We start from the raw sequence: 47,118 nt of genomic DNA on the forward strand, positions 1-47,118 counted from the left end.
GCTCCTTGGCGCCCTCGTCGAACTCGTGGTTGCCGACCGAGGTGACGTCGAGGTCGAGCTTGTTCAGCGCCTCGATGGTCGGCTCGTCGTGGAAGAGGCCGGAGATCAGCGGGGAGGCGCCGACCATGTCGCCGCCGGCGGCGGTGATGGAGTACTTCTCGCCCGCGCGCGCCTGCCGCAGATGCGTGGCGAGGTACTCGACACCACCCGCGTCGATGGTCTTCGTCGTGCCGTCGTGCTGGTGCTCGGTGACCCGGCCGGACGAGCCCGCCGGCGGCTCCAGGTTGCCGTGCAGGTCGTTGAAGGACAGCAGCTGCACGTCCTGGTAGCGGCCCGGCCAGTGCCCGCTCTCGCGGCGGTCCTCGCCGGCGGTCGCCGCCCCCGGCAGCGCCGCCGCGGCCAGCGCGCCGACGGTGACGACACCGGCGGCAAGAGCGACGAAACGGTACGTACGGCGTCTCCGGCGCTCCGGATGCGCCGCGGAAGTGGCTGACATACGCCCCCCTGTGGGTCTGCTGGGACAGTGAAGTCGTCCGGCGCAGCCTAGAGTCAACGCGCGTAGCGCGACAGGTCCTTCGTGGTTACACCTTGGTTGCTTCTTTGCCGCCGATTTGCCGGTGGCTCCCCGTACCCTCGTACGCATGACCAGCGACGACACCGTACGGCCCGGCCGCCCCCGCTCGATCGAGACCCTTGCCGCGCTCTCCGCGGAGCAGACCGAGGCCGTGTTCGGACTGCTCGCCGAGGCGGCCCGGACCGACGGGCAGCAGGCGGTGTCCGAACAGGGCCGGTTGCAGCTGCGCGGCGGGGAGCGCGCGGGCGTGGCCCATCTGCTGCTCACCGTCCACGGCGAACTCGTGGGCTACGCCCAGCTGGAGGACACCGACCCGGTGGAGCCGCCGGCCGCCGAGCTGGTCGTCCACCCCGGGCACCGCGGGCACGGACACGGGCGGGCGCTCGGAGCCGCGCTGCTGGCCGCCTCCGGCAAGCGCCTGCGGGTATGGGCACACGGCGGCCACTCCGCCGCCCGGCACCTCGCCCAGGTCCTGGGACTGACCCTCTTCCGCGAACTGCGCCAGATGCGCCGCTCGTTGACCGACTTCGACGCCCCCGAGCCGGTGCTGCCGCCGGGCGTCACCGTCCGCACCTTCGTCCCCGGCCAGGACGACGCGGCCTGGCTCGCGGTCAACGCCGCCGCCTTCGCTCACCACCCCGAGCAGGGCTCCCTCACCCAGCGCGACCTCGACGACCGCAAGGCCGAGCCGTGGTTCGACCCCGCGGGTTTCTTCCTCGCCTTCCGCGGCGACGAACTCGTCGGCTTCCACTGGACCAAGGTGCACGCCGAGGAGGGCCTCGGCGAGGTCTACGTCCTCGGCGTCGGCCCCGGCGCCCAGGGCGGCGGCCTCGGCAAGGCCCTGACGACGATCGGCCTGCGGCATCTGGCGGGGCGGGGGCTGCCGACCGCGATGCTGTACGTCGACGCCGACAACAAGGCGGCGGTGTCGGTGTACGAGCGGCTGGGGTTCGTGACGCACGAGGTGGATCTGATGTACCGCACGGAGACGTGAGAATTGCCGGGTCTTCACACCATCGAATGAAAGGGGTCGGAGCCCCGGCGCACGCCGCTGTAATGTGACTACAGTGTGACCATGGCAGACAACACGACCATTCAGGTGTCCCGGCAGGCCCGTGATCATCTCGCGCAGGTGGCCAAGGAGCGCGGGGTGACTCTGGGGCAGCTGGTGGAGCAGTTGGCGGCGGAGCAGCTCACTGCCGCCCAGATCGCCGAACGCGTGGCCGCGACGAGGAAGGTGCTGCGCGAGCGCATGGGCTGCACGCTGACGGACGAGGAGTTCGACGAGGGGCCCGACGTACTGGCCAACATCTACGCGATGGCCGCGGAGAAGATGCACAACCTGCGAGGCAAGGCCGCGTGATCATCCTCGACACGAGCGCGGTGATCGCGCTCACCCAGGGGCACCGCGCCCTGCACCACCTCGCCGACAACGTCGCCCGCACGCCGGGGGCCTGGCTGCACATCCCGGCTCTGTGCCTGATGTACGCCGAGTCCACGGAGAAGGGCGTCGCCGGTGATGTTCTCGCCCTGCCCGGCGTCATGGTCGACCCTCTCAACCAGACCGGGGCCGCGACGGTCGGCGCGATGTTCAGGGACGGCTGGGGCGGCCCTGACATCTGCCACGCCCTCTACGTCGCGACGCCGCACCTGGAGACCGGCGGCATGTCGATCATCCTGACGGGCCGGGAGGACGAGTACCCGCCCGGCATCCTCACCGTCGACATCGACTCCCCCGGCATGCTCGGCTTCACCTGACCTGTCACGCGTCGCTTTCGGGGACCCGCCCGCCACGGCTCACCGCGATGCGCAGCGTGTCCCCGAGTGACTCCACCGCCCTGACCAGCGCGAAACGCACGGCGCGTTCACCGGCCCTGGGGTCGTGGAGTACGGCCTTGGAGCCGGCGAGCACCTGCTCCGCGGAGGCCAGTTGAGCGGCCTCGATGTCGTCGGCGAGCCGGGAGAGCAGGCTGTGCGGGTCGTCGGTGCTGAGGTAACAGGGCTTGCCGTCGGCGCCGGTCCAGGGGAGCAGCCTCATGCGGGGGCCTCTCGGGCGGGGAAACAGGGTGTGACGAGCGGTGATTACCGTTCGTGCCTCGATCGTCACTGATCGCGCGTACGCTGCGGAAGGGGTTCGGTGTTGTCTGACGCGCAGGCAACGGGGAGGAGTGACGTGGGCGGGAAGGTTGACGCTGAGCCGGTTTCCGGGCGGGCGATGCTGGGGCAGACGCTCAAGGTCCTGCGGGAGAAGGCCGGGAAGTCACTGGGGCAGTTGGCCGACGAGACCGGCTACGAGAAGAGCTATCTGAGCCGGCTGGAGTCGGGCGAGCGGCTGTCCAAGGTGACGGTCATGGAGGACCTGGACGCGTACTACGGCACGGGTGACCTGCTGTTGAGCCACTGGAAGGCGGCTCGGCTGGATGCGTTCAAGGATCAGTACAAGGAGTACATGAAGCTGGAGGCGTCGGCTCGGATCATGTGGGTGTTCTCGCTGGGGATTCCAGGACTTCTCCAGACCGAGGACTTCGCCCGAGAGGTGTTGTCCGGGGCTCAGACAACGGCCGACGGGGACGAGGCCGTCGAGGAGCAGGTGGCGGCCCGGCTCAGACGTCAGTACCTGCTGCGACAGAAGCCGGAGCCCGAGGTCCGGATCATCGTGGACGAGTTCGCGTTTCGACGCCCCGCTGCCCGGGGCAAGACCTGGCAGGACCAGCTTCTTCATCTTGAGGCCGCCGCGCTGTGGCCCAACTTGACGCTCCAAGTACTGCCGTTCTCGGCGGGCGCGCACCACCATATGAACGGGTCCTTGGTGCTGCTCTGGCAGAGGGATGGGAGTGCTGTTGCCTACACGGAAGGCAACAGCAGCGGACGCCTGATCGAGGATCCGGACGAGGTTCTTCGGGAGCGATCGTCCTACGATCGGCTTCGCGACCTGGCGTTGTCCCCGTCGGACTCGCTCGCGTTCATCAAGGACGTACTGAAGGAGCACAGATCATGACGAACACCCCCGAACTCACCACCGCTGTGTGGCGCAAGTCGTCCTACAGCGACGGGGGAGCCAACAACTGCCTCGAGGTCGCCGACAACTGCCCCGGCACAGTCCCGGTCCGCGACAGCAAGCAGCCCCAGGGCCCGATACTCGTGTTCGGCGCGACCTCGTGGACGTCGTTCCTGGCGGACGTCAGGAGTCGATGACACCGGCGTCGGACGGCAACTGTCGGGGCCGCCCGCTTCTTTGCCAGTGTCGTGCTTCCACGGCCTGCATCAAGGGCGCTTCGCGTCGGCTCCGCCGCGAGCGAGCGGCCCGGGAAAGCGGGGTCCCAGGCCAGCCGTCCCCCCAGGTGGGTCAAGAGGCTGGCCTGGGTCGCGGGACGCGGTCGCGCCTCGCCAGCACGCCGGCACGCCGGGTGCGCTTAGCGGCGAGCGGTAAGTGGGTGGGGGTGGGGTGGCGAGTGGAGCGTTTGGGTCAGGGACCGGGCAGGGACCATGAGGTTGCGGGCAGGAGTGGGGGCCCAAGTGCTCCACTGGCTGCTAGCCTCGATCTTGCATGAGGGTCCGTCAGCTTGCTGACGGACCCTTTCTGCTACTTCAGAGCGGGGATTTCTGTTTGCGGCAGGCTGATGGCCCGTCTGTCGCGCCGGGTGGGCGCCGGGTTCCACGGCTCCGGTCGGGTAGTGCTGCTCGTGGGGGCGGGGAGGTGCCGGTCAGCCGGGGTTCGGCAGGGCCGCGAGCCGTTGCAGGCGTCGGTGGTCAGACCGGTCCAGGGCCAGTGTCTGGCGAGGCGGAGGATGCGGCAGCGTCCGGTGGTGACGAGTTGAGCGGCCGCGGAGAACAGCCGCAGCCGCAGGCGGCGGGGCTCCCATCGGCGGGCTTGGCCGGTCAGCGCGAGCATCGGCATCCAGGCCAGCAGGTCCAGGGCGATCTGGACGATCTCCAGCCAGACCTGGTTCTGTGCGGTCATGAAGGGGCAGGTTGCGCAGGCCGGTGGCCCGCGCGGCACGGATGCGGTCCTCCGCCCTGGCCCGCTGGCGGTGCCGCAGCTCCAGCGGGCGCATGCCGTCGGCATCGGTGAGACGCAAGTGGGCCCTGGGATGAGGCCGATCCTTCCGCACGATCAGCCGCATCCCCTTGGGCCAGCCCTTGAGACAGTCGCCGTCGAGCTCGGCCGCCCAGGCGCCGTCGCGGACCTCGCCGTCCGTCTCGACGGCCGGCGTCCGGGCCGATGCCGGGACCTTCAGAACGGCCTGGTGGATGGCATCGGTGATGGTCATGCCGACCGAGTAGGACAGCCACCGGCCGCGGGCGGCGAGCCAGTCGACGACCTCTTGGGTGCCCCGCCCGAGTCGGTGGGGATCAGCGTCCGCCGTCCGCGCCGGTACCTCTTCGGCAGCTGTGCCAGGGCGAGCCGGGCGGCTTCGATGTGGTCGGCCGCGGTGTTGCTGCCCGCGTTCCCGGGCCGCAGCAGAGCAGCCACCGGCTCCCCGGACCCGCCCCGGCCGTGGTCGACAAACCGCATCAGCGGATGGTGCCCGAAGGCCTTCTTCCAGGTCGCTGCCGCATCCTGCTCCTCCGAATGCGCGATCACCAGCACCCCGTCCAGGTCCACGACCACCTGCCCGCCCGCGTCCGGCGCCGCCTCCCCGGCCAACGTCCACACATGTTCGCGGACTTCAGCGCGGGCTTGCCGCAGTGCGGTCAGCGCGCGCTTCCCACCCGATGCCAGCGCGTCGATCAGCCGGGAGACCGTCGGATCGGAGGCCACCAGCCCGAACACCGACGGCTCGGCCCGCAGCATGCCCACGTCCGCCAGGCAGTCTCCGCGCGACCGCGAGCGCCATATCCAGCAGGACCTTGCCCGGATCATGCACCGCCCGCGGTTTGCGCCACGGTGCCGGCGCCGCCGATATCGCTTGATCCAGACCGGTCTTGCGGATCGTCTCCACCAGCAGCACACCGCTGGCCTGGGAGACCACCCCGCGCCCACCGCCTTCGGTACGGACACGCGGGTAGGACCCGAGACGCTTCATCACCTGGAGAGTGCTTCTTCCATGCGACGACCTGGACCCTAGGCAAGTCCCACCGTTGCAGGTCAGGAGCACTCTCCGCGTTTCCGATCACCCACCGGACGCCATGCCGCGTGAAAGCGCGAGGCTAACTACCGCACCGCCACGGAGTTCACGAGCGCCAGCCGACACGTCAAGATCACGAGGGCGGGCTCCATGCTGTATATTCACCATGTCCACAACAAGTGGAAGAAAGCGCCTACAAAGGTTGGTTTCGTGCGATCAGGCATACGCGCAGCTGTCATTGGAGCAACCGCAATCGCGTCGCTTGGCATTGGCGCTCTTCCGGCCTCGGCCGCAGTGACGTCATGCCCCAACGACGGCTACATCACCCGTGGGGACCGCTGCACCACCCTCTCTAACGGGTACCTCTCGATCCACCTCGCCAATAGCGGCACCTACGTCCACGTGGGCTATTACCGCAAGAGCGGCGGCAGCCTCACAGGCAAGCTTGGCTGGGAGCGGGGCGGAACGAACCACTGGTCTAGCTCGATCAACATGTCCAAGACTCCTTTCCACTACGATGAGTCCTGGTCGGCCAGCAAGAGTTGCAGTGCGACTTACGGCAAGCTCTATGCCAGCGGCCAAACGTACGCGACGCCTCCGGCATACAACTGCTAGCCCAACCAGCACTCGCAAGGGCCCGCGCCTCCCCACCTGAGGTGCGGGCCCTCACCGCATCCCGTAGGAGAGGGCTTCGTGATACGAGCCGTCTTTCAAGACCATCTGGCTTTCCTGGCTCTTGCCATTGCCATCACTCTGCTCGCCGGAGTAGCCACCTACCTACTGTTCTCACGGCGCACCAACCGCACTCAAGCAGCCCTTTACGGACTTTGGGCATCCTCTACAGTCGGTCCACTGACTCTGACGACATGGGCGGGCAGTGGCCTAGCAACGGGCGAGTGCACCATAAACCCGGATGTGCTTGAAGCCTTCACCGGCACACAAGGGCAGCTCAACGTACTGCTACTGATGCCATTCGGCCTCTTCGCCGCTCTGGCCACCAGAAGACCACTGTTTTCCGCGGCTACCGGCATCGTCTTCATCGCAACTGTGGAGACCTCACAGGCTGTCGCCCCCTTCATCAGCCGGCTATGTGATAGCGATGACCTGGCCACCAATACTGCTGGCGTCCTTATGGGCACTATTATGGGCGCCGTCATCTGCCGCCGCATACACAGCACCCAATCGATGAGCAAGACCACGGTGCAGCGCACCACCGCGATCGGTGCTACCACAGTCGTTCTTATCACAGCGGCTTGGGCGACAGTCATCCACCCAGTACGCGCCGTCCTGCCCACCAAGGTTCCAGAAGCCACCGCGGCCCAGGTCCAAGCTCTTGACGGCGCTCTCAACAAGGCGTTCGAAGGGACTCATCGAATCAGCAAGGCTGACTTCCTGGAAACATCTGGTGGCAAAGGCACAGTCACCGCTCAACTCCACGGAGGGTTCGCAGAAATAACCTGGCCGGATCGTGAACAATTCACCGCCCATTTCACCCCGACCTATCACGGGGAAGGCACCTATGCCTACAAGGTCCCTGATGTAAGCCGCCCCACCCATACCGCGCAGGAAGCGGAGCGCGTCGCCACTCAATACGCCTCCCAGTACGCCCCATGGGCCCTTCGCCGCTCCAAGGTCACTGTACGGGCCATCGACGAGAAGGCCAATATTGGCTGGATCGTCGAATGGCGCAGGTGGCGAGGAGAGGTGCTGATGCCCATGCGTCTCGACATTGTGATCGAACCATCAGGCGGCATGACTGACCTAATGGTGCGACACATCAACGATCCGGAACTCCCGCAAGCTCGTATCAGCGAAGCTGAAGCATGGAAAAGGTTCGAGACCCGCTTCAAGCTCAAGCCTAGCGACGGCAAACGAGAAGAACCCATCTACCTGGCCGAGCGCCGCGACGGTCAATGGCGTATCCATTGGCGCCTCTCCTTCCAGGACAGGAACACCCTGCACTCGGCCGTTGTGGACGCCACTGATGGAAGCATCCACCGCAACTCTTCCGAAGTGATTTCGCAGCCCCAGTAAGCGAGTATTAGCTGGCCCATGCGTAACATGATCACTTCGGATCGCGGCAGCAGGAGAGTCGCTTCAGCGTCATGCGGAGCCTGCCCACGTGAAATGCCGCGCGGTCGCGGCCTTTTCAGCGGTGCCGCTCCAGGGTGAGGACAGCCTTGGTGAGTGACGTCATGCGGCTCGGGCTGCACCGGGCGTGACGGAAGATTCGCCAGCGCTTCAGGCGGGCGATGCCTCTTTCGTGATGGGCCGCGACGGAGTCGGGGCCCATTTCGTTGTCGGTGGCCGGAGGCGGGCAGGCCGAGGACCCGGGTGTCGTCTCAGCTGGACGACGGGTTCCACTGCGGGGCTGGATCCTCTTCTCGTAGGGACAGGGAAGTCCGCTGGTCAGCCGGGGTTCGGCAGGAGTGCGAGCCGTTCGAGGGCGTCTGTGATCTCGCGGGTCCAGGGCCAGTGGTGGGCGAGACGGAGGATGCGGCGCCGACCGGTGTGACGAGCTGGCCGGCCGCAGAGAACAGGTGGAACCGCAGACGGCGCGGTTCCCAGAGCCTTGCCTGGCTGGTAAGGGCGAGCATGGGCATCCAGGCCAGCAGGTCGAGAGAGCAATCTGGACGATCTCCAGCCAGACCCTGTTCTGCGCGGTGTCGTGCAGGGGGAGGTTGCGCATGCCGGTCGAACGTGCGGCCCGTATGCGGTCCTCCGCGCGGGCCCGCAGCCGGTGACGAAGCTCGAGGTCGGCGATCGGCCGGTCGGGGGTGTTGGTGACGAAGCAGGTGATCCGCATGCCGTCCGCATCCGTGATCCTCAACTGGGCTCCGGGGTGCGGCCGTTCTTTGCGGACGATCAGCCGCAGGCCCTTCGGCCACCCGATGAGGATGTCGCCGGTGAGCTCGGCGACCCAGGTCCTGTCACGGACTTCGCCGCTGTCTCGACGGCCGGTGTCCAGGCCGATGCGGGGATCTTCAGGACGTGCTGGTGAATGGCCTCGGTGATCACCATGCCGACTGAGTAGGACAGCCAGCGTCCGCGCTGGGCGAGCCAGGCCACGAACTCATGGGTGCCGCCGCCGGAGTCGCAGCGGATAAGCGTTTGTCGTCGCCGCCGGTACCTCTTGGGTAGTTGGGCCAGGGCGAGGCGGGCGGTGGTGATGTGGTCGGCGGCCGTGTTCGAGCCCGCGTTGCCGGGGCGCAGGAGAGCGGCGACGAGTTCGCCGGTTCCTCCCGGGCCGTGGTCGACGAACCCCATGAGCGTGTGGTGGCCGTAGGTCTTCTTCCAGGTCGGGGCGGCGTCCTGTTTGTCCGAGTGCGCGACGACCAGCACCCCGTCCAGGTCCACGATCACAGCCCGTCGGCATCAGGAACCTGGTCACCGGCCAACTCCCAGACAGTTCTGCGGACTCGGAACGTGCGGTGGGGATCGCGGTCAGCGCCTTCTCGCCCGAAGCGGCGAGGGTGTCGATCAACCGGGAGACCGTCGGATCGGAGGCGATCAGCCCGAACACGGCCGGCACCGGGCGGCCCCGACAGTTCGTTCCTGGCGGGCCTCAGAAAGACTCAGGTGTTGGCGGCGCCATAGTGCAGGACGTCGTCCTGTGGAAGCAGGTATCCGATATCCCGCGTCTGCGGCAGCTTTCCCGCCAACGTCGACGCGTCGGCGCAGCCGGAGACCTCGAAGCCGATGACGCCGAGGCTGAAGGGGGCGCTCTTGAACGTCTCGGTTCCGATGGCAGCGAGCCAGTCGTCCAGGGCACCGGACCTGAAGAACGGCCGGCCGTCCCAGTACGCGACGTCCGCGTTGTCCAGCGCTCCCAGGGGGACGTAGAAGTCCAGCCAGTCGCTACTGTCGTCACCGCCGCGGATCGCCACGCAACCGCATACGACCAGCTGGCCGGTCGGCAGACGGACCTGACCGCGGAGATGGCCGTACTCGGTCAGAGAACCGACCGTGCACGGCACGGGGTCCTGCTCCTCGGGTTCACGGTCGCTCCGCCCGAAGCAGCCGTGAACGTCCGCGGCGGACCACAGGGCACGCAGGAGGGCCTCAAGCCGGGCGTCATCAGTCGACCCCACCTCGATGGCCAACTCGTAGTAACCACCGGACCAGTTGTTCTGGTCCCGGAAGGCAGCAGGGCTCGTCATGACGTGATCATGCCGCAGCGACCGGTGGGCTAGGCTGCGGCCATGACTACCGGGACGGCATCGCGCCGCACACGGATTGGTGACCCGGTGCTTTCCTGAGCGCCGCGCGGGCTCCGCCTCCGTCGTGTTGATCACAGGCTTCGGCACATCAACCACGACAGGAGAGTTCAATGCCCCTCAAGACGCTGCTGATTCCCACCGCGGACGGCCAGGCCGACGCCTTCGCCGCCTTCCCCGACCACGGCGAGCAGCATCCAGGCGTGCTGATGTACGCGGACGGCTTCGGCATCCGGCCCGTGCTGCGGGAGATGGCCCGCGAGCTGGCCGGGCACGGGTACTACGTGCTGGTCCCCAACCTGTTCTACCGGCACGGCCCGGCACCGGTGATCGACCTTCCCGCGCACATCGGAGAAGAGGTCCGGCCCGCGCTCATGGCCCAGTTGATGCCGCTGATCGAGGCGCACACCGCCGAACGCGTACTGCGTGACGCCGACGCCTACCTCGGGTTCCTCACCACCCAACCCGAGGTCGCCGCCGGTCCGGTCGCGGTGACCGGCTACTGCATAGGCGGCCTCCTGGCGGTGCGCACCGCCGCGGCCCACCCCGGCCGGGTGGCGGCCGTCGCCGCGTTCCATGGCCCCGTGGGCGCGGCCGGGCCCGGCACCCTCGCCGAGATCACCGCCCAGGTCCACTTCGGCCACGCCGAGAGCGACCTGACGCCCGAGGCCCTAGGCGAGCTCAACCGGGCCCTGGACGCCGCGCAGGTCGACTACACCTCCGAGATCTACCCCGGCACCGTGCACGGGTTCACCATGTCCGACACCGACGCCTTCGACCCGGCCGGACTGCAGCGCCACTGGGAGCGCCTGCTCCCCCTCCTCGACCGCACACTGGCCACCAGCTGAAGCTCCGGCCCGCGGAGTCAGGCCGAGACGGGAGGGGCCTCCGCCCACCACGGACGCCAGGTCTCTCCCTCGGGCAGGCGCGGGCGCGTTGCCGTCAGGTGGTCGCGGAGGGCGGCGAGGCCCGGGTGCGGGTTGTCCGGCCGGCAGAGCAGGGAGTGCGGGTAGACCGGCGTCGGGTCCCGGAGCGGGACGAGCCGCAGGTCGTGGCCGACGGGCCAGACGTGCGGGGTCCGTTCGCTGAGGAAGGTCGCCACGGTCGGGGAGCCGGCGATCGTGTCGAGGAGCGCTTCGAGGCCGAAGTTGGGCCCGATGGTGTCGATGGTCGGCCCGAAGGCGGCGGCGAGTGCCTCGTAGTAGGCGTGCCACTCGGTGCCGGGCACGTTGCCCGGCATCCAGATCCGGTGCCCGGCCAGCTGGGCCGGGGTCACGGACTCCGCCCGGGCGAACTCGTGGTCGGGGCCGACGCACAGGTGCAGTGGCTCGTCGAGGACGGGGACGGCCTCGATGCCGTCGGGGAGCCGGTGTCCGGGCATGGTGACGGCCCGGAACGTGGCGTCGACGGCCCCGTCCCGGACAGCCGCCATGGCCGTATCCGCGTCGAACAGGGTGACGACGTCCAGCGGGATCTCGGGGTGCGCCCGGTGGAAGTCCTGTACCAGCCCCCCGGTGGCGGCCCGGCGGCCCACGACGTCCACCCGCAGCGCACGGTCGCCGGGGCGCACGGCGGCGACCGCCCGTTCCTCCGCCTGGAGCAGGACCCGGGCGTGCGGCAGGAGCGCCTGCCCGTCGATGGTGAGCTCCGCACCGCGCGGCGTACGGACGAGCAGCCGCACCCCGAGGTCCTTCTCCAGCGCGGCGATCCGCTTCGACACGGCCTGCTGCGTGAGGGACAGGTCCACGGCGGCCTTCTGGAACTGCCCGGAGTCGGCGATCGCGACGAAGGCCCGTACGGCTTTGAGGTCCACGGCGACAACCTAGCCAGACGCCCTCGCTAGACCCCGCCCCGCCCCCACCGCCGCCGCACCGGCTCCACCGCACACACCCCGCCCACCAGCACCGCCCCGGCCAGGACCACCGCCCACCGGTCGTGGGCCGCCGCCCAGCGGTCGTCCTCCACCGGGACGAACAGGGCCCAGCGCTTGGGCCAGAACAGCACGGCCAGGACCGCCGAGGTCAGCAGGCCCGCCGCCACCAGCGGCCCGGGCCGGGTGACATCGGTGAAGCGCACCGCGGCCGCCGCGCCGGTCACCGCCAGGACGAAGGCGGCCCCGGCCTCCAGCGTGAGGTCGGCGACCGGGGGCCGTACGTCCGGCGGCACGAGCAGGAGGGCCGACGTCCACCAGGCCGCCACGGCGGGCAGGACGAGGGCCACGCGCAGGGCGACGCGCAACGGGCGCGGGGCCGGCACGGTGGCCGTGGTGTGCCGGGCCGGGTCGTCCAGGAGGAAGACCAGGCCCATCGCGAAGGCCAGGACGGCGGCCCGCAGCAGGGGCAGGGACAGCCGTTCGCCCGTCTCGCCCGTCGTCCGCGTCAGCGCGGCGAGCAGCAGCCCCGCCACCCCGGCCGCGCCGACCAGGCGCCACGGCAGGGTCCGGCAGGCGGGGAGGACCAACGCCCTTGTCAGTCCAGGCACTTGTCGTCCCCCTCGGGTGCCGGCACGCCCAGCAGCTGCGCGGCCCGGGCCGCCGTCACCTTCGGCGAGGTCAGCTCGGCCCAGCGGTCCTTCACCCGGGCGGTGACCTCGCCCCGGGGCCGCTCGAACAGCGCGCGCAGCACCTCCGTCTGGGCCGCGGTCATGTACAGGCCGTCCGTCGGCTGGAGCACGGAGTCCGAGCCGGTCACGGTGTCGTTGAGGCGGACCCGGCGCAGTGCCGCCATCGGGTCGGACTCCCAGCCCAGGGCCAGCCACATGACGGTGACGATGCGGCCGTCGCAGATCGAGGTCGACGCCTTCTCGTTCCCCGCGACCAGCACTCCGGCGACGGCGGCGGAGAACTCGGGGACGCGGTTGCCGCCCCACTGGGTGCCCACGGTCACCTCGTGCGGACGCTCCAGGGGGGTCAGCGCGGCATCGCCGGTGAGGCCGTAGCGGGCGTCGACCCGCTGCCGTACGACGACGTCCTGCACCTGTGCGCGGCCACCGGCCAGGGACCGCACGCGGTCCACCACCCCGGCCCAGTCGTCGACCCGGGGCTGCCACTCGGGGAACGCGCAGTACGTCGACCCGTCCCGCCGGGCGCAGGACTGCACCTGCTCCGGGTCGAGCGTGGCCCGTTCACGAGCCCGGACCAGTTCGGGGGAGTCGCCGCGCGCCTGGGCCACCCCGCCCAGGAGTGTCATGGCCACCGCCCCGGCGACTCCGGCGACGACCACCGGCTTGCGTCCGCCCGCCATCAGTACCGCCAGCAGCCCCAGGCTCAGGGCCAGCCCGGCCAGGTACAGGGCGTGCCAGCCGGCGGGCCGGCCCAGCAGGTCGGACGGCAGCGTGTTGCTGGTCGACTCGACGACCACCGGCACCAGCCACCTCTCCCAGCCCTCGCCCGACCCCGTACCGAAGACGGACAGGAACAGGCAGAACACGACCAGCAGCGGCGCGGCGAGAGCCGACCTCACCAGCCCCGCGACCAGCAGCCCGGCCAGCCCGAACAGCAGCACGGTCAGCGGTCCCACGAGCAGTTCGCCCATCGAGCCGCGCCCGATCGCGCCGGGCCGGAGCGCCTCCCAGCCGAACTGCGCGGCCACGCACACCCCGGTGAGCAGGGCCGCGGCCACGACCGACAGCGCATGGGCGGCCGTACGCCGCCACGGCGGGAGGGCCAGCACCCCGAAGTGCTGTTCCGTGCCGTGCCGCCGCGAGCGCAGCGCGGCGTGGTTGACGCACAGCAGGACCGCGAGGCCGACCAGCATCGGCGCGGTCTGGGTGGCGCGGTCGGCGTCCTGGAGGGCCGGGTAGCCGCCCCAGGCCTTGCCGGAGCGCCACACGGTCCAGCCGAGGTACACGGCGAAGGCGAGGAGCACCGGCACCCTCGTCAGCAGCCGGCGCGTCTCGAACAGGGCCAGGGCCGCCACGGCCGCCCAGGATCCGCCGGGCTCGTCCCGTACGGTCGGTGGGGCGGCCGGCGTCCGCAGCACCGCGGTCATGCCGACACCTCCGCTCCGGCGCCGTCGAGCGTGAGCAGGTAGCCGTCCTCCAGGGTCGGTTCGAGCAGCTCGGCCCCGGCCGGCGGCTCCCCCACGTTGCGGAAGGTCCCGGTCCCCGTGCGCCACCCCGCCTTCGCGCCCGGATCGCGTTCCGTACTGCTCCACACCCGCCCCTCGGCCCGCGCGGTCAGCTCGGCCGGGGTGCCCTCGAACCGGACCCGGCCGCCGGCCATGACCAGGACCCGGTGGCAGAGCATCGCCACGTCCTCCGTCTGGTGGGTGGACAGCAGCACCGTGCGCCCCTCCCCGGCCCTCGCGATCAACTCCCGGAAACGCATCCGCTGTTCGGGGTCGAGACCGACGGTCGGCTCGTCCAGCACCAGGAACCCGGGGTCACCGACCAGGGCGGCCCCCAGGGCGACCCGCTGCCGCATCCCCCCGGACAGCTTGCGGATGCGCTTGCCGCGCACATCCGCGAGGCCGACCTCGTCGAGCACCCGCCGCACCTCCCGGTGCCGGGCGCCCCGGTCGGTCATCTCCTTCAGGATCGCCACGTAGTCGACGAACTCGAAGGCCGTGAAGTCCGGGTGGAACCCCGGCGTCTGCGGCAGGTAGCCCAGCCGGCGCCGTACCTCCTGGCGCCCCCGGGCGGTGGCCGGGTCGTGTCCGAGCACGGTGAAGGCGCCCCGGTCGGCGGGCCGGGCCGTGGCGAGCACCCGCAGCAGCGTGGTCTTTCCGGCGCCGTTGGGCCCGAGCAGTCCGGTGACGCCACCGGTCAGCCGCAGCGACACGTCGTCGAGGGCCCGGGTGCCGCCGTAGCGGAGGCAGAGCCCGGAGGCGGACACGGTGGTGGTCATACGGCACGTCCCTGGAAGAGGTCGAATCGGTCACGGAGCAGGAAGAGCAGCCCGGCGGCGAGCGCGGCGACCAGCGCCGCCACGCCCTGCCCGGCCGCGGTGAACGGCGCGAGCGGAGCGTCCGCCCCCGCCCGCAGCGCGTCGGCCGCCAGCAGCAGCCCGAGCCACGCCCCGCCCACCAGGGACGGCGCGAGCACCGGCCCCAGCCGGGGCGTCAGCGCGAGCCCGGTCGCGGTGAGCGCCAGCGCGGGCAGCAGCCAGGCCAGCGCGTGCAGCCCGTACGCGGGCAGCGCCAGCGTCGCCAGCCCGTTCAGCGCGAGCACGACGACCAGCACGGCCACCGTCCGGATCATCAGCAGCCGGAACCCGTGCATCGGCGCGACGACGGCCATCTCGTACGTCGGGTCCAGCGCGGGCCCGTACGACAGAGCCACCCCCGCCAGCGGCAGCAGCGGCGCGAGGGCCAGGAAGAGGGTGGGGAACTCCCCGCCCCGCACGGCATGCCCCGCGCCCACGCTCAGCAGCAGCACGGCGACCACGGCCCCGAGCCAGGACCGCCGCAGCACCGGCGCCGCCGCCAGCAGCCGCGCGGTGTGCCCGGCCACTCCGACCCGGACGAGCAGCGACTCCAGCAGCCCCGTCCGGGGCGCGTCCAGCTCGGCGTCGAGCCGCTCCCACCCCGCGTCGACAGCGACCGGGTCGGCGACCTCGGCCAGCACCCCGCGGCACTGCGCGCAGGAGGTCAGATGCGCGTCAGCGGACCAGAGCGCGGGCGCCTGGAGCTCGCCCCGCGCGTAGGCGATCAGATCGTCCTCGGGTACGTGCCAGCTCATGAGGTCACCTCCGGCCGCCGCAGCCGTTCCCGTCCGTGCCACCTCATGCCAGCGCCTCCCGCAACTGCTTCCGGGCCCGCATCGCCCGCGTCTTGACCGTCCCCGGCGGAATCCCGAGCAGGACGGCCGCCTCGCGGGTCGTCAGCCCGTCGATGACCGTCGCCTGCAGCACCGCCCGCAGCTCCGGCGACAGCCGCACCAGCGCCCCGGCGAGATCCCCGTGCTCCACCCCCGCGAGCACGCGCTCCTCCGCCGACGCCTCGTCCCGGTGCCGCAGCCGCGCCAGGGCTGCCGCAGCCGCCCCCGCGCCCCGTCCCCCCGCAGCGCGTCCACCAGCCGCCGCGACCCGATGCGCCACAGCCACCCGGCTGCGTCCGTGGAGTCGCCCTCCTGCCGGTAGCGGGCCTTGCCCCGCCACACCGCGAGGAACGTCTCCTGTACGACGTCGTCGACGACGCTCAGATCGGCGCACCGCCCCCGCAGCCGGGCCCGGAGCCACGGCGCGTACCGCCGGTACAGCTCCTCGAAGGCGCGCCGGTCGGCATCCGCGGCAACGGCCCGCAGCAGCTCCCCGTCGCTTCTCGTTTCGCTCACGTCTCCTCATCGGACCGCGCGGCGCGAACGGTTCACGAAAGCACGCTTGACTTTCCCCGGAGCCGTCCACAGCCTGTGGGCAGCCGCCCGCGGCCCGCCCCCGGCGGCGGTGGACGCCCGCGAGCCGCCCCCCGCTATCCCGCACGTCATGTCGCCGTAACCGTTCATTCAGACGAGCTTGCGACGCTCGGCCAATGAATCCCGCCGTGCCAGAGCCTTCGCCGCCCCAGCAGGGGCCTGAGGGAAACGGGAACACTCATGTGACACCCCCGCTCCCGCCCGCGCTCTCCGACGCGCCCGTGATGCTCGCGGCGCGGAAGAATGGGTCCATGAGCCAGCCGAACACCCAGGCACAGGTCCAGCACGCGCAGCCCTCCGTGGGCTCCATCGCGGCCCACCGCCCGCACACGGTCGCGGCAGCCGTCTCCGACCTGGAACCCGACATCGACGCCGACCTCGACGCGTACGAGGAGTCGCCGTACGACGGGCCCCAGCTGCCGCAGGGCCGCTTCCTCGACCGGGAGCGCAGCTGGCTCGCGTTCAACGAGCGTGTCCTCGAACTCGCCGAGGACCCGAACACGCCCCTGCTGGAGCGGGCCAACTTCCTCGCGATCTTCGCCAGCAACCTGGACGAGTTCTTCATGGTCCGGGTCGCCGGCCTGAAGCGCCGTATCGCCACCGGCGTGGCCACCCGCTCCGCCTCCGGCCTCCAGCCGCGCGAGGTGCTGGAGATGATCTGGGCCCGCTCCCGCGAGCTCATGGCCCGGCACGCCGCCTGCTACCACGAGGACGTCGCCCCCGCACTCGCGGAGGAGGGCATCCACCTGGTCCGCTGGAACGAGCTCCAGGAGAAGGAGCAGGCCCGCCTGTTCACCCTGTTCCGGCACCAGATCTTCCCCGTGCTGACCCCGCTGGCGGTCGACCCGGCGCATCCCTTCCCGTACATCTCCGGCCTGTCCCTGAACCTGGCCGTCGTCGTACGGAACCCGGTGACGGGCCACAAGCACTTCGCCCGCGTCAAGGTCCCACCGCTGCTGTCCCGCTTCCTGGAGAGCTCCCCGGGCCGCTACGTCCCCATCGAGGACATCATCGCCGCCCACCTGGAAGAGCTCTTCCCGGGCATGGAGGTGCTGGAGCACCACGCCTTCCGCCTCACCCGGAACGAGGACCTGGAGGTCGAGGAGGACGACGCCGAGAACCTGCTCCAGGCCCTGGAGAAGGAGCTCATGCGGCGCCGCTTCGGCCCGCCGGTGCGCCTGGAGGTCGAGGAGTCCATCGACCGCGAGGTCCTGGACCTCCTCGTGCGCGAGCTGAAGATCAGCGAGGCCGAGGTCTATCCGCTGCCGGGCCCGCTGGACCTCACGGGCCTGTTCCGGATCGCCTCCCTGGACCGGCCGGAGCTGAAGTACCGCAAGTTCGTCGCCGGCACCCACCGGGACCTCGCCGAGGTCGAGTCGGCGTCCGCGCCGGACATCTTCGCCGCCCTGCGCGAGCGGGACGTCCTGCTGCACCACCCCTACGACTCGTTCTCCACCTCCGTCCAGGCCTTCCTGGAGCAGGCGGCCGGCGACCCGGACGTCCTCGCGATCAAGCAGACCCTGTACCGCACCTCCGGCGACTCCCCGATAGTCGACGCGCTCATCGAGGCGGCCGAGTCCGGCAAGCAGGTCCTGGTCCTGGTCGAGATCAAGGCCCGCTTCGACGAGCACGCCAACATCAAGTGGGCCCGCAAGCTGGAGGAGGCCGGCTGCCACGTGGTCTACGGCCTGGTCGGCCTGAAGACCCACTGCAAGCTGTCGCTGGTGGTCCGCCAGGAGGGCGAGACGCTCCGCCGCTACAGCCACGTCGGCACCGGCAACTACCACCCGAAGACGGCCCGCCTCTACGAGGACCTCGGCCTGCTCACGGCCGACCCGCAGGTCGGCGCCGACCTCTCGGACCTCTTCAACCGCCTCTCCGGCTACTCCCGCCGGGAGACCTACCGCCGCCTGCTCGTCGCCCCCAAGTCGCTGCGCGACGGCCTGGTCGCGCGGATCGCCAAGGAGGTTCAGCACCACCGTGCCGGGCGGCCCGCGTACGTCCGTATCAAGGTCAACTCGATGGTCGACGAGGCCGTCATCGACGCCTGCTACCGCGCGGCCCAGGCGGGCGTGCCGGTCGACGTGTGGGTGCGCGGGATCTGCGCGCTGCGCCCGGGCGTGGCCGGCCTGTCGGAGAACATCCGGGTCCGCTCGATCCTCGGCCGCTTCCTGGAGCACTCCCGGGTGTTCGCCTTCGGCAACGGCGGCGAGCCCGAGGTGTGGATCGGCAGCGCCGACATGATGCACCGCAACCTCGACCGCCGGATAGAAGCCCTGGTCCGGGTCACCGACCCGGCCCACCGGGCGGCCCTGAACCGGCTGCTGGAGACCGGCATGTCCGGCTCCACCGCCTCCTGGCACCTCGGCCCGGACGGCGACTGGACCCGGCATGCGACCGATGCGGACGGCCAGCCCCTGCGCAACGTCCAGGAGATGCTCATAGACGCCCGGAGGCGCCGGCGTGGCACAGCGACACCTTGACCCGACGAACCCCATGGCCGGACCTGCCCCCACCGGTGACGCCCTCGCGGGCTACCTGCGGGCCCAGGCCACGGAGTTCCTCCGAGCGCTGCGCCTGCACCGCGAGACGGGGTCGGGGGCGAACGGCTCGGAGGGGTCCGTCGACGCGGCCCGCGCCCTGCGCCGCTCCGCCCGCCGCATCAGCGCCAGCCTGCACACGTTCCAGTCCCTGCTCGACCCGGACTGGTGCGAGGCCATGCGCCCGGAACTGGCCTGGGTCTCCGGAACCCTGGCGATGGAGCACGCGTACACGGCCCGCCTGGAACGCCTGCTGTCGGCGTTGCACCGCTTGTCGGGTTCTACGGCGTTCCCGGCACAGTCAGGCCCGGCTGCGGGCAGTCGTGCCGCTGGGGCGGCGCCCGTCCCGAAGACGGCGGCACCCAAGGCCGGTGCCCAGCCCAACCCGTCGGCCACACAGGAACGCGGCAACCTCACAGTAGGAGCAGCCAAAGCAGGCGCACTCTTGGACCGCCAACTGACCCTGGCCCGCACCCGAGCCCACTCCACAGCCCTACAGGCCCTGGGCAGCAGCCGCTTCCACGCCGTCGCCGACAAGGTCGCGGTCCTGGCCAGCGAGGTCCCCCTCACCACAACGGCCGCCGGCACCGACCTCCGCCCCCTCGCCACGGCAGCCGAAGAACGCCTCAGGGACGCCGTGTCCGCCCTGCCCCTCGTCACCGCCGGCAGCCCGTACAACGCCGCGGCGCTCGTCCACGGCCTGTCCCCGGACACGGTCCCGCATCCGCAGGACGCCCCGTGGCACCAGGTCCGCCTGCTGCTGCGCCTGCACCGCTACGCCCGCGAGGCGGTCCGGGGCGAGCCGAACGGCGACGCCGTTGTCGACCTGCGCCTGCTCTCCGCCGGCCAGGCCCTGAACCGCCACCGCGACGCCTCGGAGGCGGCGGCGGCAGCGGCCCAGGCGGCCCGCACCCCGCGCATCGCCCCGGCCACGGCGTACGCCCTCGGCGTGCTCCACGCCGACCAGCGGCACGAGGTGGAGGCGGCGCGCTTCGCGTTCCAGCAGTGCTGGCAGAAGGAGGTGGTGAGGACCCAGTGAGCGCCGGCTCCCCCGAGGACACCACCGTTCAGGCGGCCGGCTGCGTCCTGTGGCGTCACTCCCCGGCCACCGGCGAGCCGGAACTCTGCCTCGTCCACCGGCCGAAATACGACGACTGGTCCTTGCCCAAGGGCAAACTGAAGCGCGGCGAGGAGGCACTCGCCGGTGCGCTGCGTGAGGTGGCGGAGGAGACGGGCTGCCGGGCCGTGCCGGGCGCCGAGCTGCCGACCCAGCGTTACCTGGCGAACGGCCGCCCCAAGCAGGTGCGCTACTGGGCGGCCGAGGCCATATCCTGCGCTTTTGCCCCTACCGACGAGGTGGACCGGGTCCTGTGGCTGGCGCCGGCCGCCGCCCGCGCCCGCCTCACCCAACCCCACGACCGCCCCCTGGTCGACGCGCTGATCGCCGTACTGGGCCTGCCACGCACGGCCGGCTGACCGGACGGCACCGGTTCGTCCGCCAAGCGGAATGCCGACGTGCTCTCCCCGTAAGCATTCCGTGACCTAACCAGGCCTTAGGCAGGGGTTCACCCCTCGTTCATTTGCGGCCATCGGCGCCTTCACCTGATCTGCCTAATTTCAGCCTTAACGACGTGAGCCGCTCCCGGCCGGGTGCGGCCGTGTCCTGCGTCACCCAGACTTCGCACGCCGCCGATCAGGACGGCGGCTCCTGGAAGGAACTCAAGTGAAGCTTCAGCGCATGAACCGGCGGGCCCTCGCTCTCGGTGCTCTCGCCGTCTCCGGCGCCCTGGCCCTCACGGCGTGCGGCTCCGACGAGACCGGCAACCCGGACGGAGGCTCCTCCAACGCCGCCGCGCCGAGCAACATCAAGTGCGACGACGCCTCGGGCCAGGTGCTCGCCGACGGTTCCTCCGCGCAGAAGAACGCCGTCGACGCGTGGGTCAAGCAGTTCTCGGCGGCCTGCAAGGTGGAGATCAACTACAAGGCCGGCGGTTCCGGCGCCGGTGTCACCGCGTTCACCCAGGGCCAGGTCCCGTGGGCCGGTTCGGACTCGGCTCTGAAGCCCGAAGAGGTCGAGGCCTCCAAGAAGGTCTGCTCCGGCGGCCAGGGCATCGACCTGCCGATGGTCGGCGGCCCGATCGCCGTCGGTTACAACGTCCCGGGTGTCGACAAGCTCGTCCTGGACGCCTCGACGATCGCCAAGATCTTCGACAGCAAGATCACCAACTGGAACGACCCGGCCATCGCGAAGCTGAACCCCGACGCGAAGCTGCCGAACCTCAAGATCCAGGCGTTCCACCGCTCGGACGAGTCCGGCACCACGGACAACTTCACCAAGTACCTGATCGCCACCGCCAAGAAGGACTTCCCCTACGAGGGCGGCAAGGCCTGGCAGGCCAAGGGCGGCCAGTCCGCTCCGCAGTCCTCCGGCGTCGCCGCGCAGGTCAAGCAGACCGCCGGCGCGATCGGCTACTTCGAGCTGTCGTACGCCAAGGACGGCATCAAGACCGTCGCCATCGACACCGGCGCCGCCGAGCCCGTCGAGGCGACCGTCGCCAACGCCACCAAGGCCATCGCCGACGCCAAGATCGTCGGCACCGGCAAGGACCTCGCCCTGAAGCTGAACTACGCCACCAAGGCCGACGGTGCCTACCCGATGGTCCTGGTGACGTACGAGATCGTCTGCGACAAGGGCAACAAGGCCGACACCCTGCCCGCCGTCAAGGCGTTCCTGCGCTACGCGGCCTCGGAGGACGGTCAGAAGATCCTCGCCGAGAACGACTACGCGCCCATGCCCGACGACATCATCGCCAAGGTTCGGACCACCGTCGAGAGCCTGAGCTGACCTGAGCGTGCGGCCCGGTCTCCCCGGCGGGACCGGGCCGCACCGTCCGGTGCACCGCCGCCAAGAGCCGCACAGCACGTGCGGTTCCGCAGACCGGAGAACCCGATGGACACCACACAGATAGCTGACGCACCTCCCCCCACCCCCCCGACGCCCACGGCCGAGCAGAAGCGCGCCGCCCGTGGAGCCACCCGCCCCGGGGACCGGATCTTCCTCGGTCTCTCGCGCGGCTCGGGCATCCTGCTGCTGGTGATCATGGCCGCGATCGCGGGCTTCCTCACCTACCGTGCCTCCCTCGCCATCAGCAAGGACGAGGGCAACTTCCTGACCACCTTCGAGTGGAACACCGGCGTCAACCCGCCGGTCTTCGGTATCGCGGTCCTGGCCTACGGCACGATCATCTCCTCGATCATCGCGATGATCATCGCGGTCCCGATCGCCGTCGCCATCGCGCTGTTCCTCACGCACTACGCCCCGCGCAGGCTGAGCGGTCCCATCGCCTACGTGATCGACCTGCTCGCCGCCGTGCCGTCCATCGTGTACGGCCTCTGGGGCGCCCTCGTGCTCGTGCCGTACATGAACGGCCTCTTCGGCTGGCTGAACGACTACCTCGGCTGGACCGGCATCTTCTCCTGGCAGAACGGCGCCCCGCGCTCCATGCTCACCGTGGGCATCCTGCTCGCGATCATGATCCTGCCGATCATCACCAACGTGAGCCGCGAGGTCTTCCGCCAGGTCCCGCAGATGCACGAGGAGGCGGCCCTGGCGCTCGGCGCCACCCGCTGGGAAGTGATCCGCATGGCGGTCCTCCCCTTCGGCCGCTCCGGCGTGATCTCCGCCTCGATGCTCGGCCTCGGCCGCGCCCTCGGCGAGACGATGGCCGTCGCCACCGTGCTCTCCCCGGACTTCCTGATCCACACCAGCCTGCTCGACCCGGGCGGCGGCACCTTCGCCCAGAACATCGCCAGCAAGTTCAGCGAGGCCACCGAGTTCGGCCGGGACGCGCTGATCGCCTCGGGCCTGGTCCTGTTCGTCATCACCCTGCTGGTCAACGGCGCGGCCCGCGCGATCATCGCCCGCCGCAAGGAGTACTCGGGGGCCAACGCATGAGCACCGCAACCACCGCCCCGAAGGCCGCCAGCACCCTGCGCGGCGCCCGGCTGCCCAAGTGGGCCCCGTGGGCCATCGCCGCCGGCTCCGTCGCCGCCGGCATCGGCATCAGCGTCGCCGCCGGCCTGCACAGCAACATCCAGTGGGCGCTGATCGCCGCGATCCTCTACATCCTGGGGACGTACGTCATCGCGGCCCGGGTCGAGAACCGCCGCCAGGCCACGGACCGCGTGGTCACCTCGCTGGTGTGGGTCGCGTTCCTGCTCGCCGTGGTGCCGCTGGCCTCCCTGGTGTGGTCGACCGTGCAGCGCGGCACGAAGGTCCTCGACGTCTACTTCCTGACCCACTCGATGGGCGTGGTCGCCGACTCGGAGACGGGCGGCGGCATCTACCACGCCATCCTCGGCACGCTGCAGCAGGTCGGCCTCGCCACACTGATCGCCGCGCCGGTCGGCGTGCTCACCGCGATCTACCTGGTGGAGTACGGCCGCGGCAACCTCGCCCGGGCCGTCACCTTCTTCGTCGACGTCATGACCGGCATCCCGTCGATCGTCGCCGGCCTGTTCATCCTCAGCCTCATGCTGATGTTCGACATGGAGCCCTTCGGCTTCGCCGGCTCGCTCGCCCTGGCGATCCTGATGATGCCGGTCGTCGTCCGCTCCACGGAGGAGATGCTCAAGCTCGTCCCGAACGAGCTGCGCGAGGCCTCGCTGGCGCTCGGCGTGCCCAAGTGGCGCACCATCCTGAAGGTGGTCCTGCCGACCTCGCTCGGCGGCATCACCACCGGCATCATGCTGTCCATCGCCCGCATCGCCGGTGAGACCGCGCCCGTGCTGCTGCTGGTGTTCGGCAGCAAGTTCATCAACGCCAACCCCTTCGAGGGTGCTCAGGCATCGCTCCCGCTGTACATCTACCAGCAGTACGGATCGGGCGAGGTCACGGCGTACGACCGCGCCTGGGCGGCATCGCTCACCCTGATCGCCTTCGTGATGATCCTCAACCTGGTGGCCCGCGGCATCGCCCGCTGGAAGGCCCCCAAGACCGGTCGCTGACGCGGCCATACAGCGACTGACTGAGTCTGGAAGTGAAGTAGTAATGGCCAAGCGAATCGACGTAAGCGGACTGACCGCCTACTACGGCTCCCACAAGGCGATCGAGGACATCTCGATGACCGTCGAGCCGCGCTCGGTGACGGCGTTCATCGGCCCGTCCGGCTGCGGCAAGTCGACGTTCCTGCGCACCCTGAACCGTATGCACGAGGTCACGGCGGGCGGCCGGGTCGAGGGCAAGGTGCTGCTGGACGACGAGGACCTCTACGGCACGGGCATCGACCCGGTGTCGGTCCGCCGTGAGGTCGGCATGGTGTTCCAGCGGCCGAACCCCTTCCCCACGATGTCGATCTTCGACAACGTGGCGGCGGGCCTGCGGCTGAACGGCAACTACAAGAAGAGCGAGCTGGCGGACGTCGTCGAGCGGTCGCTCAAGGGCGCGAACCTCTGGAACGAGGTCAAGGACCGCCTGAACAAGCCCGGCTCGGGTCTGTCGGGTGGTCAGCAGCAGCGTCTGTGCATCGCGCGAGCGATCGCGGTCGAGCCGAACGTCCTGCTCATGGACGAGCCCTGCTCGGCCCTGGACCCGATCTCCACCCTGGCGATCGAGGACCTGATCGGCGAGCTGAAGGAACGCTTCACGATCGTCATCGTGACGCACAACATGCAGCAGGCGGCGCGGGTCTCCGACCGCACGGCGTTCTTCAACCTGTCGGCGGTGGGCCAGCCCGGCAAGCTCGTCGAGATCGACGACACGGAGCGCATCTTCTCCAACCCGTCGGTCCAGGCCACGGAGGACTACATCTCCGGCCGCTTCGGCTGAGCCTCCCCCTGCCGAGACCCCTCGCGGTGCTGCATGGCGGTGCCACCGCGAGGCCGAAAAGGGCCCGCCCCCGGCTCCCGGGGGCGGGCCCGTTCGCGTCCGGACCGGGTTACAGGAACGCCAGGTTCACGAGCCCGTACGACGCCGCTGCCACCAGCGCGGCCGCCGGCATCGTGATGAACCACCCCAGGATGATGTTCTTGGCGACACCCCACCGCACGGCGTTCACCCGCTTCGTCGCCCCGACACCCATGATCGCCGACGTGATGACGTGCGTCGTGGAGATCGGCGCCTTGAACAGGAACGCCGTGGCGAACATGATCGACGCCCCCGTCGTCTCCGCCGCGAACCCCTGCGGCGGGTCCAGCTCGATGATCTTCCGCCCCAGCGTCCGCATGATCCGCCATCCACCGGCGTACGTCCCGAGCGACAGCATCACCGCACAGGCGACCTTCACCCAGACCGGGATCGGATCGCCGTACTCCTCGACATCCGCGATGACGAGCGCCATCACGACGATGCCCATCGTCTTCTGCGCGTCCTGAAGACCGTGACCCAGCGCCATACCGGCCGCCGACACGGTCTGCGCTATCCGGAACCCCCGCTTGGCCTTGTGCGGGTTGGCCTTCCGGAAGATCCACATGATCGCGGTCATCACCAGGTAACCGGCCAGCAGACCGACCACCGGGGAGATGAACATGGGGATGACGACCTTCTCCAGCACCCCGTGCCAGTAGACCGTCGTCCCGCCGGCCAGCGCCGCCCCCACCATGCCGCCGAACAGCGCGTGCGAGGAGGACGAGGGCAGCCCGAAGTACCAGGTGATCAGGTTCCAGACGATCGCGCCCACGAGCGCGGCGAAGAGGATCCCCATCCCCTTCGACCCGACGGGCGTCTGGATCAGCCCCTCACTGACGGTCTTGGCGACCCCGGAGCCCATGAACGCACCGGCGAGGTTCATCACCGCCGCCATCGCCAGCGCGGCCTTCGGCGTCAGGGCCCGCGTCGAGACGGACGTGGCGATCGCGTTCGCCGAATCGTGGAAGCCGTTGGTGTACGTGAAGAACAGCGCGACCGCGATGGTCACGACCAGAGCAAAGGTGTCCATGAAGGGCTCAGGACTCCTTGACGGCGATGGTCTCCACCGTGTTCGCCACGTGCTCGAACGCGTCCGCCGCTTCCTCCAGCACATCCACGATCTGCTTGAGCTTGAGCACCTCGATGGCGTCGTACTTGCCGTTGAAGAGGTGCGCCAGCAGCTTGCGGTGGATCTGGTCGGCCTGGTTCTCCAGCCGGTTGACCTCGATCCAGTACTCGGTGAGGTTCTCCATGGTCCGCAGATGCGGCATTGCTTCGGCCGTCAGTTCGGCAGCGCGCGCCAGTACCTCGATCTGCTGTTCGACGCCCTTGGGCAGTTCCTCGACGTTGTAGAGGACGACCAGGTCGACGGCCTCCTCCATGAAGTCCATGATGTCGTCGAGGGACGAGGCGAGGGAGTAGATGTCCTCGCGGTCGAACGGCGTGATGAACGAGGAGTTCAACTGGTGGAAGATCGCGTGCGTGGCGTCGTCACCTGCGTGTTCCGCTGCCCGCATACGCTCTGCGATCTCGGCCCGGGCGGATGCGTCCGCCCCGAGCAGTTCCATCAGGAGCTTCGAGCCCGTGACGATGTTGTCCGCGGAGGCGGCGAACATGTCGTAGAAGCTCGTCTCCCTGGGGGTCAGACGAAAGCGCACGTGGGGTCCTCGGGGTGCTTCGGTTTCGGTCAGGCTGATGCTAGGCGCATCATCCGGCCACGGCTATCGGGCCGCCCACCAGTGTCGCCCATCAGGCACCGTGATGAGCACGGGGGCGTTCCAGGGGCGGGATCCAGCCGTCGCGTACGCCTGTGTACGGCATCGGCCAACAGGCGTATACCCAGTAAAGTTCGGTACCATATACCCACTAGGGGTATATGTCGGCTAACCGCCCAGGAGGACGCGATGACGACCACCAAGGCCGGCGCGGGAGCGCCCTCCGACGGCACGGATGTCGCGAATGTCACGGAGGTCACCACCGCCACCGCGGACGTCGTGACCGATCACGACCACGGCGTGCACGGGTACCACAAGCAGAAGGACGAACACCTCAAACGCCTGCGCCGCATCGAGGGCCAGATCCGCGGCCTCCAGCGCATGGTCGACGAGGACGTCTACTGCATCGACATACTCACGCAGGTCTCCGCCTCCACCAAGGCCCTGCAGTCCTTCGCGCTCCAGTTGCTGGAGGAGCACCTGCGCCACTGCGTCGCCACAGCAGCCATTGAGAGCTCCGCTCAGGGCGCCCTCAAGGGCGGTGACGAGATCGACGCGAAGGTCAAGGAGGCGACGCAGGCGATCGCCCGCATGCTGCGGACGTGAGCGGGGCCCGGCTCAGCCTCCGGAGGCGTCCCGCTCCTCGGCCACCTTCAGCACCTCGTCGATGCTCTCCAGGCTGAGCCGCTCCTGGGCGGCCGAGGCCGCGATGATGAGCTCTCCGCACAGCTCGATCTCGGCGAGGGCCACGTGGTCCTGAACTGCCGTACCGCCGACCGGAGCCACGTGCATCACCTCGTCTCTGCCGTTACCGACTTCCTAGAGTAGGGAGCGGCCTACACACCGCGCATGGCACGGACGGGCTAGTTCGCGCCGGTCACTCCTCGGCGATCCGGCCCGCGTAGATGTCGCCGTCGTCCGGCAGCCGTACGCGCACCGAGGCCCCGAAATCGTAGAGCAGGGTGGTCGAGGCTACGGCGACGGGGCTCTTCTGCTGCCCGTTGAGGAAGCTGAACCGGTGGCGGACCTTGCGGATGCGGCCCTCGTCGTCGAGGTAGGCGTCGAACGGCACTTTCGCCGTGGCGAACCCTTTCGCCGCCGCGCTCAGGGACTGCGCGTTGCCGTCGGAGGCGCGCCGGGCGGCGTCGCCGAGGTCCGCCGTGCCCCGGTAGTGCCGCACTCCGGTGCCCGCGACCTCGGTCCTGCCCACGTACGTCGCCGACCGCGTCCCGCGCAGCACCTCGGCCGCCGCGAACGGATCGGTGGCCCCGCCGGTGACGAGGTTCCCGTCGGACAGGGTCCGCGTGTCCACCCGCACCCACTTGTCCGGGGGCACACCGGCGCCCCGGTTCTTCATGAACAGGGCACCCGGCGCGAGCAGTTCCGTGATGGGCCGGCGCTCGGCGGCCCCCGCGGGGTCCTGCGGCAGCAGCACCTTCAGCTGCCCGAGCCGCTTCCGGTAGTCGTAGACCCCCGCGCCCCGGATCGTCACCCGGGTTCCGCCGGCGGCCATCTCCATCGACGTACGGGCCTTCGAACTCCCCGCGTCCACCAGCCGTTCGGCGGCTCCGCGCAGCACGACGACCGGGTCCCCGCCGCGGGAGTCCCCGGCGACCGCGTCTCCTCCGGAGCACCCTCCGGCGCCCAGTGCCGCACCGGCCGCGACCCCGGCCGCGACGACCGCCGCACCCGTCCGCCTGTGCCGCCGTTCCCGCTGCCCAGTCATCGCCTGCCTACCCCCAGCCGGTACGTCCGTCACGGGCCCCCTTGTTGTTCCGGTTAACGACGGGTATGTGCCCCCGTCACGCGAGCGCGCCGCGCCCGCCCATACGAACCCTTTACCTGGAGTGGGTACCGTTGTCGCCGTGACGCAGCAGGACGGGCCGGCACCTCCCCCCAACCTCACGGAACACCGCACGACGACAAAGGAGAAGGGCCACTTCTGCATGGCCCACTGCACCTGCGGCTGGCGCGGCCCGGCGAGACGGGCCCGAAGCCTGGCCCGCTCGGACGCGGAGAAGCACGCGGGTCCGGCCTAGGGCCCTTCTGATGGATCTCCGCGGCACCCGGTTGCGTGGAACCCCGTACCCCGCCATCCCGTCTCCCACGACGGAACCACCGGGAGGCCCCATGGAACGGCGTACATTCCTCGCAACCGGCACGGCGGGCATCGCCGCAGCCGCAAGCCCGCTCATCACCGCCTGCACGACATCGGACACCGGCTCCAGGGCCACGGCCACCACGACCACGAGAACAGTCGCCGCCACCGCCAACTGGTCCGCCCTCGCCCGCGACCTGGACGGCCCCCTCATCCGCCCGGGCGACACCAGCTGGACGGCGGCCCGGCAGCTGTACAACACCCGGTTCGACGACCTGAAGCCCGCCGCCGTCGCGTACGTGGCCCACCCGGACGACATCCGCACGGCCCTGTCCTACGCCCGCGCCCACGCCCTGCGCGTGGCGATCCGCAACGGCGGCCACTCGTACGCCGGCTGGTCCTCGGGCAACGGCCGCCTGATCATCGACGTCTCGAAACTCAACCGCGTCCGGGCCTCCGGCAGCACCGCGGTCATCGGCGCCGGCGCCAAACTCATCGACGTCTACCGCGCCCTCACCGCGAAGGGCGTCACGATCCCCGCCGGCTCCTGCCCCACCGTCGGCGTCTCCGGCCTCACCCTCGGCGGCGGACACGGCGTGGTCTCCCGCGCGTACGGCCTGACCTGCGACAGCCTCACCCAGGCCACCCTGATCACCGCCGACGGCAAGCAGCTCACCGCGAACGCCCGCGAGCACCAGGACCTCTTCTGGGCCCTGCGCGGCGCCGGCAACGGCAACTTCGGCGTCGTGACGGAGCTGCACTTCAAGACCCACCCGGCCCCGCAGGGCGTCTCGGCCTACATGTCCTGGCCCTGGTCGAAGGCGGCCGCGGTGGTGAAGGCCTGGCAGGAGTGGGGCCCGTCACAGCCCGACGAGATCTGGTCGTCCCTGCACCTGGCGAGCGCCGCCGGCAGCACCCCGACCGTCTCGGTCTCGGCCTTCTCCCTCGGCACCTACGGCGAACTCCAGAACGCCGTCGACCGCCTGGCCGACCGCGTCGGCGGCCCGGCGCGCGGCGTCTCCCTGCGGCGCCGCTCGTACGAGGAGTCGATGGAGGTGTACGCCGGCTGCTCGTCGTTCCCGACGGACGCCCAGTGCCATCTGCCCGGCTCGACCCCGGGCCGTTCCCCGAAGGGCGCGCTGGGCCGCGAGACGTACGCCGCGGCGTCGGACTTCTTCGACCACTCCCTGTCCACGGCCGGAATCCGCGCCCTGCTGGGCCAGATCGGTGCGGTGCGCGGCGGCACGGGCAGCATCGCGCTCACCGCCCTGGGCGGAGCGGTCAACCGCGTCTCGCCGACGTCGACGGCGTTCGTGCACCGCCGCTCCCGCATGCTGGCCCAGTACATCGCCGCCTGGCGGCCGGGCACGAGCGGCGCCACGGCCCGCGACTGGCTGGCCGCCGCCCACAAGTCGATGCGGCCGCACGCCTCGGGCGCGGCGTACCAGAACTACACGGACCCGACCCTGACCGACTGGCGCAAGGCGTACTACGGCGACGCGGCGACCCGCCTGGCGAAACTGAAGAACCAGTACGACCCGACCCGCTTCTTCACCTACCCGCAAGCCCTGTGACGTGAGCCGGGTCGCTACGCGGCGAGGTCCCGCTCGGACGCCTCGGTCCGCTCACTGCGCGCCCCGGGAATCACCGAGTCCTGGTCCACGGGCCCTCTTCCCCGGGCCCGGATCAGCCACCCCACCCGCGGCGAGCGCTCGATCGCCGTCGTCACCGGCGTCAACAGGGCCATGGCCGGCGGCGAGAGCAGCAGCGCCACGGCCGTGCCGAGCGCGAAACCGCCCACGACATCGGTCGGGTAGTGCACGCCCATGTAGACGCGGATGAAGCCCCCGAACAGCGCCAGCACGAGCCCGGCCAGCCCGAACTTCCGGTTGGCGACGAACAGGCCGACCGCCAGGGCCATGACGATCGTCGCGTGGTCGCTGACGAAGGAGTAGTCGGTCTTGCCCTTGACGAGCACGTCGAGGCCCTGGTGGTCGAGGAACGGCCGGGGCCGCTCCACGAATCCCCGTATCGGCACGTTCACCAGCACGGCGATGCCCGCCGCCAGCGGGGCCCAGATCAGCGCCGCGACCGTGGACGCGGCGTCCTCGTCCCCGCGCCGGCGCACGGACCACCAGCACCACACCACGAGCAGCACGATGGCGAGCAGCAGCCCGTACTCGCCGACGTACTCCATGACGCGGTCGAGCCACGCCGGCGCGTCCTTGGCCAGGCCATTGATGTCGTAGAGCAGGTCGACGTCGGGGTTCGACCCGGATTCGGCGAGTCCAGCCATGGTGCTGCGGCCCCTTCGTCGTCTCTCCCGGCGCACCTGTGCGTGCGCCGCTCCTGCCACCCCCGTGGTTGTAGATCCGCTTCCGCTGCACGCGTGCGTGACACGTGCCCATGACGTCTGCTCGGCTACGTCACCAGGAACGCATGGTCCCCGTTGATACGTTCCACACTCCACCGAATGATCACGCAGACGTTATCGAAGAGAGACACGTCTTCGCAGCTCAGGGGGTGGGTTCACACTCGGTTCACACCGTCGTGGGCAGTGCTTTCGCGCCATCTTCGGTGACCCGGGTGGCCCCGAAGTAGTCGGGGGTGTCGATCGGGTCGAACCGGATGACAGCACCCGTCCGCGGCGCGTCGATCATGTACCCACCTCCGACATAAATACCGACATGCCGGATGGCACGCGAATTGGTGAGGTCGTCCGAGAAGAAGACGAGGTCGCCCGGGAGCAGTTCGTCCCGGCTGGGGTGCGGCCCCGCGTTGTACTGGTCGTTGGCGACGCGCGGGAGCTTGATGCCCACGCTGGCGTAGGCGGCCTGGGTCAGACCGGAGCAGTCGAAGCGTCCGCCCTGCTCAGCGGTGCCGGTGCCGCCCCAGAGGTAGAGCGTGCCGAGCTTCTGCTGGGCGTACTCGATCGCGCCGGCGGCCTGCTCGGAGGGGTCGACCCGCCCGACGGGCGCCGCGAAGCTCTCCGAGAGGGTCGTGATCCTCTTCACGTAGTTCTGGGTCTCGCTGTACGGCGGCACACCCCCGTACTTGATCACCGCGTACGCCCCCGCGTTGTACGCGGCCAGCATGTTTTCGGTCAGGTTCCCGCCGACCTTCTTCACGTACGACGCGAGTTCGCAGTCGTAGGAGGCGGCCGAGGGGATCGCGTCCTTGGGGTCCCACACATCGCGGTCGCCGTCGCCGTCGCCGTCGATGCCGTGCGAGGCCCAGGTGCCGGGGATGAACTGCGCTATGCCCTGCGCGGCGGCGTGGCTCTGGGCCCTCGGGTTGAAGCCGCTCTCCTGGTAGAGCTGGGCGGCGAGCAGGGCCGGGCTGATGGCGGGGCAGAGGTTGCCCCACTTCTGCACGAGGGCCGCGTACGCGGCGGGCACCGACCCCTTGGCCAGCGCTTTCGCCCCGCCGCCCACGCCGTTGACCAGGTTCCCGGCGACGATGTAGACCCCGACCACGAGCAGCATCACGAAGGCCAGGGCGGAGCTGATCGCAACACTCGCCACGATCCACGCCTTACGCACCGTCAACCGCCCCTCACCGACCGGGAGTCCGTCGCCTGGTCAGTGTAGAGGCGCCCGCCGCGCTCAGGAATGATCACGCGGGGAAGAGTCGGGGCGGACGGGGGAACGCCCGACGGCACGGGCGGCACGGCCGGGGGCACGGCGGGCCCGGCCGGCGCACGGGGTCGTGGGGCATCACGGATCACGCGCCGCGTCCCGGTACAGCCGCTCCGCCTCCGCGCCGAGGACCACGCTGTAGGAGACGCCGGGGCTCGCCCCGCCCTCGTCATGCCCGCCGAGGACCCCGACGACCTGCCCGTCCCCGTTCACCCAGGGGCTGCCGCTGGTGCCCCCGCTGAAACCGGGGCACGCGATGCGCTGCTGGGTGGCGCTGTGCGCGATCGGCCTGTTGGTGCAGCTGACGGGCGTCTCACGGGAGTCGGGATAGCCGGTGACGGTCACGGCGGTCGCCCCCGTCGCCGTACCGGTGGCGAAACGGTTCCCGCCGACGGCGTCCTCGACCCCTCTGCCGCCCCGCGAGGCGACCACGGCGAACGCCACGTCGCTGTCCTCGCGCCGCCCGTGCACCCACCCGGCGGGCAGGAACCACCGCTTCACCGCCCACACCCCGTAGGGCGCACGGCCGTTGCGGTACCCGGGCACGAACACCAGCCGCCCGTCCCCGCCCAGGCAGTGCGCCGCGGTGACGACGAGGTTCCGGTACGGAGCCCGCACCACGGACGCGGTGCAGAAGTGCCCGTCGGCCAACCGCGACGCCCGATCGGCGGGCACCAGCACACCGACCCGGGCACTCCCCGGACCCGCCCCCGCGGTCACGGTCACCCCGAGGGGCCCGGCCCCGTCGTCGGCCACCGCGGTGGACGCGGAAACCAGAGCGACGAGAACCACGACGACGCAGAGCAGACGCTTCACCGGGGCCACTGTGGCCGACGAAGGTGAGAGAAACGTCAGACCCGTTTCAGACGCGCGTCAGCGCCTCCGCGGAGACCGCCCACGCGACTCGCCCCGCCGGCCCCATGCTGTCGCCGCGTCAAGCCCCGCCCATCCCTCTCCCATCGGCCCGTCACCGACCGGTAAGCCCCGCACCCCTTTCAGCAATGCGGAAGTCAGGATTCCGAACACTGTCTTGTTGTCACGTACCCAACAAGCGATCGTCGTCGCGGGTCGCCGCCCCCGCCGGGAACCACACCGGCGGATCCCCCACCCGCAGGCCTCTGTCCACCACTGCCAGGAGGCTGTACCTTGCGCACGACACCCAGCAACTCCCCCGCCGGCCGCCGCAGATGGCGCCGGATCGGCTCCGCCGTCACCGCCACCGCCGCCCTCCTCCTCACCGGCCTCACCACCGCCGCCCACGCGGACACCGCCCGGGCCAGCACCCCCAAGGTGACCTGGACCCGCTCCTGCGCCCTCCCCCGCCACCAGGACGAGATGGCATGCGACGCCCTGCGCGTCACGGGCGGCCGCACCGCCTTCCAGCAGCAGCACGGCATCTCGGCCCAGGCCGCCGACGCCACCAGCCCCTCCGGCTACGGCCCCGCCGACCTCCGGGCCGCCTACGGCCTGACCTCCGCCTCCGCGAGCAACGGCGCCGGCCGGACCATCGCCATCGTCGACGCCTACGACGACCCGAACGCCGAGTCCGACCTCGCCGCCTACCGCTCGCACTACGGCCTGCCCGCCTGCACCACCGCGAACGGCTGCTTCAAGAAGGTCGGCCAGACCGGCTCCACGACCTCCCTGCCCGCCCCCAACAGCGGCTGGGCCGCCGAGATCTCCCTCGACCTCGACATGGCGAGCGCCGTCTGCCCGAACTGCCACATCCTCCTCGTCGAGGCCAAGTCCGCCACCATGACCAACCTGGGCACGGCCGTCAACGAGGCCGTCAGCCTGGGCGCCAGGTACGTCTCCAACAGCTACGGCGGCGCCGAGTCCTCCTCCGACACGGCGTACGACTCCGCGTACTTCAACCACCCGGGCGTCGCCATCACCGTCAGCGCGGGCGACGGCGGCTACGGCGCCGAGTACCCGGCGGCCTCCCGGTACGTGACCTCCGTGGGCGGCACCAGGCTCACCGCCTCCTCCACCACCCGCGGCTGGACCGAGAGCGTCTGGTCGACCAGCAGCACCGAGGGCACCGGATCCGGCTGCTCCGCCTACGACGCCAAGCCCGCCTGGCAGACCGACACCGGCTGCGCCAGGCGCACGATCGCCGACGTCTCGGCCGTCGCCGACCCGGCGACCGGCGTCTCCGTCTACGACACCTACGGCGCCGACGGCCAGGGCTGGGCCACCTACGGCGGCACCAGCGCCTCCGCCCCGATCATCGCGAGCGTCTACGCCCTGGCGGGCACCCCCTCCAGCGGCTCCTACCCGGCGAGGTTCCCCTACGCGAACACCTCCGCCCTGAACGACGTCACCAGCGGCAGCAACGGAACCTGCACCACCGGCTACCTCTGCACCGCCCGGACGGGCTACGACGGCCCGACCGGCTGGGGCACCCCCCAGGGACTCGGCGCCTTCACCGGCTGACATCGGCGCTTTCACCGGCTGACACCCACCACCTCGTGACGGACCGTCACCGAGGAACACCGCCGAGGGCCGTGGGGGCCCGAAGCGGGCACGGGAGGAACGGGCCGCGGCAACCCAGCCGCGGCCCGTTCGCCGTGCCGGGTAGCCTTCACCCGGGGAACACCGGCGCGACCGCTCACCCGACCAGCCGTCAGAAACCGCACGGAAAGGTGAGAAAGGTCGCAAGAGGGCACAACGACGGAACCGCACACCAGGTTTCGCTCAGGCCTCATTGCCCGGCGTGACCTGCCGTGATACACAGAGTGACCATACGATCCTTCGTACACCGCCCGTCGCCTCCCTTAGGGGCCGGCGCGGAACGGTGGCAAGGTATTCGTACGAAACCCGCCAATCAATGACGCCAAGTCGACATACGACAGCATCATTGTCGGCGAGAATGAGGCCTGACCTCTGCACGACCGCAGAGGATGCGGAACTACCCAACAGGGGCGGTGACTTACATGCTCTTTGCGGCCGATAAGGGAGACATCAACACCATCATCGGCGGGATCGCTCCGGACTGGGGCCCCTTCGGCAGCCTGGGCAACGAGGCCAAGGTGATGATCGAGGTGGTGATGGCGGTGGCCATCCTGATCTGCCTCGGCATCGCCATCTGGGGCGCCGCCAAGCAGCGCATCGGTGCCACGGCCCTCCGCGACACCTTCAGCGCGGAACAGGGCAAAGGCCTCATCATCGCCGGCCTCACAGGAGTCTTCATCATCGGCTCCCTCGGCACGCTCTTCACCATCGTGTACGGCATGGCCGTGTAAGCCGGGCACCGCCGCCCGGCCGGGCACGCCCGGCTCCTTCCCCCCTCTCCATCCCACCCGCCCGTCGTGCCCACCGGCTGAGGTTGCGTTTCCCTGATGTCGAGTCACCACACCGCGCCCGCGCGGGAACCAGCACGGCTACCGTCGTACGAGGAGTACGCGTATCCGTACGACGTCGAGGGGGCGTACGCGGCATGAGTCCCGGTGACGAGCACGAGGCCTCCGGCGGCTACGGCGGCACGGGCCAGACCCGCACCCGCCTGCCCGACACGGGCTCCGACCCCTACGGCACCCCACGCCGCGGCCCGCGCTCCTCGTCCCGCAGCCTGGTCACGGTGGTCGGCGTGGTCGTCCTCCTGATCGCAGCGATCGCCTTCGCGAACCGGGGGGGTGGCGACTCGCCGTCGGCGGGGGGCAGCACGGACAAGCCTGAGACAGCGGCGACGGCGCCCTCCGGGAAGCGACCCGTGGGGGCGAAAACGGCCGGAATTCCCACGGGCTACGCCAAGGACGAGCAGGGTGCGCAGTCCGCAGCCACCAATTACGGCATCGCCCTCGGCTCGGCTGACATGTACAACACGGAGAAGCGGCACGCGATCGTCAACACCGTGTACGCCCCCGACGTCGCTGCCGCCCAGCTGCCGGCGTTCGACCAGGTCTACTCCCGGGCGAGCTTCCTCGAGAAGATCGGCCTGAACAAGGACGGCTCCGCGCCCAGCGGTCAGACCTTCGTCTCGCGCGTGATCCCGGTCGGCACCAAGGTCACGTCGTTCAGCGACAGCACCGCCACGGTCGCGCTCTGGTACACCTCCCTCTTCGGTCTGTCGGGTGAGGGCTCCACGAACCCCGTCACCGAGAGTTGGTACACCACGACCTACCAGTTGAAGTGGGTCGACGGTGACTGGAAGGTCACCGACTTCACCCAGGAGGACGGCCCGGTTCCGGTCGGACGCGACCAAAGGGCATCCACCGCAGAGGACATGACCAAGGCTGTCGAGGAGTACGGAGGGTTCACCTATGCCCGGTAGGCATCACGTACTCAAGCTCGGCGCCGCGGTCGCGGCGGTGCAGACTGCCACGGTCCTGCTGGCCAGCCGCGCCTTCGCCGCACCCACACCCTCCCCGTCACCCAGCAACAACGCGTGCGACCTGCTCAGGGGCGAGGCCAGGGACATCTGCGAAGGCGATACCGGCAGCCGAAGCGGTACCGGCGGAGGCAACCCCTCCCTCGACCCCACCTCCACCCTCGACCCCCTCTCCTCCCTCGCGAAGGGCTGTGCCGACGCCGCCTCCTGGACCGTCGACAAGCTCAGCGACGCCGTGAAGGAGACCGCCAACGTCGACTTCACCAACCCCAAGTTCCTCCAGCAGTACGCGGTCGTCTTCGCCGCCTCGACGATCCTCACGCTGCTGCTCTGGCTCCTGGCCGTCGCCAAGCGAGCCGTCCGCGGCGTGCCTCTCACCACCGCCCTCTCCGAAGCCATCGGCTTCCTCTGGCTGACCGTCCTGGCCTCCGCCTTCACCCCGCTGATCCTCTACACGGTCGTATCGGCCACCGACGGCATCACCGAGGTCCTCGCCAAAGCCACCGGCGACCAGACCGACGCCTTCTTCGGCACGTTCTCCGAGGCCCTCAAGAAGGGCGAGGACATCGGCGGCGGCCCGATCATGCTGATCGTCGTCTCCCTGGTCAGCATCCTCGCCGCCGGAGTGCTGTGGCTGGAACTCGTCATCCGCGCGGCCCTGCTCTACGTCGGCGCCCTCCTCGGCACCGTCGTCTACGCCGGCCTCGTCGACAAGAACCTCTGGGGCCACGTCCGCCGCTGGGCCGGCATCATGATCGCCGTCATCCTCGTGAAGCCGGTGATCGTGATCGTCCTCGGCCTCGCGGGCGCGCTCTCCGCCGACGACGGCCCGGACGCCTTCTCCGCCGTCGTCTCCGGCCTCGCCATCATCCTGCTCGCCATCTTCGCGTCCGCGATGATCTACCGCTTCGTCCCCGGCTTCGGCGACGAGATCGCCGGCTCCCGCAACAACCGCATCATGCGGGGCGCCGAAGGCAAGGCCGCGGCCGTCATCAGCTCCCCGGCGTCCCTGGTCGCGCAGGGCATCAAGACCCACAGCACCCGCGCCGACAACAACGGCGGAGGCAGCCAGTCCTCCGCCCCCCGCCCCAGCAACCCGGCCTCCGGCGGAGTCGCCGCGCACAGCACGCGCACCTCGAACGGCGGCGGCGGATCTGTCCCCTCCGCCGCACCCGCACCCCGTTCGAGCAGCCCCGTCAACACTCCCCACGCCAGCAACACCCGCAACAGCAGTACCAACCGCACGGGAGGTGAAGGGCGTTGACGACCGAGTCCCACGTGTCCCATCCGGTCACGCCCCGCCGGACATATCTGATCGGCCGCGCCCGGCCGAACGCGATCATCGGCCGCAACCGCGAGACCGGCGAGATCGCCCTGATCGTCGTGGGCGCGTTCCTCGGCATGATGTGCGGGCTCCTCGTCCCGGTCCTGTCCCTGCGCATCGTGCTGCTCGCCGGGTTCCCGATGCTGGCGCTGGCCGCCGTGTACGTGCCGTACAAGCACCGCACGTTCTACAAGTGGTTCGAGATCAACCGCAGCTACAAGCGCACCCTCAAGCAGGGCGCCACCTACCGCTCCGCCGCCGTCGAGGCCGGCACCCGGCTCGACGGCCGCGAGGTCGAGATCGGCCCGCCCCCCGGCATCGGCGGCATCACCTGGCTCTCCGCCCCCTTCGGCCCCGACGAGATCGCCGTCCTGCTGCACGCCGACCGCAAGACCGTCACCGCCGCCATCGAGATCGAGGGCCCCGGCGTCGGCCTGCGCGACAGCGAGGACCAGGAGGCCCTCGTCGACCGCTTCGGCACGCTCCTCAAGCACGTGGCCAACGGCGACGGCTTCGTCACCCGCCTCCAGATGCTCGCCCGCACCCTCCCCGCCGACCCGGACGCCCACGCCAAGGACGTCGCCGTCCGCGGCGACGACAAGGCCCTGCCCTGGCTGCAGGAGTCCTACGACCAGCTCCAGTCGATGGTGTCCACCAGCAGCGAACAGCACCGCGCCTACCTCGTCGCCTGCATGCACTACACCCGCGACCTCGCCGCCGAGGCCAACGCCATGGCCCGCGCCGCCCGCGCCCACGGCGGCAAGGTCGACCGCGACGCCGGACTCGCCGTCGTCATGGCCCGCGAGCTCACCGACATCTGCTCCCGCCTCCAGGAGGCCGACATCCGCGTCCGGCAGCCGCTCGGCCAGAGCAGGCTGTCCTCGCTGATCCACTCCATGTACGACCCGGACCACCCGATCGACCACATCCAGGCGATGACGAAACGTAATGCCTGGCCGGCCGAGCTGGACGCCATGGAGCCCACCTACCTCCAGGCCAAGACCCGCGAGTCCTCCACCCGCGCCCCCTGGTGCCACGCCACCGCCTGGGTGAAGGAGTGGCCGATGACCCCCGTCGGCGTCAACTTCCTCGCCCCGCTCCTCGTCCACACCCCGGACGTCATCCGCACCGTCGCCGTCACGATGGACCTCGAACCCACCGAGGTCGCCATCGAGCGCATGCTCACCGAGAAGACCAACGACGAGGCCGAGGCGTCCCGCGCCGCGAAGATGAACCGCACGGTCGACCCGCGCGACGTGGCCGCCAACTCCCGGCTCGACCAGCGCGGCGAGGACCTCGCCAGCGGCGCCGCCGGCGTCAACCTCGTCGGCTACATCACCGTCAGCTCCCGCTCCCCCGACGCCCTCGCCCGCGACAAGCGGACGATAAGGGCCTCGGCAGGAAAGTCGTACCTGAAGCTGGAATGGTGCGACCGCGAGCACCACCGCGCCTTCGTGAACACCCTTCCCTTCGCCACCGGCATTCGGAGGTAGGACCAGATGCGGGACCCGCTGTCCGTCCTCACCGACGCCTTCACGTCCTTCCTCTTCGGGAAGGTCGAGACGACCCGGCTCCCGGTGCGCACGTCCACGGGCCAGGCCCAGGCGGTCTACCTGCCGACCGCCGCCCCGGGCCTCGGCGACTCCGGCGTCATCATCGGCCGCGAGGTGTACTCCGGAAAGGGCTACATCTACGACCCCTTCCAGCTCTACGGCCAGCAGCTTCCCGCCCCCCACTGGCTGGTCCTCGGCGAGTCCGGCAACGGCAAGTCGGCGCTGGAGAAGACGTACGTCCTGCGCCAGCTCCGCTTCAAGGACCGCCAGGTCGTCGTCCTGGACGCCCAGGGCGAGGACGGCGTCGGCGAGTGGAACCTCATCGCGCAGGAGCTGGGGATAACTCCCATCCGCCTGGACCCGATGGCCGCACTGGACATGGGGATCCGCCTCAACCCGCTCGACCCCGCGATCACGACGACGGGCCAGCTGGCCCTGCTCCGCACGATCATCGAGGTCGCGATGGGCCACGGCCTGGACGAACGCTCCGGCTTCGCCCTCAAGGTCGCCCACGCCTACGTCAACGAGACGATCGTCGACCGCCAGCCGGTCCTCACCGACATCGTCGAGCAGCTGCGCCACCCCGAGCCCGAGTCGGCCGAGGCGATGAACGTCGCCATAGACGACGTCCGTGCCTGGGGCCTCGACGTCGCCCTGGTCCTGGACCGCCTGGTCGACGGCGACCTGCGCGGCATGTTCGACGGCCCCACCACGGTCGGCATCGACCTCGACGCCCCGCTCATCGTCTTCGACCTGTCCCACATCGACCGCAACTCCATCGCCATGCCCATCCTCATGGCGATCGTCGGCGTGTGGCTGGAACACACCTGGATCCGCCCCGACCGGAAGAAGCGCATCTTCCTCGTCGAGGAGGCCTGGCACATCATCAACAGCCCCTTCGTGGCACAGCTGTTCCAGCGCCTGCTGAAGTTCGGCCGACGCCTGGGCCTGTCGTTCGTGGCGGTGGTCCACCACCTGTCGGACGTGGTGGACGGCGCGGCAGCGAAGGAGGCCGCGGCGATCCTGAAGATGGCGTCGACGAGGACGATCTACGCCCAGAAAGCAGACGAGGCCCGGGCCACCGGCCGCGTCCTGGGCCTGCCCCGCTGGGCGGTCGAGATCATCCCGACCCTCACCCCCGGCATCGCCGTCTGGGACGTCAACGGCAACGTCCAGGTCGTCAAACACCTGGTCACGGAGACCGAACGCCCGCTGGTCTTCACCGACCGCGCGATGACCGAGTCCTCCGCCGAGCTCGAGGACGACGCCCTGCGCGCCGCCGAACGCGAGGCGGAGGAACGGGCCGCGGCCTTCGTGGAACACCACCTGGGCGACTCCGAATCGACGGTGGCGTAGGGAGAGGACGCGTGAGACCGGACGACCGCCGCACCCAGCGGGACAGCCAGGGAGGCATCCCCGACGGCCTGCTGGTCGGCATACTCGCGTTCCTCCTCGGCATGACCCTGCTGGTGTGGACGGCCACGGGCCTCGCCGCCTGGTTCGCCCACGGCTCCTGGCCGTCCGGCGTCACCTTCACCCGCACCCCCCTCGCCATGCGCGGCCTCATCGCCGAGCCCCACGACATCCCCGGCGCCTGGCCCGACACACCCCCCGGCGAACTCTCCGGCTACGGCCTCTTCTGGGGTCTGTTCATCGGCCAGCTGATGCTCCTGTTCGTCCTGACGGTCTTCACCCTCGGCACGGTGGCCCGCTGGCGAGCAGGCCGAGCAAGGCGCCGCCTGGAACGGGCGACGGCTGAGAAGCGACCAGCCGACACGCACGAGCCCGACACGGCGACACCGCAGGACGCCCCGGCACCGGACCACCACACAGCATCGTCCCCGCACGGAACAACGGGCTCCAGGCAGCACGCCCCATCAGCGCAGGCCCAGCACGGGACAACAGACTCCAGGCAGCACGACCTATCAACGCAGGCCCAGCACGGACCACCGACCTCACCGCAGCACGACGTATCAGCGTCACCGCAGCACGGGGCCCCGCCCCTGGGCCAGCACGGCGTATCTGCATCGCCGCACCACGGGGCATCAGCCCTGGGCCATCACGGCGCATCAGCGTCGCCGCACCACGGGGCACCACCTCTGGGCAAACACGACGTATCACCGTCACCGCACCACGGGGCCCCGCCCCTCGGCCAGCACGGCGCATCCACGTCACCGCAGCACGGGGCGCCACCCCCGGGCCAGCACGGCGGCGCATCACAACCGGCCCAGCACGGGACCCCCACAGCGGCACCCCACCACCACGTACCCCCGGCGGCGCAGCACAACGTGCTGACCCCGGCGGCGCAGCACGCCACCCCCGCCCCGCCCCCGCACGACGTCCCCACCCCCCGCACCGCCCCCGAGCCCACCCCCCTCGTCGACCCGACCGCCCCCCTGCCCCCCACCCCGGCGGCCACGCCCGCGACCCCGGCCTCCCTGTTCGGCCAGGAACGGGTGGGCGGGTGGGAAAAAATCCACGTAGCCCCAAGGGAAACCCGCCAAACCACCGCCACCCAAGCGGTACGCGACGCGGAAGGCCCCGCCCTCATCGTCACCTCCAACCCCACCCTCTGGCAGGAAACAAAGGACGCCAGAGCAAAACTGGGCCCCACCCACCTCTACGACCCCACCCACCTCTGCGACACCCCCTCCCGCCTCCACTGGTCCCCCACCACCGGCTGCGAGGCCAGAGAAACAGCAACAGCAAGAGCCACCGCCCTCCTCACCCCCGTACGCCCCACCGCCAAACTCGACCAGGCGGTCAGCGACACAGCCACCACCCTCCTGCGGAGCTACCTGCACGCCGCCGCCATCGACGGCCGCACCATCCGCCACGTCCACCGCTGGTCCCAGGGCACCCACATCCAGGACGCCGTACGCATCCTCCGCACCAACCCCAAGGCGGCCCCCGGCTCCGCCGGCGAACTGGAAGGCGCCCTCACGGCCCACCCGGAACGCCGCGACATGGCCCAGCAGCTGACCACCCGAGCCCTCGCGGCCCTCTCCACGGTCAACATCCGCAACGCGTGCACTCCCAACCGAAGTGACGCCCTCGCCTTGGATTCCTTCGTCCACGAAGGGGGCACGCTTTATGTGGTGGGTGAATCCATCGAGGACCCCAGGACCAGCCCGGGCGCGATGCCCTTCCTGACGGCCCTCGTCTCCAGCGTGGTCGAGCGCGGCCGGCGCATGGCCGAACGGTCATCCTCCGGTCGCCTCGACCCACCACTGACGCTCGTCCTGGACGACGTCGCGGCCGTGGCCCCGCTTCCACAGCTCCCGGAGCTGCTGGCCACCGGAGCGGACCGGGGCATGCCGACCCTGGCCCTGCTCCGGTCCCGCGAGCAGGGCCGCGCCCGCTGGCCGCACGACGAACTACCGGTCTGAGAAGGGCATTCGCTGGGCGAGCGGTTCGAGGGAGGATCTCCGGGTCACACAGAGCTCCGCTCAAGCACGAACTCCAGCTCCCACTCCCCGGCATCCCCCAACGGCACGGTCAGCCCGCTCGGCACGAACCCCACCCGCCGATAGAACCGCTGCGCCCGCCCGTTCTCCTCGTGCACGATGAGCCGCACCCGCTCGAGACCTCGCCCCCACGCCCACTCCAGGGCCGCGTCGAACAGCACCTCGGTCAGCCCGCTCCCACGCTCCTCGGGCCGTACGAACACACCGACCACATGCCCCTGTTTCCGCTCCACCGGAAACCCGGCCCAGTCGGTCGTCCCGGGCTCCTCCACGAGCACGGTCAGCGTCCCCACCCACTGCCCGTCCGGCCCCTCGGCGATGATCTGCTGCGCCTTGTCCGCCCCCTCGGCGGCCCTCGCCGTCCGCTCCTGCCAGTAGGAGTCCGGCCTGGCCACGGCCTCGTCGTACGTCTCCAGGAAGGCCAGGTGCGCCACCGGATCCCGCAGCGCCGCGAGCCGCAACTCCTTCGCCGCGGGCCACTCATCGGCACGGACGGACCGGATCACATAGGTCATGCGGCCACGGTAGTACCCGGGTACGACACCCCTCACCCCGGTTACCCCGCCGGTCCGACGCCCGCCGCCCCCGCACGCACGAGCATCGAAGCATGCTGACGGCACACGAACTCACCAAACGCTACGGCGACCGGACGGTCGTCACGGACCTGTCCTTCACCGTCCGCCCCGGCACCGTAACCGGCTTCCTCGGCCCCAACGGCGCCGGCAAGTCCACCACCATGCGCATGCTCCTCGGCCTCGACGCCCCCACCCGGGGCCACGCGACCGTGGGCGGACGCTCCTACGCCACCCACCCCGCGCCCCTCACCGAGGTCGGCGCCCTGCTGGAAGCCCGCTCGGTCCACCCCGGCCGCACGGCCTACCACCACCTGCGCGCCCTCGCCCACACCCACGGCATCCCCGGCTCACGGGTCGAGCAGGTCCTCGGCCTCACCGGCCTGACCGATGTCGCCCACCGCCGCGTCAAGGGCTTCTCCCTCGGCATGGGACAGCGCCTCGGCATCGCCGCCGCCCTCCTCGGCGACCCGGCCGTGCTCATCCTCGACGAGCCGGTCAACGGCCTCGACCCGGAGGGCGTCCTGTGGATCCGCAACCTGCTCAAGTCCCTCGCCGCCGAGGGCCGCACGGTCTTCGTCTCCTCCCACCTGATGAGCGAGATGGCCCTCACCGCCGAGCACCTGGTCATCATCGGCCGCGGCCGCCTCCTCGCCGACACCACGGTCACCGACTTCGTCCGCGACTCCGGCGCGGGCACCACCAAGGTCGTCACCCCGCAGGCCTCCGACCTCGTACGCCTCCTCACCGCACCCGGCGTCGACATCACCACCGACACCCCCGGCACCCTCCAGATCCGCGGCACGGACGCCCAGCACATCGGCCGCACGGCAGCCGCCCACGGCATCCCCCTCTACGAACTGACCCCCGGCACCGCCTCCCTCGAAGAGGCCTTCATGGACCTCACCAGCGACGCGGTGGAGTACCCGGCGACCCTGGAAGGAGCGGCAGCATGACCACGGCGACCCTCCCCTACCGCGTGACCCCGACCCGCGTCCTGCGCTCCGAGTGGCACAAGTTCTGGACGCTGCGCTCCACCTGGATCACCCTCGCCGTCACGAGCCTCCTGACCGCCGCGATGGGCGCGGGCCTCGGCGCCGCCTACGACGGTTCCGGCGAAGGTGGCATGGACACCGTCATGTTCGTCCTGCTCGGCACCCAGTTCGCCACGATCAACCTCGGCGTACTGGGCATCCTGGCGACCGCCGGCGAGTACTCCACCGGCCAGATCCGCGCCACGATGACCGCCGTCCCGCGCCGCCTGCCCGTCCTGTGGTCCAAGGCCGCCGTCCTGACCGCGACCGCCCTCCCCCTCACCCTGGCGACGAACCTCCTGACCTTCCCCCTCGCCCAGTCCTTCCTCACCGGCACCGACCTGTCCGCCTCCCTCGGCGACCCCGGCGTCCTGCGCGCCCTCGCGGGCAACGCGGTCGGCCTCACCCTCCTCGCCGTCCTCGCCCTCGCCATCGGCGCCCTCCTCCGCTCGGTCCCGACGGCCATCGGCGCCTTCATCGGCCTGATCATGATCCTCCCGGAGGTCCTGGCGATGCTCCCCTACGACACCGTCGACACGGCCGTCCGCTACTTCCCCGGCAAGGCCCTGGAGGCCCTCACCACGGCCCAGCCCATGCCCGGCACTGCGTCCCCGGGTGCCGCCCTGCTCGCCATGCTCCTGTGGACCGCGGCGACCCTCGCCCTGGCCGCGTGGGTCCTGCGCCGCCGAGACGTGTGACGCCCGCCGCGAGGAACCCTCACCATGGACCCCGTGACGGAAGACCGGGCGCCGGAGCCCCTCACCGAGTACGCCCACCGCCTCACCCGCCGGGTACGCGCCTTCGACCAACGCCATCCGCTGCTGTGGGACCTGCACTTCGCCGGCTTCTGGGTGACGGCCGCCCTGATCGACTGGGCAGGCGGCGGCTGGAAGCACAACGCCCACAACCTGAACGTTCCCGACGGGCTCCTCCTGGCACTGAGCCTCGGCCTCTCGCTCCCCCTGCTCCGGCGCCGCACCCACCCGGGGGCCGCCCTCGCCGCGACGGTCCCCTTCGCCCTCGTCAACGCCTGGACCGGCGCAGCCCTCCAGGCCGCCCTGCTCCAGCTCGTCCTCGTCTACCACCTGGCCCTGCGCCGCGCCCTGCGCAACCTGTGGTGGGCGACGGCCCTGGTGATCGCCCCGGTCCTCGTGTCGGTCGCCCGCTACGGAGAGGGCAGCTGGGACCAGCAGATCGGCTCCCAGCTGATGTCCATCACCTCGGCCGCCCTCATCGGCGTCACGGTCCGCACCCGCCGCAACTACACCGAGGCCCTGGAGGACCGCGCCCGCCGTCTGGAGACCGAACGCGACCAGCAGGCACAGCTCGCCACCGCCGCCGAACGCGCCCGCATCGCCCGCGAGATGCACGACATCATCGGCCACAACCTCTCCGTCATCACGGGCCTCGCCGACGGCGGCCGATACGCGGCCGCCAAGTCCCCCGAACGCGCCGCCCAGGCCCTCGACGCCATCGCCACCACCAGCCGCCTGGCCCTCACCGAACTCCGCAGCCTCCTCGACATCCTGCGCGAGGAAGAGAAGCAACAGCCGGACCTCACCCCGCAGCCCGGCCTCACCGACCTGGACCAACTCCTCGACGGCGTCCGCTCCGCAGGCCTCCCCATCAGCACCATCACCCACGGCAGCCCCACTCTCCCGCCAGGCCGCGAACTCACCGTCTACCGCGTCATCCAGGAAGCCCTCACCAACACCCTGAAACACGGCGGCCCCGACGCCACCGCGGAGATAGAGCTGTCCTACGAGGAGAAGGGCGCCGTCACCGTCACGATCACGGACACCGGCACCAGCAGCCCGCCCCAGGACCAGGCCGGCGGCCGAGGACTGCCGGGAATGCGCGAGCGAACCGCCCTGTACGGCGGCACACTTGAGGCCGGCCCTCGCCCCCACCCGGAGCAGGGCTGGCGCGTCCGCCTACACCTCCCGGAGGAAACCCCGCAGTGACCACGGTCCTCATCGCCGACGACCAGCCCCTTCAGCGCTTCGGCTCCCGCATGCTCCTGGAGAGCCAGGACGACATGACGGTGGTGGGCGAGGCGGCCAACGGCAGCGAAGCGGTCCGCATGGCGGCCGAGCTCCACCCGGACGTCGTCCTCATGGACATCCGCATGCCGGGCCTGGACGGCATCGAGGCGACCCGCCGCATCACGGCCGCCGGCGACCGCACCCGCATCCTGATCGTCACCACCTTCGACCTGGACGAGTACGCCTACGCCGGCCTACGCGCGGGCGCCTCCGGCTTCCTCGTCAAGGACGCCCAGCCCGAGGAGCTCCTCTCCGGTATCCGCGCGGTCGCCACGGGCGACGCGGTCGTCGCCCCCAGCCTGACCCGCCGCCTCCTGGACGCCTACGTCCACCACCTGCCGACCGACCCGTCAGCGGACGGCCCGGCGGCACAGGAGGACCCACGGCTCGCTTCCCTCACCGACCGGGAACGCGAAATCCTCACGGTCATCGGCAAGGGCTGGACGAACACAGAGATAGCCGCGCGCCTCCACCTGGCCGAGTCGACGGTGAAGACCCACGTGGGCCGCATCCTCGCGAAGACCGGCTCCCGCGACCGTATTCAGGCGGTCATCCTGGCCTACGACACGAAACTCGTCCAACCGTCCTGAAACACAAAAAGGCCCACACCATAAGGTGTGGGCCTTTTCAATATTTGTTCGGCGGCGTCCTACTCTCCCACAGGGTCCCCCCTGCAGTACCATCGG

45 protein-coding genes and 4 pseudogenes (1 of these 49 cut by a window edge) are annotated in these 47,118 nt (G+C 70.5%); 29 read left to right on the plus strand and 20 right to left on the minus strand.

Annotated features, from left to right (window positions below):
• On the minus strand, window positions 1-496 hold the beginning of the coding sequence (locus IE255_RS31245; protein ID WP_190053744.1) for a bifunctional metallophosphatase/5'-nucleotidase. It extends 1,322 nt beyond the left edge of the window; only the first 496 of its 1,818 coding nucleotides appear in the window; the start codon lies at window positions 494-496; its stop codon lies beyond the left edge, outside the window.
• A 145-nt stretch (window positions 497-641) separates the two neighbouring features.
• Here IE255_RS31245 and mshD point away from each other — a divergent pair, with 145 nt between their 5' ends.
• The 3 genes from mshD to IE255_RS31260 all read left to right on the plus strand — a co-directional run bounded on the left by mshD (window position 642) and on the right by IE255_RS31260 (window position 2,332).
• A complete protein-coding gene (mshD, locus tag IE255_RS31250; RefSeq protein ID WP_190053745.1) occupies window positions 642-1,568 on the plus strand; it encodes a mycothiol synthase in 927 nt (308 codons plus the stop codon).
• An 81-nt stretch (window positions 1,569-1,649) separates the two neighbouring features.
• Window positions 1,650-1,937, plus strand: a complete 288-nt coding sequence (locus tag IE255_RS31255; RefSeq protein ID WP_190053746.1) for a hypothetical protein — start codon at window positions 1,650-1,652, stop codon at window positions 1,935-1,937.
• The gene (locus IE255_RS31260) at window positions 1,934-2,332 is read left to right on the plus strand and encodes a PIN domain-containing protein (protein WP_190053747.1); all 399 of its coding nucleotides are present in this window, start codon (window positions 1,934-1,936) and stop codon (window positions 2,330-2,332) included. Before IE255_RS31255 ends, IE255_RS31260 begins: the two co-directional genes overlap by 4 nt.
• A gap of 4 nt (window positions 2,333-2,336) precedes the next feature.
• On the opposite strand, the gene IE255_RS31265 is transcribed toward IE255_RS31260, so the two are convergent.
• On the minus strand, window positions 2,337-2,612 hold the full coding sequence (locus tag IE255_RS31265) for a hypothetical protein (RefSeq protein ID WP_190053748.1): 276 nt from the start codon (window positions 2,610-2,612) through the stop codon (window positions 2,337-2,339).
• 177 nt (window positions 2,613-2,789) lie between these two features.
• On the opposite strand from IE255_RS31265, the gene IE255_RS31270 reads away from it, so the two are divergent.
• Both IE255_RS31270 and IE255_RS31275 read left to right on the plus strand, forming a co-directional pair.
• Window positions 2,790-3,572 carry a helix-turn-helix domain-containing protein gene (locus IE255_RS31270; RefSeq protein WP_190053803.1) on the plus strand — a complete coding sequence of 261 codons (783 nt, stop codon included), beginning with the start codon at window positions 2,790-2,792 and terminating at the stop codon, window positions 3,570-3,572.
• On the plus strand, window positions 3,569-3,769 hold the full coding sequence (locus IE255_RS31275) for a DUF397 domain-containing protein (RefSeq protein WP_190053749.1): 201 nt from the start codon (window positions 3,569-3,571) through the stop codon (window positions 3,767-3,769). The genes IE255_RS31270 and IE255_RS31275 overlap by 4 nt, the downstream gene beginning before the upstream one ends.
• 509 nt (window positions 3,770-4,278) lie before the next feature.
• Here IE255_RS31275 and IE255_RS31280 read toward each other — a convergent pair.
• Window positions 4,279-5,601 (minus strand): annotated as a pseudogene (locus IE255_RS31280) (IS1380 family transposase).
• Between the two features lie 192 nt (window positions 5,602-5,793).
• Between IE255_RS31280 and IE255_RS31285 the strand changes: the two are divergent.
• Both IE255_RS31285 and IE255_RS31290 read left to right on the plus strand, forming a co-directional pair.
• Window positions 5,794-6,258 (plus strand): hypothetical protein, encoded by a 465-nt coding sequence (locus IE255_RS31285; RefSeq protein ID WP_190053750.1) that lies wholly within the window; start codon window positions 5,794-5,796, stop codon window positions 6,256-6,258.
• A gap of 78 nt (window positions 6,259-6,336) precedes the next feature.
• Entirely contained in the window at window positions 6,337-7,677 is a 1,341-nt protein-coding gene (locus IE255_RS31290; RefSeq protein WP_190053751.1) for a VanZ family protein, read from the plus strand.
• Between the two features lie 115 nt (window positions 7,678-7,792).
• Here the strand turns inward: IE255_RS31290 and IE255_RS31295 are convergent.
• The 3 genes and pseudogenes from IE255_RS31295 to IE255_RS31305 all read right to left on the minus strand — a co-directional run.
• Window positions 7,793-7,906: pseudogene (locus tag IE255_RS31295) on the minus strand (IS5/IS1182 family transposase); the annotation flags it as partial.
• A gap of 146 nt (window positions 7,907-8,052) precedes the next feature.
• Window positions 8,053-9,181: pseudogene (locus IE255_RS31300) on the minus strand (IS1380 family transposase); the annotation flags it as partial.
• 37 nt (window positions 9,182-9,218) lie between these two features.
• The gene (locus IE255_RS31305; protein WP_229906665.1) at window positions 9,219-9,803 is read right to left on the minus strand and encodes a hypothetical protein; all 585 of its coding nucleotides are present in this window, start codon (window positions 9,801-9,803) and stop codon (window positions 9,219-9,221) included.
• A 170-nt stretch (window positions 9,804-9,973) separates the two neighbouring features.
• On the opposite strand from IE255_RS31305, the gene IE255_RS31310 reads away from it, so the two are divergent.
• Entirely contained in the window at window positions 9,974-10,708 is a 735-nt protein-coding gene (locus IE255_RS31310; RefSeq protein WP_190053752.1) for a dienelactone hydrolase family protein, read from the plus strand.
• Window positions 10,709-10,725: 17 nt separating this feature from the next.
• On the opposite strand, the gene IE255_RS31315 is transcribed toward IE255_RS31310, so the two are convergent.
• From IE255_RS31315 to IE255_RS31340, 6 genes and pseudogenes are all read right to left on the minus strand, one after another.
• Window positions 10,726-11,673, minus strand: coding sequence for a LysR family transcriptional regulator (locus IE255_RS31315; protein WP_190053753.1), 948 nt, complete (start codon window positions 11,671-11,673; stop codon window positions 10,726-10,728).
• A 26-nt stretch (window positions 11,674-11,699) separates the two neighbouring features.
• Window positions 11,700-12,341: an ABC transporter gene (locus tag IE255_RS31320; protein ID WP_229906666.1), complete on the minus strand. Its 642-nt coding sequence runs from the start codon at window positions 12,339-12,341 to the stop codon at window positions 11,700-11,702.
• Window positions 12,329-13,849 carry an ABC transporter permease gene (locus IE255_RS31325; protein ID WP_190053754.1) on the minus strand — a complete coding sequence of 507 codons (1,521 nt, stop codon included), beginning with the start codon at window positions 13,847-13,849 and terminating at the stop codon, window positions 12,329-12,331. The genes IE255_RS31320 and IE255_RS31325 overlap by 13 nt, the downstream gene beginning before the upstream one ends.
• Window positions 13,846-14,706, minus strand: coding sequence for an ABC transporter ATP-binding protein (locus IE255_RS31330; protein ID WP_190053755.1), 861 nt, complete (start codon window positions 14,704-14,706; stop codon window positions 13,846-13,848). The genes IE255_RS31325 and IE255_RS31330 overlap by 4 nt, the downstream gene beginning before the upstream one ends.
• Window positions 14,703-15,539: a zf-HC2 domain-containing protein gene (locus IE255_RS31335; RefSeq protein WP_190053756.1), complete on the minus strand. Its 837-nt coding sequence runs from the start codon at window positions 15,537-15,539 to the stop codon at window positions 14,703-14,705. The genes IE255_RS31330 and IE255_RS31335 overlap by 4 nt, the downstream gene beginning before the upstream one ends.
• Window positions 15,540-15,582: 43 nt before the next feature.
• Window positions 15,583-16,133 (minus strand): annotated as a pseudogene (locus tag IE255_RS31340) (RNA polymerase sigma factor).
• A gap of 194 nt (window positions 16,134-16,327) precedes the next feature.
• Here IE255_RS31340 and IE255_RS31345 point away from each other — a divergent pair.
• The 7 genes from IE255_RS31345 (at window position 16,328) to pstB (ending at window position 24,578) form a co-directional block, all read left to right on the plus strand.
• On the plus strand, window positions 16,328-18,694 hold the full coding sequence (locus tag IE255_RS31345; protein ID WP_190053757.1) for an RNA degradosome polyphosphate kinase: 2,367 nt from the start codon (window positions 16,328-16,330) through the stop codon (window positions 18,692-18,694).
• Complete coding sequence (locus IE255_RS31350; protein ID WP_190053758.1) at window positions 18,675-19,790, plus strand: CHAD domain-containing protein; 1,116 nt, start codon at window positions 18,675-18,677, stop codon at window positions 19,788-19,790. Before IE255_RS31345 ends, IE255_RS31350 begins: the two co-directional genes overlap by 20 nt.
• Window positions 19,787-20,227: an NUDIX hydrolase gene (locus tag IE255_RS31355; RefSeq protein ID WP_190053759.1), complete on the plus strand. Its 441-nt coding sequence runs from the start codon at window positions 19,787-19,789 to the stop codon at window positions 20,225-20,227. The genes IE255_RS31350 and IE255_RS31355 overlap by 4 nt, the downstream gene beginning before the upstream one ends.
• A 247-nt stretch (window positions 20,228-20,474) precedes the next feature.
• Window positions 20,475-21,596, plus strand: a complete 1,122-nt coding sequence (gene pstS, locus IE255_RS31360) for a phosphate ABC transporter substrate-binding protein PstS (protein WP_190053760.1) — start codon at window positions 20,475-20,477, stop codon at window positions 21,594-21,596.
• Between the two features lie 105 nt (window positions 21,597-21,701).
• Complete coding sequence (gene pstC, locus IE255_RS31365) at window positions 21,702-22,706, plus strand: phosphate ABC transporter permease subunit PstC (protein ID WP_190053761.1); 1,005 nt, start codon at window positions 21,702-21,704, stop codon at window positions 22,704-22,706.
• On the plus strand, window positions 22,703-23,758 hold the full coding sequence (pstA, locus tag IE255_RS31370; RefSeq protein ID WP_190053762.1) for a phosphate ABC transporter permease PstA: 1,056 nt from the start codon (window positions 22,703-22,705) through the stop codon (window positions 23,756-23,758). Before pstC ends, pstA begins: the two co-directional genes overlap by 4 nt.
• A gap of 43 nt (window positions 23,759-23,801) precedes the next feature.
• On the plus strand, window positions 23,802-24,578 hold the full coding sequence (gene pstB, locus IE255_RS31375) for a phosphate ABC transporter ATP-binding protein PstB (protein ID WP_190053763.1): 777 nt from the start codon (window positions 23,802-23,804) through the stop codon (window positions 24,576-24,578).
• 109 nt (window positions 24,579-24,687) lie between these two features.
• Here pstB and IE255_RS31380 read toward each other — a convergent pair whose 3' ends face one another.
• Window positions 24,688-25,686, minus strand: a complete 999-nt coding sequence (locus IE255_RS31380; RefSeq protein WP_190053764.1) for an inorganic phosphate transporter — start codon at window positions 25,684-25,686, stop codon at window positions 24,688-24,690.
• A gap of 7 nt (window positions 25,687-25,693) precedes the next feature.
• On the minus strand, window positions 25,694-26,314 hold the full coding sequence (locus IE255_RS31385) for a DUF47 domain-containing protein (RefSeq protein WP_020269925.1): 621 nt from the start codon (window positions 26,312-26,314) through the stop codon (window positions 25,694-25,696).
• Between the two features lie 246 nt (window positions 26,315-26,560).
• On the opposite strand from IE255_RS31385, the gene IE255_RS31390 reads away from it, so the two are divergent.
• Complete coding sequence (locus IE255_RS31390) at window positions 26,561-26,977, plus strand: metal-sensitive transcriptional regulator (protein WP_190053765.1); 417 nt, start codon at window positions 26,561-26,563, stop codon at window positions 26,975-26,977.
• Between the two features lie 12 nt (window positions 26,978-26,989).
• On the opposite strand, the gene IE255_RS31395 is transcribed toward IE255_RS31390, so the two are convergent.
• Entirely contained in the window at window positions 26,990-27,157 is a 168-nt protein-coding gene (locus tag IE255_RS31395; RefSeq protein ID WP_167545762.1) for a hypothetical protein, read from the minus strand.
• Window positions 27,158-27,248: 91 nt separating this feature from the next.
• A complete protein-coding gene (locus tag IE255_RS31400) occupies window positions 27,249-28,097 on the minus strand; it encodes an SCO4651 family lipoprotein (RefSeq protein WP_190053766.1) in 849 nt (282 codons plus the stop codon).
• A 139-nt stretch (window positions 28,098-28,236) separates the two neighbouring features.
• Between IE255_RS31400 and IE255_RS31405 the strand changes: the two genes are divergently transcribed.
• Together IE255_RS31405 and IE255_RS31410 are read left to right on the plus strand one after the other, a co-directional pair.
• Complete coding sequence (locus tag IE255_RS31405; protein WP_190053767.1) at window positions 28,237-28,410, plus strand: hypothetical protein; 174 nt, start codon at window positions 28,237-28,239, stop codon at window positions 28,408-28,410.
• A 91-nt stretch (window positions 28,411-28,501) separates the two neighbouring features.
• Window positions 28,502-30,043: an FAD-binding oxidoreductase gene (locus IE255_RS31410; protein ID WP_190053768.1), complete on the plus strand. Its 1,542-nt coding sequence runs from the start codon at window positions 28,502-28,504 to the stop codon at window positions 30,041-30,043.
• A 14-nt stretch (window positions 30,044-30,057) separates the two neighbouring features.
• On the opposite strand, the gene IE255_RS31415 is transcribed toward IE255_RS31410, so the two are convergent.
• The 3 genes from IE255_RS31415 to IE255_RS31425 all read right to left on the minus strand — a co-directional run bounded on the left by IE255_RS31415 (window position 30,058) and on the right by IE255_RS31425 (window position 32,923).
• Window positions 30,058-30,765: a phosphatase PAP2 family protein gene (locus IE255_RS31415; RefSeq protein ID WP_190053769.1), complete on the minus strand. Its 708-nt coding sequence runs from the start codon at window positions 30,763-30,765 to the stop codon at window positions 30,058-30,060.
• 244 nt (window positions 30,766-31,009) lie between these two features.
• Entirely contained in the window at window positions 31,010-32,017 is a 1,008-nt protein-coding gene (locus IE255_RS31420; RefSeq protein WP_229906668.1) for an NlpC/P60 family protein, read from the minus strand.
• A 168-nt stretch (window positions 32,018-32,185) separates the two neighbouring features.
• Window positions 32,186-32,923 carry a trypsin-like serine peptidase gene (locus tag IE255_RS31425; protein WP_190053771.1) on the minus strand — a complete coding sequence of 246 codons (738 nt, stop codon included), beginning with the start codon at window positions 32,921-32,923 and terminating at the stop codon, window positions 32,186-32,188.
• 330 nt (window positions 32,924-33,253) lie between these two features.
• Between IE255_RS31425 and IE255_RS31430 the strand changes: the two genes are divergently transcribed.
• The 7 genes from IE255_RS31430 to IE255_RS31460 all read left to right on the plus strand — a co-directional run bounded on the left by IE255_RS31430 (window position 33,254) and on the right by IE255_RS31460 (window position 42,703).
• Window positions 33,254-34,543, plus strand: a complete 1,290-nt coding sequence (locus tag IE255_RS31430) for a S53 family peptidase (protein WP_190053772.1) — start codon at window positions 33,254-33,256, stop codon at window positions 34,541-34,543.
• Between the two features lie 500 nt (window positions 34,544-35,043).
• Window positions 35,044-35,352: a DUF8827 family protein gene (locus IE255_RS31435; RefSeq protein WP_004000049.1), complete on the plus strand. Its 309-nt coding sequence runs from the start codon at window positions 35,044-35,046 to the stop codon at window positions 35,350-35,352.
• A gap of 194 nt (window positions 35,353-35,546) precedes the next feature.
• On the plus strand, window positions 35,547-36,380 hold the full coding sequence (locus tag IE255_RS31440) for a DUF8175 domain-containg protein (protein WP_190053773.1): 834 nt from the start codon (window positions 35,547-35,549) through the stop codon (window positions 36,378-36,380).
• Window positions 36,370-37,701 (plus strand): hypothetical protein, encoded by a 1,332-nt coding sequence (locus IE255_RS31445; RefSeq protein ID WP_190053774.1) that lies wholly within the window; start codon window positions 36,370-36,372, stop codon window positions 37,699-37,701. Before IE255_RS31440 ends, IE255_RS31445 begins: the two co-directional genes overlap by 11 nt.
• Entirely contained in the window at window positions 37,698-39,254 is a 1,557-nt protein-coding gene (locus IE255_RS31450) for an SCO6880 family protein (RefSeq protein ID WP_190053775.1), read from the plus strand. Before IE255_RS31445 ends, IE255_RS31450 begins: the two co-directional genes overlap by 4 nt.
• A 6-nt stretch (window positions 39,255-39,260) precedes the next feature.
• A complete protein-coding gene (locus IE255_RS31455) occupies window positions 39,261-40,670 on the plus strand; it encodes an ATP-binding protein (RefSeq protein ID WP_190053776.1) in 1,410 nt (469 codons plus the stop codon).
• Window positions 40,671-40,681: 11 nt separating this feature from the next.
• A complete protein-coding gene (locus IE255_RS31460; protein WP_190053777.1) occupies window positions 40,682-42,703 on the plus strand; it encodes a TraM recognition domain-containing protein in 2,022 nt (673 codons plus the stop codon).
• Window positions 42,704-42,747: 44 nt separating this feature from the next.
• Here the strand turns inward: IE255_RS31460 and IE255_RS31465 are convergent, their stop codons facing one another.
• Window positions 42,748-43,296, minus strand: a complete 549-nt coding sequence (locus IE255_RS31465; RefSeq protein WP_190053778.1) for a GNAT family N-acetyltransferase — start codon at window positions 43,294-43,296, stop codon at window positions 42,748-42,750.
• A 92-nt stretch (window positions 43,297-43,388) separates the two neighbouring features.
• Here IE255_RS31465 and IE255_RS31470 point away from each other — a divergent pair, with 92 nt between their 5' ends.
• Genes IE255_RS31470 through IE255_RS31485 form a run of 4 tightly spaced genes read left to right on the plus strand, consistent with a single transcriptional unit; the run spans window position 43,389 to window position 47,022 of the window.
• Window positions 43,389-44,309, plus strand: a complete 921-nt coding sequence (locus IE255_RS31470; protein WP_190053779.1) for an ABC transporter ATP-binding protein — start codon at window positions 43,389-43,391, stop codon at window positions 44,307-44,309.
• Window positions 44,306-45,085, plus strand: a complete 780-nt coding sequence (locus tag IE255_RS31475; protein WP_190053780.1) for an ABC transporter permease — start codon at window positions 44,306-44,308, stop codon at window positions 45,083-45,085. Before IE255_RS31470 ends, IE255_RS31475 begins: the two co-directional genes overlap by 4 nt.
• Window positions 45,086-45,109: 24 nt before the next feature.
• Window positions 45,110-46,351 (plus strand): sensor histidine kinase, encoded by a 1,242-nt coding sequence (locus IE255_RS31480; RefSeq protein ID WP_190053781.1) that lies wholly within the window; start codon window positions 45,110-45,112, stop codon window positions 46,349-46,351.
• Window positions 46,348-47,022, plus strand: coding sequence for a response regulator (locus IE255_RS31485; RefSeq protein ID WP_190053782.1), 675 nt, complete (start codon window positions 46,348-46,350; stop codon window positions 47,020-47,022). The genes IE255_RS31480 and IE255_RS31485 overlap by 4 nt, the downstream gene beginning before the upstream one ends.
• Window positions 47,023-47,118 lie beyond the last annotated feature (96 nt).

It is taken from the genome of Streptomyces lomondensis (assembly GCF_014651035.1).
In the GTDB taxonomy this organism is placed as follows: Bacteria; Actinomycetota; Actinomycetes; order Streptomycetales; family Streptomycetaceae; genus Streptomyces; species Streptomyces lomondensis.

Excerpts from the sequence above, each read along its gene's own strand:
- mshD (WP_190053745.1), top strand. The coding sequence starts at position 642 with ATGACCAGCGACGACACCGTACGGCCCGGCCGCCCCCGCTCGATCGAG.
- IE255_RS31255 (WP_190053746.1), top strand. The coding sequence starts at position 1,650 with ATGGCAGACAACACGACCATTCAGGTGTCCCGGCAGGCCCGTGATCAT.
- IE255_RS31265 (WP_190053748.1), bottom strand. The coding sequence starts at position 2,612 with ATGAGGCTGCTCCCCTGGACCGGCGCCGACGGCAAGCCCTGTTACCTC.
- IE255_RS31270 (WP_190053803.1), top strand. The coding sequence starts at position 2,790 with ATGCTGGGGCAGACGCTCAAGGTCCTGCGGGAGAAGGCCGGGAAGTCA.
- IE255_RS31275 (WP_190053749.1), top strand. The coding sequence starts at position 3,569 with ATGACGAACACCCCCGAACTCACCACCGCTGTGTGGCGCAAGTCGTCC.
- IE255_RS31285 (WP_190053750.1), top strand. The coding sequence starts at position 5,794 with ATGCTGTATATTCACCATGTCCACAACAAGTGGAAGAAAGCGCCTACA.
- IE255_RS31305 (WP_229906665.1), bottom strand. The coding sequence starts at position 9,803 with ATGACGAGCCCTGCTGCCTTCCGGGACCAGAACAACTGGTCCGGTGGT.
- IE255_RS31310 (WP_190053752.1), top strand. The coding sequence starts at position 9,974 with ATGCCCCTCAAGACGCTGCTGATTCCCACCGCGGACGGCCAGGCCGAC.
- IE255_RS31325 (WP_190053754.1), bottom strand. The coding sequence starts at position 13,849 with ATGACCGCGGTGCTGCGGACGCCGGCCGCCCCACCGACCGTACGGGAC.
- IE255_RS31330 (WP_190053755.1), bottom strand. The coding sequence starts at position 14,706 with ATGACCACCACCGTGTCCGCCTCCGGGCTCTGCCTCCGCTACGGCGGC.
- IE255_RS31335 (WP_190053756.1), bottom strand. The coding sequence starts at position 15,539 with ATGAGCTGGCACGTACCCGAGGACGATCTGATCGCCTACGCGCGGGGC.
- IE255_RS31345 (WP_190053757.1), top strand. The coding sequence starts at position 16,328 with ATGAATCCCGCCGTGCCAGAGCCTTCGCCGCCCCAGCAGGGGCCTGAG.
- pstC (WP_190053761.1), top strand. The coding sequence starts at position 21,702 with ATGGACACCACACAGATAGCTGACGCACCTCCCCCCACCCCCCCGACG.
- pstA (WP_190053762.1), top strand. The coding sequence starts at position 22,703 with ATGAGCACCGCAACCACCGCCCCGAAGGCCGCCAGCACCCTGCGCGGC.
- pstB (WP_190053763.1), top strand. The coding sequence starts at position 23,802 with ATGGCCAAGCGAATCGACGTAAGCGGACTGACCGCCTACTACGGCTCC.
- IE255_RS31380 (WP_190053764.1), bottom strand. The coding sequence starts at position 25,686 with ATGGACACCTTTGCTCTGGTCGTGACCATCGCGGTCGCGCTGTTCTTC.
- IE255_RS31390 (WP_190053765.1), top strand. The coding sequence starts at position 26,561 with ATGACGACCACCAAGGCCGGCGCGGGAGCGCCCTCCGACGGCACGGAT.
- IE255_RS31400 (WP_190053766.1), bottom strand. The coding sequence starts at position 28,097 with ATGACTGGGCAGCGGGAACGGCGGCACAGGCGGACGGGTGCGGCGGTC.
- IE255_RS31410 (WP_190053768.1), top strand. The coding sequence starts at position 28,502 with ATGGAACGGCGTACATTCCTCGCAACCGGCACGGCGGGCATCGCCGCA.
- IE255_RS31415 (WP_190053769.1), bottom strand. The coding sequence starts at position 30,765 with ATGGCTGGACTCGCCGAATCCGGGTCGAACCCCGACGTCGACCTGCTC.
- IE255_RS31435 (WP_004000049.1), top strand. The coding sequence starts at position 35,044 with ATGCTCTTTGCGGCCGATAAGGGAGACATCAACACCATCATCGGCGGG.
- IE255_RS31440 (WP_190053773.1), top strand. The coding sequence starts at position 35,547 with ATGAGTCCCGGTGACGAGCACGAGGCCTCCGGCGGCTACGGCGGCACG.
- IE255_RS31445 (WP_190053774.1), top strand. The coding sequence starts at position 36,370 with ATGCCCGGTAGGCATCACGTACTCAAGCTCGGCGCCGCGGTCGCGGCG.
- IE255_RS31455 (WP_190053776.1), top strand. The coding sequence starts at position 39,261 with ATGCGGGACCCGCTGTCCGTCCTCACCGACGCCTTCACGTCCTTCCTC.
- IE255_RS31465 (WP_190053778.1), bottom strand. The coding sequence starts at position 43,296 with ATGACCTATGTGATCCGGTCCGTCCGTGCCGATGAGTGGCCCGCGGCG.
- IE255_RS31470 (WP_190053779.1), top strand. The coding sequence starts at position 43,389 with ATGCTGACGGCACACGAACTCACCAAACGCTACGGCGACCGGACGGTC.
- IE255_RS31475 (WP_190053780.1), top strand. The coding sequence starts at position 44,306 with ATGACCACGGCGACCCTCCCCTACCGCGTGACCCCGACCCGCGTCCTG.
- IE255_RS31480 (WP_190053781.1), top strand. The coding sequence starts at position 45,110 with ATGGACCCCGTGACGGAAGACCGGGCGCCGGAGCCCCTCACCGAGTAC.